Source organism: Exiguobacterium sp. s36 (assembly GCF_018618345.1).
Classification (GTDB): Bacteria; Bacillota; Bacilli; order Exiguobacteriales; family Exiguobacteriaceae; genus Exiguobacterium; species Exiguobacterium chiriqhucha.
Genome location: NZ_JACSLW010000006.1, coordinates 54,897 through 110,894, shown reverse-complemented (window position 1 = coordinate 110,894; position 55,998 = coordinate 54,897). Strand labels below are relative to the sequence as shown.

Genomic DNA, 55,998 nt, shown 5'->3' with positions numbered 1-55,998 from the left:
TCTTTTGACGTTTGAAGGCGGCCGATAAATCGATCAAATAGTTCAACTCATCTCCTGAAAAATCGTTCAATGATAGAAAATGACGGCCTTTCAAATCAAAGTTGTACGTTGTAGACATGCTCGTTTCCTCCTCGTTAAATGTCTTTGCGGATAATCGGACAGCTCATGCAACGTGGGCCCCCACGGCCACGCGACAATTCACTCGACATGATTTCGATGACTTCGACGCCCTCAGAGCGAAGCAACTCGTTCGAGACGTAGTTACGGTCGTACGTGACGACGACGCCTGGAGCGATCGCGAGTGTGTTCGACCCATCGTTCCATTGTTCGCGGGCAGCGGCGATTGGGTCTCCGCCCCCACATGGGATCAAGACGATCTCATCGAGACCGAGTGCGGCTTTCAACACGTTCAACAGATCCGTGTGCTGGGTGATGTGAAGTTCACCCTCGGCGTTCAACGTCAGTTCAAAGATGTTCATCTTGCCTCCTGGCCCTTGGATGAACGGGTGGATCGTGAACTTGTCATGGTCGACCATCGTGAAGACCGTGTCGAGATGCATGAACGCGCGCGACTTCGGAATCTCGATGGCGATGACTTTCTTGAACGTGCCGCCGTTTTTCAACAAGTTGAGAGCGACCCGTTCAATCCCTTGGGCCGTCGTCCGCTCGGAAATCCCGATGGCGACGACTTCTTTCGAGAGAACGAGTTCATCTCCACCTTCCATCGCGAAGCGGTAGTCGCGGTCCGACCAAATCGGGATGTCGTGTTTCGCGAATCGCGGATGATAGCGCATAATATATTGCGTGAACAACGATTCGCGGCGGCGAGCCGGCTCTTTCATCCGGTTGATGGATAGCCCGTTCCCGATGGCTGCCGATGGGTCACGAGTGAAATATAAGTTCGGCATCGGATCGAGATAGAACGGGTATGTGTCCTCAATCATCTCGTGCAAGTGGCGCCGTTTCTCTGGCTTAATCTCAGACTTGCGAATGCCGGCCATAACGGTTTCAATCAATTTTTCGTTGTCGTAGGCGAGCAAATATTCTTTAAGTGTCTCGTACGAGCCGTTGATATTCGATTTTGACTCCGCCAAGATATCGGCGACGAATCGTTCGCGCACCCCTGGTAGTGATAACGTTTCCGCCATCAAATTTTCTAGATAGAGTACTTCGACGCCGCGATTTTGGAGCACGCTCGCAAAGTAGTCATGTTCTTTTTGAATGACCGGAAGATGAGGAATGTCGTCGAACAAGAGTCGTTCCAAATATTCTGGGGTCAAATTTTCGAGCTCACGCCCTGGTCGTTTCAATAGTACCGTCCTAAGTTCACCAATTTCTGAATACACGTGGATCGGATGTTTCAGCGTTGTATCCCGTGCGGTTTGTTGATCCGTCATCGATATCATCTCGCTTCCTCCTTGTGATTCGGGTGTGTTTCTACCCTTACATTATCAACTTACCCAATTCCGAGGTGGGCAAGTCTGACGTTTGGACTGTGGTGGATTCCACACTAAAGTGCATAGATGATGACGTGGCATGAATGAACAACCACTCGAGAAACGGTGCGTCCCCTCAAATCGGAGGAGAGAGACGTATACACACTGTATAGATTGTGAAAAAAATTCATAACATTTTTTTGATTTTGTTTGAGCCCGACTAAAGTCGTGACATAATATAGACAAATGATGTGAAAAGGAAGTGAGTCGATGGCAATCGAACGTACAGAACGCGCCCGTCATGAAGCCCAAGTGACAGCGCTCATCCAAAAAGGGGACCCGGTCGATTTCCGCGACGTGTTCCTCACCCTCCACCCTGGTGAACAGGCCGACCTGTTCATCGAACTTGAACGTCCGGGCCGTGAGTTCGTCTACGAGGCGTTATCCCCGGAAGCGTTCACCGACTTATTTGAAAAACTTGAACTGGACGAACAGGAACAGTTCATTCAAGAGATGCCACGTCCGTTCGCCGTACGTGTGTTGAACGACATGTTCTCGGATAACGCCGCCGACTTGATGACCGAGCTCCCTGACGACTTCATGAACGAACTGTTCGAGTTGATGGACGAGACCGAGGCGACCGAGGTCAAAGACTTGATGCGCTATCCGGACGATACGGCCGGTGCCATCATGACGACCGAGTTCATCGTGTTGAAGGCGGACAAGACCGTCGGCGCGACGCTCGAAGACTTGCGTGAACTTGGACCGGAAGCCGAGACGATATACTACCTGTATGTCATCGACACTGATCGCCGGCTCGTCGGCGTCGTCTCACTCCGCGACTTGATTGTCTCCCCGCTCGACGTGCAAATCGCGGACATCATGGGCCGACGCGTCGTTTCGGCCCACGTCCTCGCCGACCAGGAAAATTTGGCCCGGACCGTTCAGAAATATGACTTATTGGCCCTGCCTGTCATCGACAGTGAGGACCATCTGCTCGGGATCATCACGGTCGACGATGTCATGGACGTCATCGAACGGGAGACGACCGAGGATTTCGAAGAGCTGTCAGCGACGAAAGGTTCGTCCGACATCAACATGGGACCGGTCGAGGCGGCGATGAAGCGGGCGCCATGGATTATCAGCCTCATGTTTCTCGGGATGATTACTGCGTCGACGATCGGTGGTTTCGAGGACACGCTCGAAACGATCGTCTTGCTCGCCGTCTTCATGCCGCTCGTCATGGGTTCGGCCGGTAATGCCGCCACCCAATCGCTCGTCGTCGCCGTCCGCTCAATCGCGCTCGGGACGATTAATCGAAAGAACGTGTTGAAAATGATTCGTCGTGAGTTCGGGACGGGGCTGTTGCTCGGTCTCGCCTGTATGGTCGTCATCTTCGGTGTCATCACCGTCCTCTATGACAGTGCCTTAATCGGCTTAATCGTCGGTCTGTCGATTTTTGCGTCGCTCAGCGTGGCGACCATCGTCGGGACGCTCGTTCCGCTCCTCATCAATCGATTGAAACTCGATCCGGCCGTCGCGTCGGGTCCGTTCATCACGACGGTCGTCGACAATCTCGGCTTAATCATTTATTTCACGGTCGCGACTTCGTTGCTTCGCTTTTTTTGACACCTGACCTCTCAGGTGTCTTTTTTTGTTGTGAGGTTTGTTACAGTTCTTTTACAAAAGAGAAAACGGGAAATAATCATACTTCGTGAAGGGTAGTTATGAAAAAGTACTTATAAATAAGAAGAAGTTGAGGGAGGGAATGTCGTTGACCATTCAACAGGTTGTTTACATATTAATCACAGGGGCCTTATTCATGGGGCTCGTCGCTTACGTGTCTTATCGCATGACGAAAGGGAAGGTCGAGAGTGCCGACGACTATTTCTTGGCAGGACGGGGGCTCACCGGCATCTTTATCGCCGGATCACTCTTATTGACGAACTTGTCAGCCGAGCAGTTGATCGGCTTAAACGGGCAATCGTTCGCCGGCAACATGTCGGCTATGGCGTGGGAAGTCACAGCCGGAATCGCCGCCATCATCATGGCGCTCTTTTTACTGCCGCGTTTTCTCGGAATCGGGATTTCGACGATCCCTGAATTTTTGAGCCAACGGTATGACGAGGACGTCCGCCGCTTGACGGTCCTGTTGTTCTTGTTCGGATATATGTGCGTCACGATCCCATCGATGCTCTATTCCGGCGGATTGGCCGTCCTGCAACTGTTTGACGTCCCGGAATTACTCGGAATCAGCTTCGAGCAGTCGCTCTGGCTCGTCATTTGGTTCATCGGGATTATCGGAGCCGTTTACGCCATTTTCGGTGGCCTCCGCGCCGTCGCCGTCTCCGACACGTTGAACGGAATCGGATTAATCATCATCGGTTTCCTCGTCCCGACGCTCGGCTTCATCGCGCTCGGTGACGGCAACCTCGTCGATGGGATGAAGACGATTGCAACCGAGAATCCAGAGAAACTGAACGCGATCGGTTCAGAGAACGATTCCGTTCCGTTCTTGTCCATCTTCACGGGGATGATTTTTGCGAACTTGTTTTATTGGGCACTCAATCAATATGTCATCCAACGGGCACTCGGGGCGAAGAACTTGGCCGAGGGTCAAAAAGGGGTACTTTTCACCGGTTATTTGAAGTTGCTCGTCCCGATTTTCATGCTGCTTCCAGGGATTATCGCGTTCCATTTGTATGGCACGAACGTCGATAAGGCGGACCTCGCTTATCCGAGCTTGATTGCCGACTTGTTGCCGATGTGGCTCATGGGCTTCTTCCTCGCCGTCTTGCTCGGTGCCGTGTTCAGCTCGTTCAACTCGTTGCTCAATAGTATCGCCACCTTATTCGTGCTTGATATTTATAAGCCGAAGTTCAAACCGGACGCGTCTGACAAAGATTTGATTCGCGTCAGCAAATGGTTCGGGACGTTCGTCGCGCTCGTCTCGTTCTTCGTCGCTCCGAACTTGATGTACGCACCGGACGGACTGTGGGACTTGATTCGCCGCTTCACCGGTTTCTTCAACATCCCGATTCTCGTCATCGTCTTAATCGGGATGCTCGTGAAGCGCGTACCGCCGATTGCCGCGAAACTCGTCATCGGCTTCCACGTCGTCACGTATTACTTCCTCGTCTGGGGAACGGAGCAGTGGTTCGGCTTCGACCTTGGCATCAACTTCATTCACATTTACGGGATTTTGTTCGTCCTCGAAACGACCATCATGCTCGTGTTCGCAAAAGTTCGACCGATGCAACACATCAATCCGATTCGCATCGATCTTGGCCGCGTCAAGCCATGGCGTCATGCAATTTCGACTTCCATCATCCTTGTCGCGTCGATGATTTTCGTCTACTTCGTCTTCTCACCGATCGGTCTCGCCTACGCGGACGGGATCGTCTCGAGCTGGTTCTGGCCGGCGACCGTCGCCTTGTTCGTTGTGACGGGTGGCCTCGTTTGGGCGTCCTATCGCTACTGGCTCCCGAAATATGAGGCTTACTTGACGAATCTCGGTACGACAGACACTGAACATGAAGAAGCGATTGGTGAATAATCAGCGTCTCCTCCGCCTTTGACGGAGGAGACATTTTTTTGTGTGGTTAGGGATTGATTGGCCGTATGCTATGCTAAAAACACTAGACAATCTTTCGGAGGTGCCCGATGAACAAGCTTTTGCACGACGACTTTACTGACCTTCCCATTAAACCTGATTTTTCTGGATCGGCGCTCGTCATGCGACAGAACGACATCCTGTTCGACCATCAACAAGGTTATGCGAATCGGGCGGAACGAATCGAAAATCGAACATCGACCCGATTCGGTATCGCTTCGGGCTGTAAGTTATTCACGGCCATCGCCGTCTGCCAGCTCATCGAACAAGACAAGTTGGCATTCACATCGACGCTCGGCGAATGCCTCACCATCGATTTTCCAACGTTCGATCCGGCCGTGACAGTCGAACAGTTGCTCACTCACACGTCCGGCATCCCCGATTATTTCGACGAGTCTGTCATGGACGATTTCGAGGAATTGTGGCGGCAACGACCGATGTATCACATCAGGCAGCTACGTGACTTTCTCCCGATGTTCCAACACGAGCCGATGCGACAAGAACGAGGCGTGTTTCAATATAATAATGCCGGTTATATCCTGCTCGGCCTCATCATCGAACAAGCGAGCGGGTTGATGTTCTCGGACTATATCGAACGATTCGTGTTCAAGCCGGCCGACATGAACGATTCGGGGTACTTCTCGCTCGATGCCTTGCCGGCGAATACGGCGCTCGGGTATATCGACAACGCTGACGGCTCGTGGCGGACGAACCACTATTCGATTCCCGTCAAAGGCGGAGCGGACGGCGGCGCGTTCGTGACGGCACAAGATATGACCAAACTTTGGAGCACCTTGCTCGCTCATCGCCTACTTGGCGAGGAGATGACATCACGACTGCTGACTCCTCATGTGAAGGTAAACGATAAAGGCGCACATTATGGCTACGGTCTGTGGATTCAACTGAACGCGAAGCGACACGTGTTTAAATATCATGTCATGGGTTACGACCCCGGCGTCAGTTTTCATTCTGCGTACTACCCGGCCACAGACATCGTCTCGGTCGTCTGTTCGAACGAGTCAGATGGTGCGTTCGACCTCATCAAAGCCATTGAAATGAAAGTAGGTGAAGGTTGATGGTCATTCGTCCTTATGAAGAATTTGATTTTGAACAGATTCAAGCATTGAATGAAGCGGAAGGTTGGAGTCAACTCGTGCGACAACATGACTTGACGAAACAGGCGTGGCGGCAATCGAACGTTGCCTATGTCGTCGAGTCAGAAGGACTGGTGATTGCCTACTTGCGTGGGTTGACCGACACAACCGTGAGCCTGTACGTGTGCGAACTGCTCATCGCGGCCTCGCACCGTCGCCTCGGGATTGGCGAGCAGTTGTTGTCACACGTCCATGCGCTCTACCCTGAGACGCGTCTCGAGATGCTCGCGAGTGCTTCATCCCACACGTATTACGAAAAACTGAACTTCCGTCCGTTTTACGGGTACCGGAAGACGATTCACGAATAGGAGGAGCTGTCATGAAACTAGCCATCGTGACCGGTGCGTCGCGCGGTCTCGGCCGTGCCATCGCCGAGGAATTATTGAAGCGGGATTACGAGGTCGTCAATTTTTCACGGACGCAGGCGACCGATGCCTCGTTCCGTCACGTCGAGGTCGATTTGGCTGATCCGACAAGTACACTGGCCGCGCTCGAACACGTGAAGCCGCTCATCGAGACGGCGACATCCTTGCTCGTCGTCCAAAACGCAGCCTTGATTGAACCGATTCACCGGGCCGGCCAATTGGACGCCGCGCAGCTCATCGCCCACGTCCAAGCCAACCTGCTCGCCCCGATGCTCTTGACGAACGCGGTGCTCGCGTACGATCTGCCCGTCTCGCTCATCCACGTGACCTCTGGGGCCGCCAAGCGCCCCATCTCGGGCTGGAGTGCATACTGTGCGACGAAAGCCGGGCTCGACCATTTCACCGAGACGGTCGCCCTTGAATTGACCGGTACGAACGATAAAATCGCCTTGTTCAACCCAGGCGTGATGGACACCGCGATGCAGGCAAGCATCCGCGCCTCGTCAGAAGACGCGTTCCGTGACGTGGAACAGTTCCGTTCTTACGTGACAGAAGGCCGATTGCGCACCCCGGAGACGGTCGCCCGCATCTTGGCGGAACACTTACTAGACGAGCCGTTCGAGAATGGCAAGACGTATTCTGTATATGACCTCGCTTGATTTTTGACCTGGTATAAAATTCAGTCACCCTTTTCTTACTGGACCGCCTACACTAAAGACAGACGAAACAAGAAAGGATGACTTAATCATGAAGACGATTGCAGGAGGATTATTATTTTTCGGCTTGTTCAGTCTAACGCTGTCGTTCACGATGATTGGAGATACCGCCATCGTCGGCGCGTTAGTGAGCGGTGTCGCCGTCTTGTGTGGGGTCGGGCTCTGGTTCGGCGCGACGGAACTGACACGCATCCGTGCCTCATTCCTCGACCACAAAAAAACGTCTTTCCCTGAATGAGGGAAAGACGTTTTTGGATTCATTGATTGTCTTCGTCTTCGTAATCATCATCCACGTATTCTTCGAAATCATACTCTTCGAAGTCCGCTTCGTCGATGAAGATGTCGCGGTCATTGACGACGTGAATCGGACCGTTGGCCACATCGATTCGAATCGTCCATGCCCATGGAATGCGCAATCGGCTATAAACGCCTGTCCAGAATTCCATCGATTCTTGCTCGTATCGCTCGAACTCTGCCAGCAACTCTTTAAAAGTGATTCCTGACAACTGGAAGTTTGAGTCTTGGATTCGCTCAAGGGCATTATGCGTCGCCTCGAGCTCCGCCGCACGTACCATTTCTTCGGCCGTAGCCATCTCAAGAATGGTTCCATCCGGTGGCAGAATGTCGTATACGTTAAACAATTCGCCTTCTTCTACTTCTTCATCAAACTCATAGTCGTCGTGCCGCATGCTTCATTCCTCCTCACTCTAGTTGAATCTCTTTCATTGTACCATTCCACTCCCTGTTAGAACGAAACATTCGTGTATATATTTTGGCAGGTGGGGAATGATAACAAAGGAATAGAATACGTATCAGCGAAAGGGGCCAATTGACCATGAACGAATCATTTCAAGCACTCGTCCTCGACAAAAAAGACGACCGTCTCCATTCCACGGTGACCGACGTCAAATTCGACGCCCTTCCGAGAGAAGAAGACGGCAACGTCCTCGTCGAAGTCCATTATTCAGCGCTCAACTACAAAGACGCTCTCGGGCTGACCGGATCCGGCAAAATCGTCAGTCATTATCCGTTCATCCCCGGGTGCGAGTTCGTCGGGAAAGTCGTTGAATCCGACCATCTCGATTTCAAAGCCGGCGACGATGTCATTGCGACCGGTTTCGGCATCGGCGAACGACATTTCGGTGGCTTCAGCCGTTACGCTCAAGTCCCTGGGAACTGGCTCATCAAACTACCGCAAGGCATGGCGCTGCGAGATGCAATGACAATTGGAACGCCAGGACTTACCGCCATGTTCGCTGTCGAGGCGCTCGAACACGAGGGTGTGCATCCTGGTCAAGAAGTACTTGTGACCGGTGCTTCCGGGGGAGTCGGCAGTTTTGCCATCGCCTTGCTCCACAAGCTCGGCTACCACGTGATTGCCTCGACCGGCAAACAAGATCCGGCGTATTTGCGTGACCTCGGTGTCGAGAACGTGATGGCCCGAAGTGAGCTCGAAGGACCGTCCCGTCCGCTTGATGAACAGCGGTTCGATGCTGCCATCGACTCGGTCGGAGGCGAGACGCTCGGTAATATCCTTAGCCGAACGCGCTACGAAGGGACCGTCGTCGCGTGTGGGCTTGCCGGTGGCCATGAGCTCCACACGACCGTCTATCCGTTCATCTTACGAGGCGTACGGCTCATCGGCATCGATTCGGTCATGCAACCGATCGCCCGTCGCGTGAAAGCGTGGGAACGGCTCCATGAGCTGGTCGACACACGCGTGCTGAACCATATGGTCCATGAGATTCCGCTGCACGACGTCCCGCGTCACGCCGAGGCGATGATGCGCGGCGAACTGAGCGGCCGGACCGTCGTCCGCATCCACGACTAAAATAAACAGGGCTGAATCCTTCGATTCAGCCCTGTCTCTGTATTCTCCATGGTGGTGGAATTATAACGTGAATCCGGCTGGTGCGTCTTTGACGACGACAATCACCTTGCCTTGATCTAATTTCTTCTCGAGTTGATCCGCTTCGGTCGATGAGAAACCGAGCTGTTCGAACCGGGCTCGGAGTTCGTCCCCTTTTTTACGGAACAAGTTTTTCGCGGCCGTCCCCAGGCCGACGTCCGATGCCGTCACCGTATTCGCATCGGCGTTATCGGCCACACGGTCGGTCCGGTCATCGTCGTGGGTGACGACATAAATGTGCTTGTCCTCAATCCCTTTCGCTTTCATCGATTGAATGGCGGTCACAACTTCTTCATCGTTTGTAAACTCTTTGTACAAAACTGACATGTCTGTTCTCCTCCTTCGATAGCGTTACATGAATAGTTATTACCTTCTTTTCCTAAAATGACACATTAAAAAACGATGACAATTGTCATCGTTTCGTTAAACAGCCGGTTCTTGGCCCTTCAATTTTTTTAATTCATCGAGCAGGATGTCTGATTCGTTGAAAGGAATCGACTCTCGGCCGACGCGTTCGACGTGGTCATGCCCTTTTCCGACGACGACAATCCGTTTGCCGTCGAACGCTTGTTGCGCCGCGTGGCGCAGGGCGTCCCGTCGTTCCTCGAACGTCACGTAATGTGTGTTCGCGTCAATCCCTTCAAGTAGCCCGTCGATGATTTGCTTCGGGTCTTCCGTGCGCACGTCATGCACTGTCACAATCAAGTCGTTCGAATAACGACTCGCGATGCGACCCATCTCCGCCCGTTTGGTCGGATCGCGGTCGCCCGCCGCACTCAACACGACAACAAGTTCACGTTCCCCTTGCTGAAGCGTCGACAGACACTTCTCGAGGCCGTCAGGCGTATGGGCATAATCGAGATAAATCTCGGCGTCTTCCGTATCGAGTCGTTCGAGCCGCCCTTTCGGAAGCGTGAGACCCGGCACGTTGGCGATGATTGAACGCAGCATCAGTTCCGATGTGGAGACGAGACCGATGGCCGCGGCCAAGTTGGCCGCATTGAAGGCGCCCATGAAGCGGACCGGGGCCTCAATCGTCAGCGCGTTCATTTTGACGACGACCGTCTGGTCATGCCAGATGACTTGAATATCAGCCGGTACGTCGGCATGCGTGCTGTACATAATGCGCCGACGAGTCGGAGCAAACGCGGCCATCGTTTTGCTGGCCGGGTCTTCGGCGTTCAACACGATGGCATCTCCGTTCGTCGTCTCGACTTGTTCGAACAATCGGGCTTTGGCTCGGGCGTACTCATCCATCGAGCGATGATAATCCAAATGGTCATGCGTCAAGTTCGTGAACGCCGCCGCGTGAAACCGCACTCCCTCGACGCGTCCTTCCATCATCGCATGCGAGGAGACCTCGACGACACAATCGGTCACGCCGGCATCGGCCATCTCGGCCAGCAAACGATGTAAGACGACGGCCTCAGGCGTCGTATTTGGTGTGTTTAATGTTTGATCTTTATAACGTGCTCCAATCGTGCTGACAATTCCGACCGGTCGGCCGGACAGACGAAATAAATCATATGTCAATGTCGCGGTCGTCGTCTTCCCGTTCGTACCGGTGACACCGTAAATGCGCATCCGATGTGAGGGATGGTCATAAAAGGCACTGGCCACCACGCCGGCTGTCCGCTTCGTGTCCGCGACGACAAGGTTCGGCACCTCAAGGTCAAGCGGGTATTCCGAGATGACAGCAACCGCTCCTTTGGAGACGGCGTCCTCAGCGAATTCATGTCCGTCCACCGTATAGCCGCGGATACAGATAAATAAATTCCCTGGACTGACCTTTCTGGAATCTGTCTCAATTCCGGTCACCCATGGATCGCGTTCGATGTCATCCATCTCATTTCCTAGAATGGCGGATAAACGTTTCGTCCTCATGCTGTGTACTTCCTTTCTCATGGGTGTCGCTAGGTTCGCAAACCTTATCGTCATGGTACTAGATATTAGGCTGTAATGGAGATGACAAATATATTACTTCCCTTTTTACGTGCGATACAATCGCCCAACCAAAAAATTCCTAGTCCAGGACGGGACTAGGAATGTATTTCGCTGTCGGTGAACCGAAGTCCTTGCTCGTGAAGCGCGGTTTCCAAGATTCGCAGCACACTTGGCCCGACCCCATGCAAGGCCGCAATTTCTCGTCTCGTGTACGTGGCCAACTGTTCGAGCGTGTCGATATAGGCGGCAGCGAGCGCCCGTTCGGCCGGTGCCGAACATTTCGGAAGTGGTGTCATCCGATTCCCTCCTCTCGTCCTGAGGCACGTTCAATCGTCGGGAGACAGGCGAGGACACGTTCCATACAAAATGTCCGACGCGCTTGTTTGTTCACGTCCCAGGCGACGAGTCGATCGCCTTGCAGCTTCATCAGCTTGACACGTCGCTTCGAAATGACCCCGTTCCGATCGATATACATCATTTCCACGACCCGTCCGTTCCGCATCCAACGCATGACTTCTTGCCTCATCTAATCTCCCTCCTTTGTTACTCTTAGTATACAGAACATTTGTTCGTAATTCCAGTCTGGAGGTGTGCGTTCGAACAATTTCACGTATGCTAGAAGAAACGAATGTTTCGTGAAAGGGGTTTACCCGATATGACCTATTTGCTATTGGCCGTTTTGGCCATCGTCTTATTCATCTCCATGATTTATGCCGCCAAAGCCTTACCGAATTTACGAAATGTCTTATTCAACCGCGGCAGCCTGTTCGGCCAAGACACCGAGACCGTCACGTGTCCGAACTGTAAGAAAACGTTCAAACGGTCCGGTGGGAACACCCAGACATGCCCGCACTGTTATACGTCGTTTTAACCAAAAACACCCGCCTGGCCGCTAGACGCGGACCGTCGGGTGTTTTTTGAATGTGCTCGAATCGGAAAGTAACCGTTTACGTTCACCCCATAAGTGAAATAAGAAGGTTACGTCATTTGCCCGCAACCCAACCACGAGAGAGTCTCGTTCTGAAGGAGTCCACCATGTCATTCATATCCGATCACGATTTATACGCACGCATGTTAAACCGCGACACTTCTGCGCTCGAACTGCTTTACGACCGCTATGAGCGCATCTTATATTCACTCGCCCTCCGCTTGACGACGCGAGCCGACTTGGCCGAGGCCGTCCTATCCGAAGTGTTCACAGAGCTTTGGAAACGTCGTCTGCCTCTCGATTTGACGACCCATCGGCTGAAAACCCATTTGTTCGAACGTGTGGAGACCGCAGCGCTACGTCTAGTCGCCAGCGCTTAAATCCATCTACCGCACCGCTCGATGCAAAACTTCTAGAATCCCATCCGCATACATGCCCTCGGTGACACGACCATGTTCTCGTTTGGCTTCTTCCGTCCCGTTGCCAAGTACATAGCCGTTACCCACATACCTTAACATTCCTAAATCGTTCCCACTGTCCCCGAACGCGTAGGCGTGCTCGGTCTGAAACGTATATCGGTCGCACACGTAGTCGACTGCAGCGATTTTCCCCGCCCCTTGTGGGATGAAATCGATATCGTAGGCGTCTGCCGGGTCCCCGGCGAGCGGATTGCACCGACTGACGTTGACGGCGATACCGAAGTCACGGGCGCTCGAACGAATGTGCTCGAGCTCATCCTCGCTCTCGCCGAAGTAATAATAATTGTGCATCCAGCCGCTTGTGCCAAGGTTCGTCTGGGGTTCAATCGTGAGTGTTCGCCCTAGCCTGTCGACGACTTGGGTGACGCGGTCTGAAAAATCATCGGGAAACCGTGACGAATAATCGGCATCGAGCTCCAATCGCCCGGATTCTGTCACTTGATACAGCTCTGTCCCGAGACTCGCCGCAATCCGGTGCGGGAAATAACGCATGTCTGCCCGTGCCATTTTTTCTCGAATCGTTTCAAGTGAACTCCCCGTCACCCACATCGTCGAGAACCGATGTGAGTGCACATCGAGAAAGTCTTCAAGTTGGCGCAATCGCTCTAACTGGTCAACAGAGCAAGCGTGCGGAAAATACGTCTCATCAAAATCAAAACAGACGAGCACCCGTCCCTCGCTAGTAAATCGTTTCATGGTCATCCTCCTTGTGTCGTCATACCCCATCTCGTATAGTAAAAGAGAAAGGACGTGGCATCATGAAAAATCGATTAAGCCGTTACTACTGTCAGTATAGCGGAATCGTGATCGGGTTCGGGCTCGTCTTCACCTTTTTGTTTGGGGTCCGGTCCTATTCGGTCTGGCAACAATGGGTCCCGAGCGGCTCGGCGCTTCTCGTCACTTTGTTCACAGCAACGCTGTTCAGTTACGTGACCTACCGCCTGCTCAGCGCCTTGAATCTACGCCTGTTCCGCCGTATCGGAGGGATGACGTCCAGTTGTTCCCGTTAGACGCGGGGAAATCTTGACTGTTCACAAAATAGTCACGTCAAATAGGCATCCATTTTACGGTTTCATCCGTTAGATCAATACAAGGGATTCCCTTATGTGTAAAGGAGCAAGCCATGACTGATATTGAATTGTACGAGCGTGTCAGGCAAAAAGACAAACAAGCGCTCGAGACACTTTATGACCGCTATGAACGAATCCTCTACGCGTTCGTCATGCAGTTGACGAAAGACCGCGACCTCGCCGAAGAAGCGATGCAAGAAGTATTCATCAAGCTATGGCGCGGTGGCGGCGTGTATGATGAGACAAAAGGAAAATTCAAATCGTGGCTGTTCACGATGAGCCGTCACGTCACAATCGACTTGATTCGCAAACGAAAACCTGACCTGCAACTGGATGAGTCCTACGCGGAAGCTATCCCGTCCCCGGCCCCGTCCGTCGAGACCGAGGTCGAATGGCAAGAAGAGCGGACCCAAATCGAGACGGCGATGGCCGAACTGCCGGCCGAGCAACAACAAGTCGTCCGTCTCATGTACTTCCAAGGGCTCAGCCAACAAAAGATTGCCGATACGTGCGGCATCCCGCTCGGTACTGTAAAAGGAAGGATTCGATTAGCGTTGAAACAGTTACGAAGGCATTTATCCCATGATTTGAATGATAAGGAGGTGGAACGATGAACGCTTGTGACCAATTGATCGATTATTTCAACCAGCATTTGACAGAAGACGAACGCATCCGGTTTGAAGCGCATCTCGCGACATGTCAAACATGTCAAGAAGAGCTCGAACAACTCGAGGCCCTCGTCGGCGGCGTCGCGTTCCTCTCTGAACCGGCTGAACCGCCAAGCGGGATGAAAGCACGCATCCTCGACAACGTGTTCGCAGAAGACAAGACGGAGACGGAGTCGAAGCAAGACGAACCGACCCCGATCACACCGTTCACAGCCACGAAGAAGAAACAGAAGACGCCATGGGGGGCGCTCGCTCTCGCGGCCGCACTCATGCTCTCCTTGATCGGGAACGGCTATCTGCTATTGAACCAAGATGATCCGAGCGGAATCGCCTTGACCGAGACCGTCCCGCTCGAAGGCGAATCGGAAGGCGTGGCTTACCTCGCCGAACAGGACGGCCAGCGCCAGCTCATCGTCCAGACGAACGGACTCGATGCGCTCGAAGCGAACGAAGTGTATCAAGTTTGGTTGTTAAAGGACGGCTCGCCGATTCCGACCGGGGCGTTCGTCACGGACGATAAAGGGAACGGGACCGTCATCTATACGCTCGATTCGACCGAATCAGAGATGGATTGGGATACCGTTGCTGTCACGAAAGAACCCGAACGGGGCAACACGGCACCCGAGGGCGACATCGTGCTCAGTGCCAGCCTATAAGCAAGGACCGAATGACCTGACGCACCGCGCGTACGTGTCATTCGGTTCTTTTTTCGTTATGATGATAGAAAAGGAGTGGTACATATGCGTCAGCCTAAAATTGGTGTCGTCGGTCTCGGCGGCATCGCTCAGAAAGCGTACTTACCGATTTTAACGAACAGCACGTCGTTCGAACTCGTCGGTGCCTATTCCCCGACCGTCGCCAAACGTGAGGCGATCTGTCGGGCCCACCGGATGGAATCATTCACGGGACTGCCCGAGCTCGCGGCAGCCGTCGACGCGGCGTTCGTCCACAGTTCGACCGAGACGCATTTCGACGTCGTCTCTTATCTGCTCGCAAACGGTGTCGATGTGTATGTCGATAAACCACTCGCTGCGACAATCGAACAGGCGGAACGTCTCGTCGAGCTGGCCGAGCAGACGAACCGGAAGCTCATGGTTGGCTTCAATCGCCGGTTCGCCCCGATGTATCAGCACGTGAAAGAAGCAGCCCCATTCCACACGCTCGACTTCGTCAAGCATCGCGGGGACGGATTGCGCGGCCACGACTATCAGTTCACATTGCTCGATGACTATTTGCATGTCGTCGACACGCTCCGGTACTTCGCCGGAAGCGAGTTGCGCTTAGTGACGGGCCAAATCGCGACGACCGAGGCGAACGGTCTCCACTTCGCGCGCCATATCTGGCAAGACGAGCACGGACTGCACACGACGTCGATGCACCGTAAAGCCGGGACGAATCATGAAGGACTCAGCGCCATCCGCGACGGACTGCGCGTGACGGTCGATGAGATGGTGACGCTTCAACGGTTCGAGCACGGCGCCCATTCAACGAAGACGTTCGGGTCATGGGACACGCTCCTGACCCAACGAGGCTTCCAAGGGGCAATCGACCACTTTATCTCGGCAGTGACCGAGGATACAGCCATCATGACGGACGGTCGTGAGGCGCTCCTCACACAACAGCTGGTGACGGATTTGTTCGGCTCACACTAAAAGGAGGCGTATCAAATGGATTTCTTTTTCTACATTATGGTCATCGTCGTCGTGTCCATCGCCGCAGATACATTTAATAAGACACGGAAGGCGCGTTTAGAAGAACTTCGACTCAAAATCGAGCAAGAGAAACTCGCGATTCAGCGGCTCGAACTCGAGATGAAGCGCGACGAAGACAAACTCGATCATCACGGATTTTAAAAAGACGATCGGCCCAGAGCGGGTCGGTCGTCTTTGGTTATAAGATATGGCGCTCCTCAGCTTGACGTGTCTCGCGGACACGCTTTTGCCGTCGCTCGGCGAGTGTCGACCACGTGACGGCCGTGACGATACAGGCGGCGCCGATAAAGAAGTTGCGGTCGAGTCGTTCATCGAGGACGAGCCAGCCGAGGTAACCCCCGACGAGCGGTTGGAAAAAGAAGAATAATGACCCGACGCTCGCATCCATGAGCTCGAGCCCTTTGTTCCAAAAGAAGAACGCCCCGGCTGTCGAGATGATGCCGACATACAATACGCTCATCCACAGCACCATGGTCATATTCGGTAAGCCGGATGCGGCCACTTCCACTCCCATGAGCGGCGTCATCAACACGAAGGCGATACCGATGGCGAACGTCGTGATCGTCAACGACGACATCGTCTCGGATGCGATTTTCACATAGATGGACATGAGCGCCCACGTGACGGCCGCACCGACCAAGACGAGGCTACCGATGAAATACGTGCCTTCGACGTGCCAACCGACAACGATGATGACCCCGAGCGTCGCCAACAGGAGTGACCCGATTTTGACAGGTGTGAGCCGCTCTTTCAAGATGACTCGGGCGAAAATCACCATGAACGCCGGTGTCGCCGCCGTGACGAGCGATCCCGTATGGGCGTCGGATAGTTTCGTGCCAATGAACTGAAACGAAATCGAGGCAACGTATCCGATGACGCCGACGAGCGCAATCCATTTCCAGTCGCGTCGACCGATTTGCTCGCGCCCGAACGCCCACCACATCGCGAACAGGACGACAAACGCGACGGCATAGCGCATCCAGATGAGCGTGAACGGTTCGATATAGCCGAGCGCATATTTACTGACGACGTACATCCCGCCCCAAATACTGGCGGCGAGCGTTAAACTGATGGCACCGAGCCATTCCTTGCGCATGGCGTCCCTCCTTCCTGATATCTAAACAATACGACATCGGTCCTCGATATTCCTGTCCCCTAGTTGTCGAACAAGCCGAAATCGCTTACAATGAGCGTAATGATGATAGAAAGGAGGGAGAAAGGTGAACTTTGTCGGACGTACGCATTGGTCAACAGAACATTTGTACATTTTGCGTGCGATTTTTCACGATGTCGCATAATCACAGGACCCGTCTGTCCTTTTTTAGACATTGCTGAAATACGACAAAGCGCCTCTCTTTCTTGCCGAGCGCTTCTTTGCGCTCGGCTTTTTTGATAGGCCTCTACTTTAGGAGGAACCACTCATGTTAATCGAGTTACAACACATCCAAAAACAATTTGGCGGCCATGCCGTCTTGACAGATGCCAATCTTCACGTGAACGCCGGCGAACGAATCGGACTCGTCGGACGGAACGGGAGCGGCAAAACGACGCTTCTGCGTCTCATCGTCGGCGCCGATTCGCCAGACGAAGGGACCATTTATCGCAAGCAACGGTTACACGTCGGCTATTTGGCCCAAATCCCGGCCCATCCCGATAAGTCAGGGCGAGACGTGCTCTACACCGCGTTCGCCGAGTTGACGCGACTCGGTGACGAGATGCGACAGCTCGAGGAACAGATGGCCTCAAGTGACGACATCGACGCGCTGCTCGAGACGTACGGTGCCTTGCAGACGCGCTATGAGAACGGTGGCGGGTACGTCATCGATTCAAAAGTGAACGCGATGATCGACGGACTGCGCCTGACCCGCTTCGTGGACCGACCGTTCGATACACTCAGCGGCGGCGAACGGACCAAAGTCGGCCTCGCCTTGGCATTGCTCCAAGAACCGGAACTGCTCATCCTGGATGAACCGACGAACCACCTCGATTTAGAGGCGATGGCTTGGCTCGAGTCGTTCCTGCGTGACAGTCCGTCCACGTTACTCCTCGTCTCGCACGACCGTGTCTTTCTCGATGCGGTCGCCACGCGCATCGTCGAGTGCGAGGACGGTGAATTGACAAGCTTCGACGGCAATTACAGTGCGTTCGTTGCGCAAAAAGAAAAACGGCTGCTCGATCAGTTCCACGCCTACACGGAGCAACAAAAGAAAATCAAGAAGATGAAAGAGACGATTCGCCAGCTTCGGCAATGGGCGAACGAGGGCAATCCGCCGAACGAGAAATTTTACCGCCGCGCCAAATCGATGGAGAAGGCGCTCGCCCGCATCGAGACAATCAAGCGCCCTCGCCTCGAAGCCGTGCAACCTGACATCCAGTTCACAGCGCACGGACGGACCGGCCGCGATGTGTTCGAGGCGACCGATGTGACCGTCAGTTACGACCGGACCGTCTTCGAGCATGTGTCGTTCTACACCGGTCACGGGGAGCGTGTCGCCATCGTCGGTCCGAACGGGAGCGGAAAATCGACACTGTTGAAAGTGTTGCTCGGCCAACTCGAACCGACTTCGGGTACGGTAAGACGAGCGGAACGCGCCCGCATCGGCTACTTGTCCCAACACATCGACTTCGAGGACTCCCACCGGCTCATCGAGGCGTTCCGCGACCGGATTGCCGTCGACGAGGGAAAGGCCCGTCAACTGTTGGCCCAATTCCTCTTCTATGGTGCGAGCGTCTTTAAACCGGTCAAAGATTTGAGCGGCGGTGAGAAGATGCGGCTCATGCTCGCCATTCTCATGCATGAGGATGTGAACGTGCTCGTCTTGGACGAACCGACGAACCACCTCGACATTGAAGCGCGCGAAGCGCTTGAAGACGCGCTCGATCGTTTCACCGGAACGCTCGTCGCCGTCTCGCACGACCGCTACTTCTTGAACAAACTGTTCCCCGTCACCTATTGGCTTGACGTTACAGCGACACGTTTCCCGGGAAATGTCACGTATGCGCTCGAAAAACGCCAGTACGAACCGGAAGCAGTCGTGGCGGTACCGAAGAGAACGCAATCAACAGAAGCGACCGTGACGGCGGTCGAGGCTCGAGACATCTCGGCGGATGAGGCTCGTCTGTCTGCGCTCGAAGAAGCGCATCAGGAACTTCTTCATCAGATGAATAAGACGAACGACCTCACCGAGCTGATGACGTTGCAACACCAGGCCGATATCCTCCAAGCTGACATCAACACGTTGCTTGACCAACTCCTAGAATCGATGTAATGAAAAACGACGCCGGCTTAACGGCGTCGTTTTTGTTCGAACCAAGATTGAACGAGAAACCCGGTCACACCGAGCGCCATCAAAAAATAGGGCACGATTCGTGGGACTCCGCCTGCTTCTCCCATCGTCGTCAGAATCACTCCGCTCACGAACGTCCCGAGCCAATAAATCTTTGGCATACCCTCACTCCTCTACAACTTTCCTCTACGTCTGCTACTCGACCAAGATCCAGCAACTAACGCGACTTGCAGCAACAACTTGCGATTCATTATAACATTTCAGGCGACACGGGTACCCTCGTACGTGTACGGTTTAACGTCCGCGGACGGGGCCGGACGCCGCCTATACGTTTCAAGTCAAGCAAACGGCGAACGACCGGCCCGCGTCACAACCTTCGCCCCATAAGAAAAGCGCCACAAACGTGGCGCTTCCGGTGAGCGTTTCTAGAAAAGCGGACTTTCAACCGACCGAGAATTTTCCCGGCCGACCGTCCCATGCGGTACATGAATATAAACTAGAAATCGGACGTGGTTCAGAACGTGATTTCGGGGCGTACGTTCGTCTGAACAGCAATCAAGTCCTTGACGGGAATCTCGTCTCCACAATGACTCTGACTGCGTTTTGACGGATGTGGTTGAAATCAATCATGAACCTCATCGGGCCCACCTTTTTTTGAAACACCGAGTTGCCTAAACGTCTAGTCTCCCACCGATTCTCTTTTGTCTGCCCCTCACCCCTTACGCGAGGTCAGGTGGACGACAGCTTGAACGAGGAGAGTCGTCTAGTCAGCCGATGCTTCATCCAACATGTCTCTCATTTCACCGAGCCGGCCTCAGTTAAACAACGATGGAATCTTTGTTTCATCCGTTGCCCCCTTTCAGCTCAACACGTTGAATGAGGACTACACAGATACATTAACCGTTTTATCGATTGACGAATCCTTGTTCACCATTTCTCCAAAAATTAGTTATCGATATAGTGGTCGAGCGCATAGGCGACGCCGTCCGCTTCGACATCTTTCGTGATATGGGTACTGATGTCTTTCAACGGATCGACGGCGTTCCCCATCGCGATCCGTGTTTCCGCCACTTCAAACATCGAGATATCATTCAAGTTGTCACCGATGGCCACGATGTCTGATTGCGGGATGTTATGATGCTCCGCTAACTGCGTCAACGCCATCCCTTTGCTTGCGTTCGGATGACCGATTTCAATCTTCGTCCAGCCCGCCGTCGTGATTAAAATATCTGTCCGTGGTTCATACAATTTCCGGAGCTCATGCAGCTTGCGCCGGTCGAACGAATAGACGAACACTTTATACACTTCGTCGGCCTCGAAGTCGATGTCCTCAATCGCATCGACGTATGTCAACCCGAATTGTTCGTTTTGAATCTCGATCTCCCGCTCGCCCCACTCTCGTGTGAACGATTGATCATGTGGCAACACCTCGTCCAACTCACCCGTCAACAAATCGGTGCCCGATCGGAGCACTTTCACTCCGGCGTTCGTATAAAATTCAACGTACGCTCCGTGCTCGTGGGCCACATCCCACAACTCTTGCACGACATCTTTCGGGAGCGCATGGTAATAAATCCGCTCATTTTCATAGAAGGCGATTGCGCCGTTCCCTGACAAAATCGGGCACGACAAATCGCTCCGCTTCAACAGCTCCTCAATATCATGAATCGAACGTCCGGAAGAAATCGAGACTAAATCCCCTTTGGCCTGACGCCGGCGAATTGCCTCTTGGTTCGCCTCCGTGATGACACCTGTCCGAGATAATAGCGTCCCGTCTAAATCGATGGCAATTAGTTTCATATCCTCTTCTCCTTTCACGTGGGTCTGATCACCCAATTCCCTCAGATTGACTCTCTCCATTTCATCATCACATATACACGCGCGAGAAGCACGTGCGAACCATGCCCGAACTGCGGTCATTCGTGTTGACACGCCATGCCCTGATTGCTACGCTTTTGTCAGCATGACACGCAAGTCAAAGGGGGAAATGACATGGCTCAAGATTTCACACGGGCGTACGCAGAAACACGCGACGCCAGCGACTCGCTCGCACCATACCGGGGAGAATTTTATTTGCCGCAAGACGGCATTTATATGGACGGTAACTCGCTCGGCCTGTTATCGAAACGGGCCGAACGGACGTTACTCGAATCACTGAGCGATTGGAAAGAGCTCGGGATTGATGGGTGGATGTCGGGACGCCACCCATGGTTCAACTTATCGGAACAATTAGCCGCACTTAACGCCCCGCTCGTCGGAGCCAGAGCCGAAGAAGTGATGGTCACCGGGTCGACGACGGTCAACTTGCACCAACTCGTCGCCTCATTCTTTAAACCCGAAGGCAAGCGGACGAAGATTTTAGCCGACACACTCACCTTCCCATCTGACATCTACGCCTTGAAGAGTCAACTCGAGCTCCGTGGACTCGACCCGAGCGAACATTTGGTCCAAGTCTCGAGCCCGGACGGACGCTACTTGAAGGAAGAAGACATCATCGCAGCGATGACGGACGACATCGCCTTGATCGTCTTGCCGACCGTCCTCTATCGCAGCGGACAAATCCTCGATATGGCCCGTCTCGCCAAGGCGGCGCATGAACGGGATATCTTGATCGGTTTTGACGCCTGCCATTCGGTCGGCGCCATCCCGCACGCATTCCACGACTGGGGCGTCGATTTTGCCTACTGGTGCAACTATAAACATTTGAACGGCGGACCTGGCAGTGTCGGCGGCCTGTTCGTCCATGAACGTCATTTCGGGACGACACCTGGCCTGGCCGGTTGGTTCGGTTCACGCAAAGATAAACAGTTCGATATGGATCACACGATGACGCCGGCCGATGACGCCGGAGCGTTCCAAATCGGGACACCGCACGTCTTGAGTCTGGCCCCGCAACTTGGTGCCCTCGAGATGTTCAACGAGGTCGGGATGGACGCCATCCGTGAGAAATCGCTCGCTTTGACGACGTATATGACTGCATTAATTGACGAGGTGCTCGCCCCATACGGATTCGTCATCGGCAGCCCGCGCAACGAGACGCAACGCGGTGCCCATTTGAGCCTCGAGCATCCGGAGGCGGCCCGCATCTGTAAAGCGCTCAAACAACATCGCGTCATTCCGGATTTCCGGGCCCCGAACATCATCCGACTCGCACCGGTCGCGCTCTACAACACGTTCACCGATGTGTATGATGTCGTGATGACGTTACAGACAATTATGGAAAACAAAGAATACGAGGCGTTCGAGAACGTCCGCGAAGTCGTGGCCTAAGGAGAATCGATATGAGTGAACGGATTGAACATAAAGTCGAGCAATCGATTCAGACAGACTTTTCAAAAGACATGTCATACGGTGACTATTTACAACTCGACCCGATTTTATCGAGTCAGCACCGCTTATCGGATCATCATGACGAGATGCTGTTCATCATCATCCATCAGACGAGTGAGCTCTGGATGAAATTGATTTTGCATGAACTGACGGCGGCCGTGACCGCCATCGAGACGGGAGAGCTCGAGCGTTCGTTCAAGATGCTCGCCCGTGTCTCGAAGATTCAACAACAGCTCATCCAGTCGTGGAGCGTCCTCGCGACGTTGACCCCGGCTGAATATTTGGAGTTCCGCGACAAACTCGGTTCGTCTTCTGGCTTCCAATCGTACCAGAACCGCCAAATCGAGTTCGCCCTCGGCTTTAAGAACGCGCGCACACTCAGTGTGTACGCCCATGATGAGGAGCTATACCCGCTTCTCGAATCGTCGCTACAGGCACCGAGCATCTATGACATGACCGTCCGCGAAATGCATCGCCGTGGTCTCGCCATCGATGACACCGTGCTCAACCGGGATGTCACGAAAGACTGGGAATGGAACGAAAGCGTCGAAACGGCTTGGGCCGAGGTGTACCGGGACGTGGACAAATATTGGGACTTGTATGAGCTCGGAGAGAAACTGCTCGATATCGGCAGCCAGCAACAGATGTGGCGCTTCAACCATATGAGCACGGTCGAGCGAATTATCGGTCAAAAGATGGGAACCGGCGGCTCGTCCGGCGTCAACTATTTGCGACGCGTCCTCGACCATCGCTTCTTCCCTGAACTTTGGACCGTCCGGACAAAACTGTGAGGAGGACGAACACGATGACATGGATTGATGTTTCGCAACCGCTCGAAGATTCCATCACGACATGGCCAGGTGACACGGCGTTCCGTTACGAAATCGCTTGGCCGATGGCCGACAGCGGTTCGGTCAATGTCGGGAAAGTGACGATGAGCCTTCATACAGGCACGCACATCGATGCCCCGTTCCATTTCGACGACGCCGGACAGCGCGTCATCGACCTTGATCCCGGTCTCTATATCGGCCCGGCCCGAGTCATCCATCTCCCTGGCCGCGAACGAATCGAGGCGACGGACTTGGACGGCTTTGACTTGACCGGCGTCGAACGATTAATTTTAAAGACGGACGGCTGGCCGAATAAGCAGGAGTTCCCGAGCCATATCCCTGAACTCACACCTTCACTCGCCGACCGGCTCGGCGAACTTGGGATTTACTTGATCGGTCTCGATCTGCCGTCAGTCGACGCAATCGACAGTAAAGAGATGGCGGCGCATCATGCGCTCGCCCGGAACGGGATCCATATTCTCGAAGGACTCGTTCTCGACCATATCGCCCCTGGTGATTACGAATTGAACGCCGTGCCGCTCCCAATCGTCAAAGGAGATGGCAGTCCGGTGCGCGCGCTCTTGCGTTCGCTCGATTGAACAAACACCCCTTCGCTTGAAGGGGTGTTTTCAGTCTTCCTGCATGACTTCACTCGAACTTTTACGATGATCGAACCGTTTCGAGATTTGCACTTTGTAAGCCATGTTCGCCTCATAGTCTTTCGAGAACACACCAGCGTACAACAGGTCGAGCAGACAATGAATCGAATCGTTCGTCGTGAAGCTCCCAATTTTCGAGTAGAGGCGCTCACGGGTCGTCAAACGGAGCGTGCAGTCGGCCTGATGCGAGATCGCGTTCTCTCCGAGACTCGTTAAGGCGAGCACCGGCACACGTTGTTTCTTTAAGTAAGGAATAAGCCCGACCGTATAATCACTTTCCCCCGTATATGAGATCAGGAGCGCGCACGTCGTTTCGTCCGAGTTGGCCGCTTCGAACTCGGCGTCGAATTCGCAGAGACTGACTTGCTTGCCGATTCGGTTCATCTTTGACTTGAAGTCGTGACAGAGCAACAAATTATGGATGACAGAAAAGACTTTGATGTGCCGCGCCTCACACAACATCGTTACGGCCTGCTCGAACGCCTCGTGATCGAGCAACGACAGCGTATCCTCAATCGTCATCTGCTTGAGCGCAGCCAGCTTGTTCGCCACGACAATCAAGTTGTCCTTGGGTGAGAATGGCTCATTGGCATCGATATCCGAGAAGTGACGATTCAAATACTCGATTTCTTCCAAAAATTGTTCCTTCAACTCGAGCCAACCCGCAAACTCCAATTTCATGGCGATACGACTTAATATCGACGGGTGTGTATACGTCACCTCGGCGATTTGTTTCATCGTCTTGTCGTGGATTCGCTCCCGTTCGGCGAACAAATAGTCGATGACGGCCCGTTCCGATTTAGAGAACAGGTCTTGTTTCATTTTCTCGGTCAATAGCATGTCCGGTCTCCTCTCGTAAATTGAATTCACAAAAATAAGTATTTATGCGTTTTATTTTGTAAACGCTTTCGGAGTTGTCTGTAAATCTATTGTGTTCATTTTTCTTTATTTTATACTGAAATGGACATGAGAAGTTGCATTCAGCCAGAAAATATATTTACACATTCGGAACTTTTTTGTGAACAAATGAGGAGGAGATTGAAATGACAACCGGAATCAAGCTCGTCACCATCGGGGGCGGCAGCAGCTACACACCAGAATTGATGGAAGGGTTCATCAAGCGTTACGAAGAGTTACCTATCCGTGAGATTTGGCTCGTCGATATCGAAGCCGGCCAAGACAAGCTCGACATCGTCGGAAAGATGGCGCAGCGGATGTGGGACGCATCCCCTTATGACGTCAAAGTCCACTTGACGCTCGACCGTCGAGAAGCGTTACAAGACGCCGACTTCGTCACGACCCAGTTCCGTGTCGGTTTGCTCGACGCCCGAATCAAAGATGAACGAATCCCGCTCTCGTACGGTATGGTCAGCCAAGAGACGAACGGGGCCGGCGGCATCTTGAAGGCGTTCCGTACCATTCCTGTCATCCTTGATATCGTCGAAGACATGAAACAGCTCTGTCCGGACGCCTGGCTCGTCAACTTCACGAATCCGAGCGGAATGGTGACCGATGCGGTCATCCGTTACGGCAAATGGGACAAAGTCATCGGACTGTGCAACGTGCCGGTCAATGCGATGATGGCAGAACCGGAACTAATCGGCAAGAAACCGGAAGAATTGATTTACTCGTTCGCCGGATTGAACCACTTCCACTGGCACCGGGTTCATGACGTGCATGGTCAAGACGTCACGCGCGACATCATCGACAAGATGTATGACGGTGATTCCGGCATCCCCGCCAATATTCATGACATGCCGTTCTTCAAAGAACAACTGCAACAGATGAATTTGATTCCTTGCGGCTATCACCGATACTACTATCGTGCCGAAGAGATGCTCGCCCACATGCTCGAGGAATATCGGGACCCGGCCGTCGGCACGCGGGCTGAGCAAGTGAAGCAGACGGAAGCCGAGCTGTTCGAGCTGTATAAAGACCCGAACCTCGACCATAAACCGGAGCAACTGTCTAAACGCGGCGGTGCCCATTACTCGGATGCGGCGTGTGAGACGATCGCCTCGATTTACGCCAATAAGAACACACATATCGTCGTCTCGACGAAGAACAACGGGGCCGTCCCTGATCTCGCGCCAGACGATGTCGTCGAAGTATCGGCCTATATCGGTGCGACCGGTGCGAAACCAATTGCGTTCGGCGCGCTCGCCCCCGCTGAAAAAGGATGGCTCCAAGTTATGAAGAACATGGAACTGTGCGTCGAAGAAGCGGCCGTGACCGGTGACTACGGACTCGCCCTTCAAGCGTTCATCATCAATCCGCTTATCCCGAGCGGCGAGACCGCGAAACGGGTGCTCGATGAACTGCTCATCGCCCACAAAGTGTACTTGCCGCAGTTCGCCGATAAAATCGCTGAACTCGAAGCGAGCGGCGTCACGATCAAAGACGAAGTCGTTCAAGCACTCCAACCTATTCATCAAGCATAAAAACAGCCGACGCACCTCGAATGCGTCGGCTGTTCATATTATTTAATCAATTCGAGGTCGACCGGGATGTTCTCTTCCACTGTCTCCCCTTTTAAGTGGTTCACAGCAGCCTCGACACCGAGTTTTCCAATCTCCGTCGGTTTCTGCGCGACCGTCGCGGCCATCGTTCCGTCTTCGACCGCCTTGACGGCATCATCCGTCGCATCAAAGCCGATGACTTTGACATCGTTCAAGCCAGCACTGTTCAACGCTTGAACGGCACCGAGCGCCATCTCATCGTTATGAGCGAATACCGCGACGATGTCTTTATTGTCTTGTAGGATGTTCTCCATGACCGTCAACCCTTGGGCCCGGTCAAAGTTAGCCGACTGTTTGGCAACGACGTCAAGTTTTCCGTCAATCGCTTCGTTGAACCCTTGACCACGGTCACGCGTGGCTGACGCTCCTGGAATGCCTTCGAGCTCGACGACTTTCCCGCCTTCACCGACGAGTTCGACCATATATTCACCTGCGAGCTTCCCACCAGCGACGTTATCTGACGCCACGTGCGCGACCACGTCGCCTGACTCGGCGTTACGGTCGACTGTGATGACCGGGATGCCCGCATCGTTCGCACTTTGAACGGCTGCACCGACTGCTTCCGAATCCGTCGGGTTGATGAGAATCAAGTCCATCCCTTTTTGAATCATGTCTTCGACGTCGCTCACTTGTTTGGCTGCATCATTTTGCGCATCGGCCACCGTAAGTGTCGCATCTAGTTCAGTTGCTTGCTCTTCCGCACCGTCTTTCAACGCGACGAAGAACGGGTTGTTTAGTGTCGAAATCGAGAGCCCGATTTTGAAGTCCCCGTCTTTTGTTTCTTGCTCCGAACTTGTCCCCGGTTGTTCCGTCGAACAAGCTGCCATGACGACCATTGTCAATACGAGTAGCCAAGCTGTCCATTTTTTCATCTTCTGTTTTCCCCTTTCGATGATTAAGCGTTTTGTTTCCGATCAAGTAATACCGCGAACAAAATGACGGCACCTTTCACGACAAGTTGGAAGAACGATGAGACGCCAAGAAGGTTCAAGCCGTTGTTCAACGTTCCGATAATAAGCGCCCCAATGAGCGTCCCGACAATCCAGCCTCGTCCACCCGCAAGACTCGTTCCCCCGAGAACGACCGCTGCGATGGCGTCAAGTTCATAAGACGTCCCGGCCGTCGGTTGGGCCGAGTTGAGACGCGATGTTAAAATGATGCCGGCGAGCGCCGCTAACGTACCCGACAACGAGTAAATCAAGACTTTGACTTTATTGACCCCGATGCCCATCAGTTTGGCAGCTTCCTCGTTGCCGCCAATCGCGTACGTATGACGACCGAACGTCGTCTTTTTCAAAATGAAGTACAACACACCGAAAGCGATCAACATCGTTACGGCTGGCACTGGGATGATCCAGAAGTAACCGCGTCCGAGCAGTTCGAACCACGTCGAGTCGCCTAACCCGGTAATCGGACGACCGTCCGTATAGACGAGCGTCAACCCCCGGTAAATCGTCATCGTCGCGAGCGTCGCAATGAACGGTGCGACTTTCCCGTACGTGATGACGGCACCGTTGAACGCACCGAGCACAGCACCCGCAATCAATCCGAGGGCGATGGCCATGACCGCATGTTGTCCATCGACCATCATGCCGGCGACGAACGCCGAAGACAAGGCGAGAATCGAACCAACCGATAAGTCGATACCGCCTGTCAAAATGACGAACGTCATCCCGAACGCAATCAAGGCGTTGATGGACACTTGGCGTAGGACGTTAAAGATGTTGTTCAACGAGAGAAAACCTGGTTCGAGCGCTGTCACCACAACGATGATGGCGAGCAATCCGAATAACGGTCCGAGTTTTTGTCCCCAACCGAGCTTTTGCGGTCGACCTAATGCAGTCGCTGCTTTCAATTCCATATCATTGTCCTCCTGTCGCATATGTCATGACTTTTTCTTGCGTCGCCTCGTCTTTTGCCAACGTTCCGGTGACGACACCTTCTCGCATGACGACAATCCGATCGCTCATTCCGAGTACCTCGGGTAAATCCGACGACACCATGATGATGGCGACGCCCGACTCAGCAAGCTCACTCATGATTGTATAAATCTCTTTTTTCGCCCCGACATCGACACCACGCGTCGGTTCATCAAGAATCAAGACGTCCGGCTCGGCGCCGAGCCATTTGCCGAGGACGATTTTTTGTTGGTTCCCGCCCGAGAGCGACTTCACTTTCTGCTCCATCGAATGATGCTTGACGCGCAGCTTTTTCAAATAACCGTCCGCGAACTGTTCTTCCGCTTGCCGTGAGATGATGGTCCCCTTGGCTCGTTTCTCGAGCGTCGGCAGCGATAAGTTCTCACGTAACGTGAAGTCGAGCAATAACCCTTCGCCTTTTCGGTCTTCCGTCAAGAAGGCGATGCCGTGTCGGATGGCGTCTGCCGGTTGCTTGATTCGGATTTCGGTTCCGTTCAGTTTGACGATGCCTGCTTTGGCTCGGTCGGCTCCGAACAAGGCACGCATCACTTCGGTGCGTCCAGCTCCCATGAGTCCCGAGAAACCGACGATTTCACCGGCCCGAACATCAAACGAGACGTTGTGGAACCGGTTACCTATCAATCCATCGACTTCAAGTACGACGTCGCCAATCGTAGCGTTCCGATCCGGATAGCGTTCCCCAATCTCTCGCCCGACCATCTCTTTAACGATTTCTTCGAACGATGTCTCATTGATGCGATGTGTCCCAATCGACACGCCGTCGCGGAGGACCGTGATGCAATCGCATAGTTCAAAAATCTCTTCCATCCGGTGCGAGATATAGATGATCGACACGCCTTGGTCACGTAATGCCCGAGATACCGAGAACAGCGCTCGAATCTCGCGGTCGGTGAGTGCGGCGGTCGGTTCGTCCATGACGATGACTTTCGCATCCGTCATGAGCGCTTTGGCGATCTCGATCATCTGCTGTTGTCCGACAGATAATTGTTTGGCAAGCTGATCGACTTCCATGAACACGTTCAACTCGGCCAAATACTCCCGCGCCCGACGCTTCATCTCTTGCTGCTTGATGACACCGAACGGACCGGTCAATTCCCGTCCGAGAAACAAGTTTTCCATCACGGTCAGCTCCGGTAGTATGTTCAACTCTTGGTGAATAAACGCGATGCCAGCGCGCTCGGCTTCTTTTGGATGTTTGAACTGCCGGACGGCCCCATCGATGACGACTTCCCCTTCATCGAGCGGATGAAGCCCGGTCATCACTTTCATGAGTGTCGATTTACCGGCACCGTTTTCGCCCATCAACGCATGAATTTCGCCGGGTAACAATTCGAAGTCGACGCCTTTCAATACACTGACCGGACCAAACGACTTATGGATGCGCTTCAACTGGATGTGCATCGAACCCCTCCTTAAAATATGACGCCGGCATGTAAAATGACGTTCGCATACGGAGTCGCTTCCCCTGTCCGGATGACGACTTTCGCCTGTTCGACCTCACGCTTGAACGCTTCATGTGAACAAGTTTTAACCGTGTCAAATCGATCGGTCAACGCTTTTGCGATCGGCTCGTTCTCCGTGAACACCTCATCGGCTACGGTAATCTGTTCGATGACCATGTCCGCCTCGACCGCATCTAATACATCGAGGAACGACGGTTCACCGAGACGAAGCGCCAAATCAACTCGCTCGACACCTTTCGGGATCGGTAGTCCACAGTCCGCGATGACGACCGTGTCCGTATGACCCAAGTCCGCAAAGATTTTGGTCAAATGGCTATTCAAAATCCCATGTTTCTTCATCACACTCGCTCCAATCGTCTCATGACGTCATTTCGGTTCGGCATGCCGCCTTGTGCCCCGAACCCTTCCACGCTCAATCCTGAAGCGACGACAGCGAAGCGTACCGCTTCACGTAACTCACTTCCTTCCATCAGGGCGGCTGCGAGGGCCCCGTTGAACGTATCCCCTGCCCCCGTCGTATCGACGACATCGGCTTGAATGGCTGGAACGTGCTGAATCGTCTCGCCATCAAAGAAGCGGACACCGTTGACCCCTTCGGTCACAATCAGTTTGTTCGGATAGCGGCGCAGTACCTCATCAAGCGAGACATCTCCGAACAAATCTCGGCACTCATGCTCGTTGGGCGTCACGTAGGTCACATGCTCGAGCAGTTCATCCGTGAGCGGTTGTGACGGAGCCGGATTTAACAGCACCGGGATTTGGCGGGCGCGACAGTATGCACTCACGTGTTCGACCGTCGCAATCGGAATCTCGAGCTGGAGCAAGACGAGCGACTCGTCATCAATCAACTGTTCGAGCTCGGCTTCCGTGAAGACGACCTGTTTGTTCGCCGATTGGACGACGACAATCGAGTTGTCGCCTTCGGCGAGCACGATATGCGCCGTCCCGGTCACTTCGCCGTCAATCGTCCGCAGCTGTTGGGTCCCGACTTCATTCTGTTCAAAGTTTTGGCGGATACGTTGCCCGAACTCATCGGAACCGACGCATCCGACCATCTCGACTCGTCCTCCGAGTCGAGCGGCGGCGACCGCTTGGTTGGCTCCCTTTCCTCCGGGCACCGTCTGAAACGCCTGTCCGATGACGGTCTCCCCTGCCTGCGGACGTTTGTCTGTCGTGACCACTAAATCCATTGATACACTACCGATGACCACAATTCGCTTCATGTGTCATGCCCCTTTCGGATCGTCGTCTGTCGCTCCGTCAACGTGACGGGCAACAAGATTTCTTTCGTAACGGTCTCCTTCTTCTCAATCAAATCAAGGAGTCGCTCGGTCGCACGTCGTCCCATCTCATAGATGGGTTGCGAGATCGTCGTGAGCGGCGGCGATGTCATCTCACCGAGCTCGATGCCATCGTAGCCGATGACTTGCAAATCTTGCGGCACACGCACATTCCGACGCACCGCTTCCTGCAACACCGCGGCCGCGATGACGTCATTGGCGGCGAACAATCCATCGAACGGCCAATGCTCATCAAACAGCGTTTGCGCCGCCGTGAGCGCTTCTTTGAACGTGAAACTCGAATGCGTCATGCCGACGAGACGATCTCCCGCGACGTCAAGGAACCCATCCGTCCGTCGCTTCACCGTCTGCAGCTGTTCAGGTCCGCCGATATGAGCGAGCCTTGTCGCGCCACAACTCAACAGCGTCTCCGCGGCCAGGCGACCGCCTTCATACCCGTCTGAGATGACGGCGTCAATGCCAGACTTGACGATTCGGTCGAGCGCGACCATCGGCAACTCTAACTTTTCGTAGTTCGGATTGTCCGAGTGGTTCGTCGTGATAATCAGGCCATCGACATGCATCGTCTGAAGCGCGACCAAGTACGACTGTTCTTTTGCCAGTTGCTCGTCCGTGTTGCACAAGACGACTTGATAGCCGTGTTGATTGGCTACGTCTTCAATCGCGCGGGCCAACTGCGGGAAGAACGGGTTCGTGATGTCTGGCATAATCAATCCGATCAGCCCGGACGTTTTGGTGAATAACGAACGAGCCACCCGGTTTGGGGCGTATTCGAGCTCAGCGATGGCCCGTTCCACGGCTTCCCTCGCTTCAGCGCTCACATAGCCGTTATTGTTCATGACACGAGACACGGTTGCGACAGAAACGTTCGCCCGTTTGGCCACTTGTTTGATTGTTGCCATCTCGTCCCCTCCTTTTGGTAACGCTTACAAACACATCATAATGTGTAACCGGTTACATATCAAGTGTTAATTTTAAGGCATCAAAAAACGCCCGGCTCATCATTGAGCCCGGCGTTCCTCATACTCGTCTTTCGTCACGACATAAATGAGGCTCTGCACAGTGCGCCCATCTAAGCGCGTCAACTGTTGGGATGTCGTGAACACGTGTGTGAATCCTGTCTTTTCGACGACACGGCGCGACTGGTCGTTGAAGTCGAAATGACCGCACCAGATGCGCTCGAGGTCGAGGTCGTCAAAACCGTGACGCATCACTTCATGAACGGCCTCCGGGATGTACCCTTGCCCTAATGGTCCGGGCTGAGGACATACCCGATCTCGCGTTGCCGGTCATGCTGAATCTCAGGGTCCGGCCGGCGGTCGTGCAACCCGAGACTGCCGATGACTTCACCCGTCTCTTTTAACGTGATGGCCCAGACGTCTTGGTCTTGTTGGAACAGCCGGATGACGTCACGCGTCTCCTCGACCGATTGGTGCGGCGCCCATCCTGCTTTTGGTCCGACCCGCTCGTCTTGCGCGTATCGAAACATCTGTTCAGCGTCCTCGAGTTGAAACGCCCGCAACTGGAGCCGGTCTGTATCAAGTTGAATCATCTTGTTCTTCCTTTCTGTCGTTTCCCTCGGATTCGTTCCGGGAATGAGTCCATGAGGAGGGATGACGATGCCGTTTGATTATGATTTAGATTTTGAAACGATTGATTTCCGTAAACAACCGGAGCTGTATCGGGTCGGACGAGGTGAACAAGGCGTCCTACTCGTCGAACCGTATAAAAGTGAGATTCTCCCCCATTGGCGTTTCAAGACGCCAGACATCGCCAAACAGTCCGCTGATGAGATTATGGAGCTGTTCGAAAAATACCGGGCCAACGATGATTTCGTCGGAATGGATATGGCCCGCAAATTCATCCAGATGGGCTATACCCGGGCGAGACGTTACGCCAACTATAAAGGCGGACGAAAATATAAGGACGACGGCGACATCCACGACCGACAAATCGATGAAGAAAAGGCGGAATCGGCCCGCATCTTTAAGGAACGATGGGACCAACTTCGAGCAGATGAAGACTATTTGAAGCGAAAGAAAGCCCACCAGAAACAGTACGGATGATTACCGGGTCATGACGAGAAAACGGGTCGACCCTTTTTCAAACGAAGTGACCTGTTGAAATCCCAGCCGCTCATAGAGATGGATCGCCCGCTCGTTGAACGCGGCCACCGTCAACCGGAGCGGTTTGCCTTCGCGCGCCGCTTCTTGCATCACCAACTGGACGAACGTACGGCCGTTTCCCTGCCCCGTTCGGTCCGGATGCATGCCGAGCCCGAGGTCGATGTATGTGTCATCGTAGACATATGTATCGTTCGGCACTTGTGCGTATCGGCCGAGACAGTAAAAACCGATCAGTGTACCGTCATGGACGGCCTGATAGGCCATCAGTTCATCCAGCCCTTCCGCTGAAGCTTCTTGATTATAAAAGTCATATGGCGACTCATACGTCCACGCTTGAATCGCGTGGGCGTCTTGTCGCGTCATCGAGCGAATGTCCATGACAGCCTCCTTTCTCATGTCTCTTTTTGTTCGTGCTCGTCGGCAAACATTCCTGTCTACATCAAAAAAAGGATGGGTCGCCCCATCCTCACTTCCGTGTCCACGTCGCCGTGATGTCGACGTCGGCCGCATGCATCAAATTATGGATTGGACAACGAGCCTCGACACCTTTCTGGAGCGCCGCAATCCGTTCATCCGATTCGGTCGTATCGAGGACGATATTGACGTGTACTTTCTCAAAATACGTCCGTACTCCTTCAACGCCTTGGAAGCCGCGCGGGTCGAGCGTTCCTTCAGTTACGAACGTCACTCCGTCGTAGTTGAAATCTTGATCTTGCGCCACATAGGCAATCATGATTGTCGTACACGACGACAATGCACCGAGCAAATATTCGAGCGGATTCGGACCGGCGTCCGTTCCGCCGAGACGTTCCGGCTCATCGACGACGAACGGCTCGAGGTCACGCACGTGCACCGTCGTCTTCACACTCGTCGCTTCCCCTTCGGCGCGCATCGTCACTAACGGTTTTTCAGTCATATCGTCTCCTCCTCTATCAAGGTACCATCTTCATTCTCGTTCCCGTTATTTCGGTCCGTGTAACACCTCGTCATAAATCGCATAGTCGTTTTTACCGTGTTGCTTGATTTGATACATCGCCTGATCGGCTTTGTGAATAAGCGTGTCTAAATCTGACCCTTGACCCGGTGCGACGCTGACCCCGATGCTCGCTCGAATCGGAATCGTCTCCCGTCCGAGTCGGAACGGCCGCTCGGCCAATTCGGATTGCAATCGTTCGACGAACGCGACGATCTCGTCTGCTTCGACATCCGTCAAATACATATAAAACTCATCACCGCCGACCCGCGAGGCGAGACCCGTTTCCGGCGTCACCGTTTCGAGCAGGACACCGAGATGAACGAGGAAATCATCACCGACCTGGTGGCCGTACGTATCATTGATACCTTTAAAACCATCGAGGTCGAGAATGACGAGCGCGAGCGTATCCGCTTGCAGTAACGCCTGATCGGCCTGTTCATAAAACGCGCGACGGTTCGCGAGTTTCGTGAGCGGGTCGTGATAGGCGAAGAAGCGAATCGATTGCTCGGCTTCTTTGAACGTATGGACGTCCCGAATCAAAATCATGCCATGAATCTTCTGGTCGATATAGACGAAGTCCCCGTCGATGACGACGTACCGCTCTTGTCCTGATTTTGTCTGAATCTTCGTCTCGAACTCGAGAAACTTCTTTTGCGCATTAAAATGTTGAGCGTAGTGTTCACACCATTCGTCCCGCTTTTTCTCGGGCAATAAATCGATGAAACGCTCATTGACGACTCGGACGGTATGGAACAACATACGCGCGGCCGGGTTCGCACTCTCGATGCGACCGGTGTCGTCGACGAGGAGAATTGCCGATGGATTCAAGTTGTAGAGGGTACCGTATCGTTTCGCATAAGACGCGAGGAAATCGAGTCGGTTCATCGCCACGACGAGGGCGACCGTCCAGACGAGGCCCCCATACATATACGCATACGGTGGCATGATTCCACGGAACTGGAAATAGCCGAAGACGATGTCCCAGATGAGGACGGCGACAGCGGTCCAAATGAGCATGCGCAGGACACGTTGATGCTCGGTCCGATCGGCGCGTTTGAGTGCATAGACGAGTAACAGGATGATGAGAAAATGGAACACGTTGCCGACGGTCATCGTCGTCAAATACGATGCGTTGAACTCAGGATAAATCCAGACGCCGACTTGGTCGAACCGCTGACTGTTCAAAATGTTCTCTTGGCGGATGAACGTCAACGTGACCGGCACGAGCGGCAAATAGATGACATACGGATACATCCATTTCGGCAGTTTCGCCCCGACTCCCGTCACTTTGACGATGAAGTGGACGGAACACACAAAAATCAAAATGCCAGCGTTGCCGAACCAATAGGTGACGAAGGCGGGACTGGCTTCAATTGGGGACAGATGTCGTCCAAACTCGGCCAAGAACAACATCGCGTAGCCAAATACGAACAGGCTGAGCAGTCGATGCTCGACTTGGCGAGGGTTCCGGAGCAAAACATCAAGGGCAAGGTGGCTCAATAAGAAAGCCGGAAGTAAATAAACGGCCATATAGAGAAATAATGTGGTCACGGATAGACCCCTTTCTTCAAACAAATCCATCTCTTACCTTCTCTATCGGTCGCAGCGAATCCTTTCTCGAGTGCGCGGACACATCCATACAAAAAGCGAGCGGAACCAAATCCGCTCGCTGTCTTCATCTCGTTTATCAAAAATAGGCGAGAATACGCCCACTTCTAAACGTTAAGGGCGAAGCCCAAGTGAAAGTGGGCGATGAATCGCCGACCTCTCTTTTGGGTATAAATACCTAGAGGAGGTGAACATCTTGTTGAAGCATAAAGCATATCGATTCCGGATCTATCCGACAAGAGAGCAGGAGATCCTGATCGCCAAGACGATCGGCTGTTCACGCTTCGTCTTCAACCACTTCTTGGCGAAGTGGGAAGAGACCTATAAGGCGACAGGAAAAGGCTTGTCCTACGGCTCCTGCTCGAAAGAAATCCCTTTGTTGAAACAAGAGTTCGACTGGCTGAGTGAGGTCGATAGCACATCTGTCCAGGCGAGCGTCAAACATCTGGCCGAGGCGTATGACCGCTTCTTCAAGAAGCAGAACGAACGGCCACGGTTCAAGTCGAAGCGGAACCCCGTCCAGTCCTACAAGACGAACATCCAGGGCAAGTCCCAACTTCCCGAGGTGTCGATCGTCGGCGACCGGCTCAAGCTGCCGAAGTTGAAGTGGGTGCGTTTCGCCAACTCGAGACGGGTCGAGGGCCGCATCTTGAACGCCACGATCCGACGGAACGCGACGGGCAAACACTTCGTCTCCCTCCTCGTCGAGCAGGAGATCGACGAGCTGCCGAAGACCGGCTCCTCGGTCGGCGTCGACGTCGGACTCAAAAACTTCGCCATCCTGTCCGACGGCACGGTGTACCAAAACGACCGTTACTTCCGTTCGCTCGAGGAGAAGCTCGCCTGCGAGCAGCGCAAGCTGTCGCGGCGTCGGCTCATCGCCCTGAACCGGAACGTCAAGCTGTCGGAGGCAAAGAACTACCAGAAGCAGAAACGCAAGGTCGCCCGCATCCATGAGAAAATCGCGAACAAGCGTACCGACTTCCTGCACCAGGTGTCGACCGAGATCGTCAAAAACCACGACGTCATCGGCATCGAGACCCTGCAGGTGAAGCACATGCAGCAGGACCGCAAGCTCAGCAAAGCGATCTCCGATGTCAGTTGGTCGGAGTTCTTCCGCATGCTCGCATACAAGGCGGACTGGTACGGCAAGACCGTCGTGAAGGTCGGGAAGACGTTCGCCTCGAGCCAGCTCTGTTCGAGTTGCGGCCATCGACACAAAGACGTGAAGCATCTCGGTCTGCGCGAGTGGACATGCCCGGGTTGCGGGACGCACCACGACCGCGATGTGAACGCAGGACTGAACCTCAAACGAGAGGCCGAGCGCATCCTGGCCTCTTCAACCGTCGGGACGACGGGGCTAGCCTGATCAGGTTCCGGTCGTCAGACCGGATCACCCAGGAATCCTCCACCTCCAAGTGAAGCGTAGGTGGGGGTAGTTCAAAACGTGTCTTCGATTGCCGTGTCGCCTTTGACGAGGTCAATCGTTTGATTATGGGCCGCGTCATGCCCGATGACGTGTGCCAAGAAGGCCGCTACGTCTGCACGTGGGATTTCCCCCGTCTTGACGTCGCTCGTCTTCACTTTGCCCGTGCCGCCATCATCTGTCAGCGCACCCGGGCGAACGATCGTGTATGTGAGCCCGCTCGCTTCAAGCAGACGGTCCGCATGGTGTTTCGCGACGTAGTACGGTTTCATCTCTTCCGGCCATGCCGAACGATCTTCAGCCTTCAAGGCGCTGACCATGACGAACTGTTTTACATTCCCGTTCGCCTGAGCCGCCTCGATACTTTTCGCCGCGCCGTCAAGGTCGATTAACAGCGTCTTGTCGGCTCCGGTACTACCGCCCGAACCGGCCGCAAAGACGACCACGTCCATCCCAGACATCGCCTGTTCAAGTGACGACACGTCACCTTCGAGGTCGCCTAACACGGCTTGATAGCCTTTCGATGTAAAGTCGTCGAGTTGCTCTTGTTTCCGCACCATCGCCGTGACTTGATGCTTCCCTTCCTCGTGCAATCGTTCGACGAGCTGTTTTCCAATCTGTCCATTCGCGCCTATTACAAATACGTTCATCTGTCTTCCTCCTCAAGTTGAATTCAGAGACAAGCGAAACGCCGTGTGGCCATGGCCACATCCGGTGCAGAAGCGATGGCCGAGATGACGGCGACACCGTCCGCCCCGTCGTTCCGAATCATCGGAACGTGTTCCGGTGAGATGCCGCCAATCCCCACGATTGGCAGCTCTCGATACAAGGCTCGAACTTGGCGGATGAGCACCGTCCCGTTCACTGCCCCGGCGTCTTCTTTCGAATTCGTCGGGTGGACCGGACCGATGCCCACATAATCCGCATGCTCGATGGCCGCCGCTACTTCTTCGAGCGTGTGCACCGAGACACCAAGCCATTTGTTCGGGCCGATTCGCTCACGAACGCGTGCGGCCTCGGCATCATCCTGTCCGATATGCACGCCGTCAGCATCGATGCGCTCTGCTAGTTCGACGTCATCATTGATGATGAACGGAACATCGTATGAGCGGCAGAGTGTTTGCAACGCTCTCGCCATCGCTTCTTTTTTATCCCCATACAGTGCATGTTTACCTTTTTCACGAAATTGAAAACATGTCACGCCACATTGAAGTGCCGTTTCCACCGTCTGGAGCATGTCTTCCGCGTTCGCGGTTCCGCAAATAAAGTAGAGCCGCAACTGCTCAGCGATGGTTCGTTGTGATGGATTCAAGCGTCACACCTGCCTCTCCATGTGTCGCATACGCCCAGTGATTCGTCGGTCCATGTCCGGCACCGATATCGAGTCCATGCGTGATGGCACTTTGAATGAATCGCTTGGCGGTCACCGTCGCCTCGAGGATAGAATGGCCTTTGGCCAGTTCCGCCGTGAGCGCTGCCGAGAACGTACAACCGGTGCCATGCGTGTCACTCGTCTGGATGCGCGGGGCCGACAGGAGGAACGCCTCTGACGCCGTCATGACCAAATCGTCCGCAGTTGCGCCATCGAGATGTCCCCCTTTTAAAATAACGGCACGGACACCGTACGCTAACATCCGTTCTGCTGCTTCGATGCGGTCTTCAAACGTCCGAATCGTCATGCCCGTCAACACTTCCGCTTCCGGCACGTTCGGCGTGACGACGGTCGCGAGCGGCAAGAGGGATGTCTTGAGCGCCTGGACCGCCGAATCCTGAAGCAGCGAGGCCCCGCCTTTCGCAATCATGACCGGGTCAACGACGAGCCGATTGAATGTGTGACGCCGCACCCCGTCAGCGACCACCTCGATGCGCGCCGCATCGAACAACATCCCGGTCTTGCACGCCGCAATCATAAAGTCTGAACCGATTGCATCGAGTTGTTGCGTCACGAGTTCTGGTGACACCGCCTCGACCCCATGCACCCCACGCGTGTTTTGGGCCGTGACAGCCGTCAAAACACTCGTCCCGAACACACCGAGCTCTTGAAACGTCTTCAAATCAGCTTGAATGCCAGCGCCACCGCCCGAATCCGAACCGGCAATCGTCAACACTTGCTGCCGTATCATGACACCACCTCGATGCGGTCACTCGGCAACTCGACCGCCGTCATCTTGCCCAGCTCATTCAAGAAGTGAACGGGGAAGTCACCCGGCCCGTCGGCCAAAGCGGTAGCGAGTTCCCCGCACCGGGCATAACCGGCGAGCGCTGTCGCCGTGGCCGTTACCGCATCCCGTTCGACCGCAAGGAACGCACCGACGACCGCACTGAGTAAACAACCGGTCCCTGTCGTCCGGGCCATCGCGCCAGTGCCGCCTTTAATTTCTATCGTCACGTCCCCGTCGCTGACGACATCCGTCTCTCCGGTCACGGCAACGACACAGGTGTAGCGCTTAGCCGCTTCACACGCGATGTGATTCAAATCAACCCGCGTGTCCCCAGCGTCCACGCCGCGCGCCGCCGCGTCGAGGCCAATCAATGTCGCGATTTCTCCGGCATTCCCACGGATGACCGTCGCACGGACAGATTGCAGAATCGCCTTGGCGACGTCGCGCCGAAATGAGGTCGCCCCGACACCAACCGGATCGAAGACAATCGGACTACCTGCTTGATTCGCCGCCTGTCCGGCTCGAATCATCGTACGTTCCGTCATTGCATCGAGTGTACCGATATTGAGCACGAGCGCATCGCTTAAAGACGCCATCTCGGCCACTTCTTCGACCGCGGACGCCATGACCGGGGCCGCCCCGATGGCGAGCAACCCGTTCGCTGAAAAGTTGGCGACGACGATGTTCGTGATGTTGTGGATGAGTGGCCGTTCGGCTCTGACTTTGTCCCATAAGTCGCGCTTCATCGTGTCACCCCCGCCGGTAAATCCCACGACTCGAGCGTCCACGCCATCTCCCAAAACGCATGCTCGTAATAACAACTCTTCAAGAACAGCTGTTGATACCGGACCCGTTCTTCCGCCGTCGCCTGCCCAGCGAGCACGTCGAGCCGTTCAATCTGTTCCTCGACGAGGTCGCGGAACCATTCCGACCCGTACGTCGCAATCCACGTCGCATAAATCGGGTGGTCGGGTGTCGTGTCTTTCATGCGTTCGCCAATCTCGTAATAAACCCAATAGCACGGCAAAATTGCTGCGAGCACGTCACCGAGCGTTGGACCGGCATGTTGCATATGGAGCGCATAGGCGTAAGCCGTTGGGGCCGGCTCAAACGTCGCCCACTCCGCCTCCGTCACGTTGAGCAAGGTGAAAAACTCACGATGCAGCGCATGCTCTGCTTCGATGGTATGGAGCGCGTGCGTCAAAAAGCGGCTCGCTACTTCCATGTTCGGGGCGAGGGTCGCGCCTTTCGCCTGTACTTTCGAGAACTGATTCAAATAATACGAGTCTTGCATGACGTAATGCCGAAACTTCGCCTCGTCGAGTTCACCCGTTCCGAGCTCGCGGACGAACGGATGGTCAAAGCTGGCTTGAAACAAGGCATCGGCCTCTTGTCGTAAATGTGCAGTGAATGTCATGTTTTCTCCTCCTTTGTAATCAAAAAAGACGCCGCCTTCCATAACGGAAGCGGCGTCGGATTTACACAAAGTGTACGAAAACAATCGGTTCGCCCACTTCCCTACGCTAGCGTGAACTAGATCAGGTTCAAAGGGTCTGGACCTCGTCCATCTCAGCCGCGTCACGCGACTCCCCTAGTGGTAAACATTATGAAATTCGGTCATCTACGACCACATCATATCAGTCTTTCTCCGTACTGAAAACCCTTTATCGTGAGAATCGCCGGTTCAACAACGTCCCCATTTGCGAGAACCGCTCGGTGCCGAGCTTGCGCCGGTTCGAGGCGGCGAACACGTAATAATCAACTTTGCCCATATAATAAATCAAACGCAGGCCGGCCAAGAAGAACGTGATCGTCGTGCTGACGGCAAAGCCGACACCGTACCAATCGATGCCGCGCGGCAAGAGCAGTAACGTGAACAACGCGTTCAACGTGAAGAACGAGATGTTGACGAACAACGCCCCGCGCCGGTCCTCGAAATAGAGCAACAACAGCGTCAAGATGAGAATCATCGCATTCGCGAACGCCGCGAGCGTCGTCATCCGAAAGATTTGACCAATCTCATCCGGGACGCCAATCCAACTGACGAACGCGCCCGCCATCAGGATGGCGAACAGCGTCACGACGCCTTGGCTCCGCGCGAGTCGAATCAACTCATTTTTCAATACGGACGTCATCGTCTGTTTCGCCTTCTCGATTTGATGGAGTGCCCCGCCGTAGTTGATCAATCCATAAAACGTACGGTAGCGCTCATAAAACCGGGTCTCGACGGCAACGACGAACAAGAGCTGCGTCGGGATAATCGTCAAGTACGACCAGAAGATGGCCGTATCATAATACGGGTTGAACAGGAACGAGTCCGCGATGATGACACGTCCTTCACCGAACCAGATGATGAAATTCGTGACCCAAATCCCGAGCACGTACAACACGCCGATGGCGAACAAGTCCGGATAGCGGTCGAAGTACTTGAAGTACGAGAACTCTTTCACCGCGTAACGGAGTGGGAACGTCCGGAGCATCGCGAAGAATAACCCGAACAACGTCACAATCATCCCGACCGTGAAACCGAGCAACAGCTCGAGACTCGACGGGTCGACCATGAGACGGCTAATCGCATAGACGCTCCCGACCGAGATAAGTCCGCCGAGCAGGAAGCTATAGGCCACCGCTTGATAATACTTGGCGGCACTTAAAAACAAGAACATGACCCAGATGACGTTAATCGTCATGAATAAAACGAACAACGTCAGTTTGTACAGAAAATCGAGCGGCGACAATAGCCAAAAGATACTATACAGCAAGCCTGCCGCGAGAATCGTCACTTTGAGCATCCCGGTGAACACCGGGAAAATCTCATGTGCCTTCTTCTCATAAAACAAGTCCGCCACGTATCGGGTGACGACGAGCTGTTGAAAACTGAACAAGATTTGCGAGAAGATGAACGCGTACGAGACCGAGATCATGAAGAGCGTCCGTTCGGCGAGCGACAACGTCGGCATTTGGAACGCCAACCATTGAATCGTACCGACGACCAAGATGACAATCAACCACGGTCCGGATGTGACGAGGCCGGAGAACGTGTACGCCTTTAGCCGGGACGAATAGTAGTCTTCTTGGAACAACTTCTGTAACTTAAACCCGATGCCCGCCATACTGTTCCCTCCTCGCTTCATAGATAGCCTTATAGCGGTCCACGACTTGTTGGAGACGATAATATTGGCGGACCCGCTCCCGTCCGTTCTTGCCGAACCGTATTCGTTCCTGCGGGTAATCCATCATCCATTCGACTTTGTCGGCGACCGCTTCCGGATGAACCGGTGGCACGATGAAACCGGCCGGACCAAACGGGTCATCCGCTCGTCCGTATAAAAGCTCGGAACAGGCGCCGACATCGGTGGCGACCCACGGAATCCCGGCGGCCATGCCTTCGAGAATCGCGAGCGGCTGCCCTTCCGAGATGCTCGTCAGGAGCAGTAGATCAAAGGTCGGCAAATACGTTTGGACGTCCACTTTCCCGGCCAGTTCGACATAATCGCTCAATCCGCTCTGTTCGATGAGCAGACGGCACTCTTCCGCATATTCTTCATCCTCGTCGAGTGGACCCATGATTGTCAGTTTGAACAGACGATGCCGCTCCTGCAAAATCTTGGCGGCATAAATCATCGTCTTCAAGTCTTTGATGGGAACGAGGCGGACGATGGCACCGATTTGAAAGAGGTCGTGCTCCGGACGATTGACCGTCGCCTGGATTTGTCGGTCGGCAATCCCGTTGGCGATAATTTTCGTCTTCTCGCTCGGGGCGCCGATCCATTCCTGATATTCGCGATTCCGCTCGAACAAGGTGATAATTTCATCGGCCGCGTTATACGCCTCGCGGGACAAGTGGTGGAAGAACCGGACCCATCTCGGCTTATACGGCGCCGGAATCCAATACGACTGTAAAATTTCTTCCTCGCGTTCACGGGAATAAATGCCATGCTCGGTCAAGATGAACGGGATCCCTTGCGTCTCTTTCATGTAGGAAGCGACTACCCCGGCATAACCCGTCGATACGGAATGGACGAGGTCGACTTTCGGGAGCGGCTGATGGAGCACCCGCAAAATCGGGGTGTACATGCTTTGCCACATCCAGAAATAGTCGATGAACGAGCCGCCGTTCATCTCTTCGGCGTAGGCGGCCTTCACGTTGCGCCAAAAGAACTCGCTCGCGAAAAACGCCTCGCTCGAAGGCACTTCTTTCCCGAGTAGTCGCAACGCTTGCCGGTTCGGGCTTCTTAACATGAGCCAATCCGACACGTTTTGTTCGTCGTCGGCACCCCACTTCAATCGTCCCCTCGCGCGTTCACCTACGTCGTTCAAATACAGATGGGTGATGCCGGAGACGTTCGGAGGGAGCGCGTATTTCATGTCTTCTGGCCGTTTCTCGGTCGGTTGAATCGAGATGATTTCAAACGACACCTCGGGCATCGCCTCGATTAACGTCTGCGTCCAGCTCGATACGCCTCCGCTCACGTACGGATAACTGCCCTCTAAGACAAGTCCGATTTTCATTGCGCTTCCCCCTTGATGTCTATCTCAGCGTTCGCCGATGTCAGTTTGACGAGATAGAGCGGTCGGTCGGCCTCCCACTGCTCGACCGTCCCGAAATCAAACTTTCCTGTCTCGAGTGACTGGCCCGGTTTCAGGCGAATCGTAAAATGAGACGGGTTGACGAGCCCTTCCCCGGCCAAATAGACCGTCGACTCATCGAACGTGACGTTCAAATCAGCTTGTTGGTAGGTGATCATCTTTTCGGTCGCGTAATGTTGCGTATACGCTTCGAGATGCGGATATTGGTCTCTCACGTCATGGACGATTTTTCGCAGGCTCATGAACATCGTATCCCAGTCCCGTCCGAAGGCCCGGTCTGGATCGATGACATCATCCGGGTGAATGAAGTGTGAAAACACGCCGAAGTTGGCGATTGCATCGACCATCTGAAAAATCGAGCCGCGCTCTTCCCCGTAATCGCTCGTCACGCGCGGGAAATGATAGAGATTCGGGTGCGTCGCATCAAATTCGAACTCTTGCACGAAATCCCCGCTTTCCGGTTCTCCGGTGTAGAGCGAGGCGATTGTACGAAGTTCCGGCAACGCCTCGGCAATCGCATCGACCCCGGTCCGGTTGAGCGCGTTCGACGGTGGGACGTATGACTTGAGCGTCTCGGCCGGGAAATAGTTCGCAAATACGGATTCGGCCTGTAATAACGACCGTTTCATCTCGTCTTTATCTTTCCACGGGATATATCCATACGTCGGATCAATCGGTTCATCGGCCGTGACGAGCGACTGATGATTATAGCCATGCAGGCCGATTTCACCGCCGTGGGCAATCAGTTTTCGCCCGAAATACAACATCGGAAACTCGCCGCGCTTAATCAACTGCTCATCGACAAGTTCCATCTCTTCCTCATACGTCCCAATCATGGCACCTGTATAAATCACATCGTCGTCTTTCGCTAAATCGACCATGTCTTCCCACCAATCTTCGGCGAAGAAGTCTTTGACGGATTTATCAAGCGGGGTGGCAGAGACATCTTTCATCTTCCCATCCATGACCGGTGCCGGGAAATCATCAATGTACATGAGTTTGATGGCCGCTTGTGCCGTGACGAACGCCGGTGGCATCGTGCCGAGCGTCTGCACGAACAGCCCGCGAATCATCTTTTGGTTCGTGATGGTCGTGTTCCAGTATAGGACGTTCCCTTCGCCGACTCCGTATTCCCACAGGATTGGGAAACCTTCGGCTGACAACATGACGTTGGCGTCATCCGCGATCGCAAAGTCGACGACGCTATGAACGAACAGGTCGTCCGGCGGATTCAAGTCGACATAGCCCGGGAAAATCGTCTCCTCGAAATTCAAGCCGTATACGTCCGGCACATACTCACCAATGTCTTCAATCCCGGTCAACGCGTTCCACGCGGGGTCTTTGAACCGGTTCGCGAACACGAGGTTGCCGCCCTGTTCGACGTAACGCTTCATCGCGACGAACGGCCATCTCGATGAATCTTCTCCGGTAAAAATGATAATCGTATACGGAGAAGGCGCAATCGATCCGACGACACCAGGACTGACTTCACGCACGTCGAGCTTCGCGTACTGCAAGCCGTGACGCAGATTGTCCGCCGTCTCAACCGCCAAATCTCCTTCATCCCGGACGAGATAAATTTGAAGTTGATGTTCGCCCGCTTTCGCTGACGCATCACTCTTCAATTGATCGATATTCATCTGCTGCTCGGCGACGTTCGGCAGTAACGTGTGCAGCGAATGAATCCGTAAGTATTGAATCGCACCGACGATGACTAGAAATAAGACGATGAAGAGCGAGAATGAGATTACAGTTCGTTTTTCCATGATGTCGTGTCACTCCATTCTTCAAACAACAGTCGGTACTCATACGGCACATCCTCGAGCGAAAACTGGGTCTGCATCATAAACATGACCGCCTTCACTTCGTTCCAACGCTCCCGCTCATAATAGAAGTTGATGAGCATGAGGTGGGCCTCGATTCGTTCAGGGAAATGATGGACGTACTCCTTCAGGATGTTCAATTGCTCTTTCGGATGCTGTAACGTGAGATAAATCTCGTTCAAGTCTTCATAAATCCATGGTGCCGGCGGATAGAGCGTCTTTACTTTTAACAATTCTTCAAGCCATGCGGTCTGCTTGTCCTTCAACATGACCTCAGTGATGAGCTCGCTATGAATCATCCGTTTATAGATTGTCGCGAGCCGTTGAATCGTGTCCGGATTCCCTAAATCATACTCGCGTTTCGCTAATTTCAGTTCTTGTTCATACTGATCGATCAAGATATTCATCGTCGCTGCCGCATAGTGGACGGTCTCACTGTCCTTGCTCTCGAGACCCATCTGCAAATATTTCCCTTGCTGGTCAATCGACTGGTTGACGTGCGTCAAAATCGAATGTTTTCGGATGGCCGGATCTTTGGAATTGATGGCATCGGTGAGCGGTAACAAGTGCGCGCTACTATTCGCTTCATGACGAATCTGTTCATAGTTGACGACTTTGAAATCGATATAGTCGTCATAGTCTTCAATCAGATCGCTCCGGCCAAAGCGCTCAGCCAAACGATACACCGCAAAGACGGCAAATTCGGCCACAAACGGTAGGAACAGTCCGAAACTGAGGGCCGCTACCGCGACCCCATAGTCGGGTGCTTTCATCTTTCGTTTCAACACGATTAGCAAGACGAAGGCGAGCACGGCGTGAACGACATAAATCCCAATCAATCCGAAACGAACCGTCGGCTCCATCCCGTCACACTCCCTTCTGGATCAAAATCCCTTCGATCCGATCATAAATCCGTTGACGGTGTTCTTCACTCGTCCCGGGGAGCAACAGCAACAGCTTGTTGTCTTCGGGATCGTAGCCGACGACATCGATTTCCCGTAAATACGAGTGGACGATGGCCTCGATACTCTCGAGCGAGACCGGTTCATAGCCGAGCGCATAATCGAGCACGATATACGGCTGTCCGTGGTGAAGTTTCTTTTGTTCTTGAATGGCGACCAGTTCCGTGAACGCCTCTTTCTTATAGAACGAGGTGCCTTTATGCATTTTCTCGTGCTGCTCTTTGCGAATCAGGTTTTCGGCGTTTTGGACGCGCGTCCCAATCCACGAGAATAAGATATTCAAGACGTGCAAGTCATCGGTCGTCAACTTGCGGAGCGGCAAGCGTTTGATGACGACGACTTCACGTGTCTGTCCGTCCACGACGATCGGCGCGAGCAACATCGGGTCCGTGTCCTCATCATCGAGCTGACGGAGTGTCGTCTCTTGGACTTGGAAGAACCGTTTGAACATGCTTGACGCCTCGTCAAGGAAAATCGTTTGCGGGAACTCTTTCGTTTCGGTTTGCCGAATCAAGAGGCGCATCGATTTCTGGGAGCGGTCGACGTGGTAAATGGCGACATCGCTCGCTAAAAACGTCTTTTTCAGCAGGCGAATCGTTTCGCTTCGAATCAGTTCCGGGTGTGGCAAGTCGAGCGATACGGCAAGTTCATACAATTGGTTCAAGCTGTATTCGGATTGAAGTAGTTTTTGACGAAGTGTCGTTTGCGAAGTGTTGAGTAAATCGACGGTCTCTTTCAAATACGTGTTCTCATCTTTCAGTTCCTCATTGCGGAACTGACTGATTTCATAACGCTCTCGAAATGAGGTGCTGAACAACCCGACGATGACGGTGATGGCGAAGTAGTAAAACAGTGTAAGAAGTGAGTTTGTATCGTAGAACAAGAGGAAGATGTCCCCTCCCATTAAGCCGGTGTATAACACTTTATAGAGGAGCAAGATGCCAAAACTGATTAAGCCGAAGATAGTGCCGTATCGTAAGGCGAATAAGATGGCGGCCGCATAAAACAAGTTCAACTCATTTTGAATCGTGCCCAGATTAAAGAATAAATCGATTCCAATCAACAGCGCGAACACGACAAGAATCTCAACCCATTTGAGCCACGGACGGTCTTGAGCGTATAAAATGATAATCCCCTCCTCGCGATTGGTTCCTCGTTACTGGTCCAACACATAGGCAGCCGAATGTAAGTAGTGGATGACGGCATCTTCTATTTTCCTCATACCCTAATCAACACCTAAAAATCCCACGTATTGTAATACGTTGGTTCGTGATAATGAATAAATCCGTTCGCTTCGGCCATGTCCCGACTGGTCGCTTCCTCTTGATCGGACACGGTGAGGACGGCAATCCCATACTCGTCTTGAATCGCGTTCATCCGGTCGAGCATCTCCATCGACCACGAATCAGATGTGATTTCGGTGTAGTTGAAGCCTTCCCACATGAAGCCTTCCACGTACGGGGCACTCGTCCGTTCGAGCGTCTCGATGCCCCAATTTTGAACGACCGGAACGCCGGGATACGTACGCTCAATCGCCTGCAGAAAATCCTCGAGCCCAGCCAACTGTTCCGCTAAGTCTTCTGGATAATCCAAATGGACGTCATCGATGTCCCCGACCGTATCAAGGAAAATACCATCCAAATGCTTGTTGATGACTTGTTTTTGAATTTCGCGGATTAAAATTTTGCGAAAGTCGGCCGAACTGATATCGGTCAAATACGAGTCCCACTTCGGAAAGTAAATCCGTTCCCCGTCTCGATAGAAGTAGTCATCCTTGTCCATTTGGCCAATCAGCGCTCGATTCCACGAATCCGCCTCCATCACATTGATATATCCGAACACTTTCGTCCCGTTCGACCGAATCGTCTCGATCTGTTCGGGCGTATACCAAATCGGTTCGATAATGACGAGGTCGTAGCGAGCCATATCCTCGATAATCGCCTCGGTCGGCATGTTATAGAAAATCTTGTAAGAGTGAATCTCATCAAAATCAAACGGCTCTCGCGTCGTACATCCTCCTAAAAAGAAGAAGAGCAATAAGCCGGTAAGCCACAATCGTCGCACGCGGACACCTCCTTGGTGAGCAATCTGTCTTGGTGTGAATCGGTCCGTTTGACGGTGAACAACAAGTAAACATGCTAATTGTTTCTTTAGAAGGGAGAAAATGGATGAGAATCGATTTATTGAGAGTTGCCCGGTTCTGGCCCGACCTAAACGCCTCTCGCCCGATTCCGCTCACTAAAAATTGGTTATACAAAAAAGAAGACTGATGAAAACAGTCTTCTAGCGTCCAGTAATCAGCAAATATAAGTTGAAGGCCACGAGTCCAAGCGGAAATAAGGCCACGACAACAATCGGCCATTTCTTCGTCCGGATGCCGACAAATAAAAGTAAACTCCCTACTAGGAGCGCGATGAACGTCGTATACGGATTCAAGCGTCATTCCCCCTTCTATAGAAGGGCTTTTCCCGACTCGACCGAAACTTAATCGTTTGAACACCAAAGCGTCGAAAAGGCGTCACGAATTCGTCGGGCTTCATCTGCACGAAAGGGATATCCCGTCCGCTCGGCGACCCGTCTGCTCGTGCGTTCGAACTGCTCGACCAACGCTTCATGGGCCGCCTCGAGGGAAGTGATCTCGATTGCCGGAAATGTATGAAGATAGCTGTCCCACCTTGCCGCATCCATATATGGGGCCAGAGTGTCACCGGCCTTCCCGGCGTTCACGGTGAAGTCCGTCTTAAAACCGACCTCCCACGACAGCATCTGACGGAGCATCGTCCGCATAATCGTGACATGGTCGTACGCGTATAATAACTGCCCCCGCTTGATGCCTTTGACGACGTAAAGCGACACCCACCAAAACTCGTTCCAACACTGCTCATAGTCAAATCGGCTCGGTCGGTGGATGCGGTACGTGTCATCAGATGGAATCGGTTGACCGGCAATCCCGTCTTTATCGACGAGGACGAGACTGAGTGAGTCCGCTTGAATCGCCTGTTGCACGTCACGCAGCGGGCGAACGGTCAAATCGACGCGATGACCGGCTGCAAACTGGACGAGAAACACGAAACGCTCATATTCGTCGCCTCCCGGCACCTCGTCCGGCATCTGCATGATCAAGACGTCCCCGAGCGGCAGCATCCAGGAACGGTCCTCGATGAACGTGGTCACGTCTTCGACGAAACAAGTGACATCGACGTCTTGAAAGCAGTCCACCGGCACGTTCGGATTGACGAGCGACCCGTTCAAGACGAGGACGCGGACGTCTTCCCGCTCCGCGGCCACGGACGTCAAATGCTCGAGCACTTGCTCATTGGTCATATGACGTTCGCCCCGAGCGAGCGGGCGATTTGGACGGCCTGTATCACATCGATCGTCGCTTGTTTCAGGATGACGTCCGAGAAATCGACCCCGTCCATCTCGGCCCCTACAAAATCGGCACCGGTGCAATCCGCGTGCTGCAACACGGCGCGGGACAAGACGGCGTTCGTCCAGCGTGATTCTTTCAAATCCGCACCGTATAAATCGGCCTCGGTCAACCGGACACCGGACCAATCCATCTTCCGGAGCGGGGCGTGACGCAGATTGACGAACGACCAATCTCCTTCACGCACGACGACCCCTTCGAACGTGCATGACTCGAACGACGAGCCTGTCATCTTGCACTGATCGAACTCGCTCGAAAACAGATTCGCCCCATTGAACTGACAGTTCAGGAACGAGCTGCCGCTGTGGCGCGAGGCGTTCCACTTCGAATCGGTGAAGTCACAGTTGATGAAACGACACTGTTCGGTCTCGAACTCGGTCGCATCGATATAGGTAAAGCGACAGTTCTCGAACGTCGTCTGCGTGAGTTGGATGTCACGGAGCGTCTCGTCGCGGAAGTCCTCGCCTTTATAACTCTCATTTGATTGAAACATGACCTGCCCCCTTGACGTATAATTGATGTAGCTTAAGGAATGGAGTGATGAAAATGGATATCGTATTTCCGACCGAGCACGGTACGTTCAATTATCGCGTTGCCGGCATCTGGGTCCAGGACGGTCATTTGCTCGTTCATCGGAACGTGAACGATGACTTTTGGGCGTTGCCGGGCGGCCGGGTCGGCATCGGCGAAGAAGCCGAGCTCGCCTTGACGCGTGAGCTGCAAGAAGAACTCGAAGCGACACTGACGGGAACGACGTTCGCTTTCGTCTCCGAAAATTTCTTCACGTATTTGGAGCGCACCGTGCATGAGATCGGCATGTACTTTTATGTATCGGGTGACCTCCCGCTCCGGCATGGAGACTTCCACGGACCGGAAGGCGATCACCTCATCTATCGTTGGCAGCCGCTCGACGCGCTCCGGGACTTGAAACTCTTCCCGGAGACACTCTATGCGTTGCCGCAATCACTACCGCCCCACTTTATCGATCGCTGAGCTTGATAGAATCGACTTCAATTCGTGCAAGTCTTGAATCTCATATGTCGTCTCGACCGATGCCGCAATCTCGTGCGGATTGTACCAGCACGTGTCGAGCCCATACATGCGACCGCCGGCGATGTCTGCCGTCAACGAGTCCCCGACGATGAGTCCGCGTTCCGGTGCCACGTTCGGAACTCGGTCAAATACATAGTCGAAAAATGGCTTCATCGGCTTTTGCGAACCGGTCGCGTCCGAGACGAACACGTCCTGGAAATAAGGGAGCAGTCCCGACGCTTCGAGCCGCTTGAACTGAGTCTCCGTCACACCATTCGTGACGATATAGAGCGGATACTGTTCACTGAGCGTTTGGACGAGCTCGAGTGCCCCATCGATGATGTGTACCCCGTCGTGCAAATGGTCGCGATAGCGCTGTTCGACTTCATGCGCGTCGATTGTGATGCCGAGCGTATCGAACAGTTGCGTGTGTCGGCCCATTAAGACGTCTTCCCGTCCGACCTCGCCACGCTCGAACGCGCGCCATAATCCGTTATTGATCGTCACGTACTGTTGTTTCAATTCATCTGTCATCCGAACGTTGTGTGCCGCGAGCAACTGCTCCAAGGCGACGTGCTCGCTCTGTTTAAAGTCGAGCAACGTGTCGTCGACATCGAATAAAATCGCTTCATACCGTTTCATAATCTCTATTACCCCTCTCTGCCTCTAATGTACAGGAACAGACATAGAAGTTCAAAAAAGGAGCGAGCCCTATGCCCAAAAAGCCAATCACCAACCTCGAGTATTCGAACAAAGAACTCGAATCGTTTTTTTACTTTGCCGATGAGACGTTCGGCATCGATTTTCGCGAGTGGTACAAAGCTGGCGAATGGACTGACCACTATCGCTGTTATTCATTGACGTTCTATCGGAATGTCATCTCGAACGTCGGGATGAGCCGAATGACAGTGATGATGGACGGAACCGCGCGCGAAGCGTATCAAATCGGAACGGTCATGACGGACGAGATCCGACAAGGACAAGGGCTCGCCACCCGCATCTTTAAGCATTTGTTCAAGCAGCATGACACGGATGGGTTGCCTTATTTTTTGGCTTGTAACGAAGGGGTTACACCGTTTTACGAGCAACAGGGGTTCTCCGTCCAACCCGAACCGGAGCTATTCGTTTCAGTCTCGGGATCGGCTTCCCCACTCGAACATGTCGACGTCGATGCCGAACAGTGGCGCCGTTTCAAACTGGAGTCACTCCCGTTTTCACCGCGTCTGTATACGACAGACGACATGCACATTTGGATGTTCCATTACTATCAAGGGATGGACGAGGACGTGTATCGTTTCGATGACGTCCATGTCATTTATATGATTGAGAGCTCGCGCTTAAACTTGTATGCCGTGCTGTCGCCGCGACCTGTCGATATGCGTGACGTCGTGGCCCGCCTCTCCTTTGAAGGCATCACCGAAATCGTCTTTAAATTCACGCCCGATCTGGACGGTGTGGAACAACGTCCGTCCCGCGACGGCCAATGGATGATTCGCATGAACGAAGGACAATTTTTCCCGGAAGGTTGTCGCTTCCCTTATTTATCGAAAGCATGAAAAAAACTCGCCTTAGGGGCGAGTTTTTTGCGTATGGAAGGCATGTCCGAGCGACTGCGCCGCTTCTTTGACGGCTCGTCGCGCTTCCGGAACGTATGCGTAGTAGTTGACGAAGCCGTGGATGAGTCCTCCGTAATTGTGATACGTCACCGGGACACCGAGACTAATCAATTTATTGGCGTACGCTCGGCCGAGGTCACGGAGCGGGTCATATTCGGCCGTCAACAGCGTCGTCGGCGGCAGTTTCGCCAAATGTGGCGAAACGATTGGCGAGGCGTAGGGGTGGGTCAATTCAGTCTCGTCATGAAAGTATTGGTGTTGGAACCAACGAATCAACGCCTCGTCGAGCAAATAGCCGTTCGCATACTCGATTAACGATAACGGCAGATTCTCCTCGGTCCCCGTCACCGGATAAAATAACAGCTGATGCATGGCGAGGGGACGGCCTTGCTCGATGGCCATCAAAGCGCTGACCGTGGCGAGCGTCCCCGCAGCGCTGTCACCGCCGACGGCGATGCGCTCGGCATCGATTTCGAGTTCCGAGGCGTGATCCGCAATCCAAACGAGCGCCTCATAGCTGTCGTAGACGGCTGTCGGGAATTTATGTTCCGGCGCGAGTCGATAACCGACCGAGATGACGGTACAGTCGGCCTCATTCGCGATCGTCCGGCAAATCGCATCATGCGTGTCGAGACTCCCCGTGACATAGCCACCCCCGTGATAATAGACGAGGGCAGGGGCAAGCGTTCGACTCGATCGATAGATGCGGATTGGAAGTGAGCGATTCGGGAGCGTGATCCAGCGCTCCTCGACATCAAGCACATGTTCTCTATGTTGAAATCGGGTCATCATTGCGTCTTCTTGTCGTCTTAATTCGAGCGGATCCAATTGGTCATATGTGGTCGAGAGCTGATTTTGAAACTGGTTCAAATAAAATTGAATCGTCGGATTGACTGGCAATGGGAATCCCTTCTTTCTCTTTTAGGCGTTCAGTTGCCTATTCCCAGCCGCGTCCGACCTTAAGCAGATTCACGTGCTTTTTGCAAAGCACGACGATACATATACGCCAAAACGACACCACTCGCGTAAACAATGGTCCAGACATTCACGAGGATAGACTGGCCAATCGGCTTGAAGAAATAATCCCACGCCCTATCGACGTGCCAAACCATCGCCGTGGAAATGACATACGATACGATGAGCCCACATGCGAGCCACGGGAACATCTCACGCCGCCCAAACCACCACACACTCGACCACACGATCGCTGGAATCAGAAGATAACCGAGCGCATTCCCCCATAGAAAGTCTGCCGCTGTCACGAAAAAGCCCCACGGCAGATACAAGATCGCGACAAAAATGATTCGTCCGAGCATCATGCTTGCCCCTGTTGATTCTTTTTCCACCAGACGAACAAGAAGACCCCCATCCCGACGAACAGAATCAGCATCGAGAAAATAAGTTGTTGCTCGAGCGGCAAACTCGTCTGGGCAAACGCGTATTGTGGTCCGAATAAGAGAATCGGAATGATCAGATTGATCCATGTCTTCGTCCACACCGAGACGGTGAGCAACGTGACGACGGCCAGTCCGAACAATACGAGTTGACCGGTTGGACCGAACACGATCGTCGGGGTCTCGACGAAGATGTCGAGTATCATCAGCCCGAGGAACAATGTCATCGGCAGCGCAGCGAGCGTGATGTACGTCGCCCCATTTTTAAATTTGCTTTCTTTTGAGCGGACCGACATGTGGCGGAACGCTTGTGAGGCGGCCAGCAAGAACAGGACGGCGATGAGCGGGAACCCAATCAACTGGACCGTCGAGAATGTCATCTCGCCTTGAATAAAATTAGCGATGATGATGTAGGCGAACACGTTCGGAATGATCATCGCAACAATTTTGACGAATCCCTTCACGTCAAACGTCATCTCGCTTCCGAGGTGTTGCATGTAGTCTTTCGGGCTCTGGCCGACGACCTCGTCCACACCTTTTCCCGCTCGTTCCGCTTCTTCGAGATGGTCTTTTAACTCCTCGACAACTTCTTTTACTTCATCTTCCGATTTCCCGCTCGACATGAGATATACCGCCAAGTCATCCAAAAAATCACGACTCTTTTTTGAAAGTTCCATCTTCATTCCCCTCTCCGAGTACGCGGTCGACACCGCTTGACACTTCCGCCCAACGTTGTTTGAAGGCCAGCAACTCTTGGTGCCCCGCCTCCGTCAAAATGTAATATTTTCGTTTCGGTCCCCCTGATGGTAACGCTTTTTGGACCGTCTCGACCCACCCTTCTTTCTTCATCCGTAACAGGACCGGGTAAATACTGCCCTCACTCACCATCGTGAATCCGTACGCCTGCAACTTCTCCGACATCTCATAGCCGTACGTCTCTCCTTTATCGATGATGGCCAACAGGCAACCTTCGAGCAATCCTTTTAACATTTGACTCATCGCCATGGCGTATCCTCACTTTCACCAAACTAACTTGTTATACATAATAGTAATGGAAGGAGCTACCATTTGCAACTACTTTGTAAAACAAGTTAGTTGCGCATCGATAGGTTTAATTTTTCAAATCAGGTGAATACTTCTTAAGGTGAAGCAAAAAGATAAAGGAGTGTTTGAACATGCATACCGATTTTACGAAGATGTACATTGATGGCCAATGGGTCGAAGGATCAAGCGACAAATCGATCGATAACACCAACCCGTTCACGGACGAGACATTGTTCTCGATTCGTTCGGCCGACGAGTCTGATCTCGACAAGGCTTATGCCGTTGCGAAAGAAGCACAAACCGAATGGGCGACGATGCTGCCACAAAATCGACGGGCCTTGATTGAGAAGTTCGCCGAAGTGACGTTACAACATAAAGAAGACATCATCGAGTGGCTCGTCAAAGAATCGGGTAGCACACGTATCAAAGCAGAAGGTGAATTTTTAGCATCGATGGCGATCATCAAAGAAGCGGCGACGTTCCCGT

66 protein-coding genes and 1 riboswitch (2 of these 67 running past the window's edge) are annotated in these 55,998 nt (G+C 53.5%); of the genes, 24 read left to right on the top strand and 42 right to left on the bottom strand.

Going from position 1 to position 55,998, the window contains the following annotated elements; genetic code table 11:
• Positions 1–118, bottom strand: the beginning of a protein-coding gene (argF, locus tag KNP95_RS12870; RefSeq protein WP_214837577.1) for an ornithine carbamoyltransferase. The gene continues 911 nt to the left of window position 1, outside the view; only the first 118 of its 1,029 coding nucleotides appear in the window; it begins with the start codon at positions 116–118; its stop codon lies beyond the left edge, outside the window.
• 16 nt (positions 119–134) lie between these two features.
• Positions 135–1,364 (bottom strand): arginine deiminase, encoded by a 1,230-nt coding sequence (gene arcA, locus KNP95_RS12865; RefSeq protein ID WP_034780161.1) that lies wholly within the window; start codon positions 1,362–1,364, stop codon positions 135–137.
• A gap of 342 nt (positions 1,365–1,706) precedes the next feature.
• Between arcA and mgtE the strand changes: the two genes are divergently transcribed.
• From mgtE to KNP95_RS12835, 6 genes are all read left to right on the top strand, one after another.
• Positions 1,707–3,065, top strand: coding sequence for a magnesium transporter (gene mgtE, locus KNP95_RS12860; protein ID WP_214837576.1), 1,359 nt, complete (start codon positions 1,707–1,709; stop codon positions 3,063–3,065).
• A 145-nt stretch (positions 3,066–3,210) separates the two neighbouring features.
• Complete coding sequence (locus tag KNP95_RS12855; protein ID WP_214830627.1) at positions 3,211–4,992, top strand: solute:sodium symporter family transporter; 1,782 nt, start codon at positions 3,211–3,213, stop codon at positions 4,990–4,992.
• Positions 4,993–5,099: 107 nt separating this feature from the next.
• Positions 5,100–6,125, top strand: a complete 1,026-nt coding sequence (locus tag KNP95_RS12850) for a serine hydrolase domain-containing protein (RefSeq protein ID WP_214837574.1) — start codon at positions 5,100–5,102, stop codon at positions 6,123–6,125.
• Complete coding sequence (locus tag KNP95_RS12845; RefSeq protein WP_214837572.1) at positions 6,125–6,511, top strand: GNAT family N-acetyltransferase; 387 nt, start codon at positions 6,125–6,127, stop codon at positions 6,509–6,511. The genes KNP95_RS12850 and KNP95_RS12845 overlap by 1 nt, the downstream gene beginning before the upstream one ends.
• 11 nt (positions 6,512–6,522) lie before the next feature.
• A complete protein-coding gene (locus KNP95_RS12840) occupies positions 6,523–7,227 on the top strand; it encodes an SDR family NAD(P)-dependent oxidoreductase (RefSeq protein ID WP_214837570.1) in 705 nt (234 codons plus the stop codon).
• 88 nt (positions 7,228–7,315) lie between these two features.
• Positions 7,316–7,522, top strand: a complete 207-nt coding sequence (locus KNP95_RS12835) for a hypothetical protein (RefSeq protein WP_029594540.1) — start codon at positions 7,316–7,318, stop codon at positions 7,520–7,522.
• Positions 7,523–7,541: 19 nt separating this feature from the next.
• On the opposite strand, the gene KNP95_RS12830 is transcribed toward KNP95_RS12835, so the two are convergent.
• Positions 7,542–7,973: a hypothetical protein gene (locus KNP95_RS12830; RefSeq protein ID WP_021065966.1), complete on the bottom strand. Its 432-nt coding sequence runs from the start codon at positions 7,971–7,973 to the stop codon at positions 7,542–7,544.
• Positions 7,974–8,119: 146 nt separating this feature from the next.
• Here KNP95_RS12830 and KNP95_RS12825 point away from each other — a divergent pair, with 146 nt between their 5' ends.
• The gene (locus KNP95_RS12825) at positions 8,120–9,115 is read left to right on the top strand and encodes an MDR family oxidoreductase (protein WP_214837568.1); all 996 of its coding nucleotides are present in this window, start codon (positions 8,120–8,122) and stop codon (positions 9,113–9,115) included.
• Positions 9,116–9,175: 60 nt separating this feature from the next.
• Here KNP95_RS12825 and KNP95_RS12820 read toward each other — a convergent pair whose 3' ends face one another.
• From KNP95_RS12820 to KNP95_RS12805, 4 genes are all read right to left on the bottom strand, one after another.
• The gene (locus KNP95_RS12820; RefSeq protein WP_214837565.1) at positions 9,176–9,520 is read right to left on the bottom strand and encodes a YflT domain-containing protein; all 345 of its coding nucleotides are present in this window, start codon (positions 9,518–9,520) and stop codon (positions 9,176–9,178) included.
• Positions 9,521–9,616: 96 nt separating this feature from the next.
• Positions 9,617–11,077, bottom strand: coding sequence for a UDP-N-acetylmuramoyl-L-alanyl-D-glutamate--2,6-diaminopimelate ligase (locus KNP95_RS12815; RefSeq protein WP_214837562.1), 1,461 nt, complete (start codon positions 11,075–11,077; stop codon positions 9,617–9,619).
• A gap of 155 nt (positions 11,078–11,232) precedes the next feature.
• On the bottom strand, positions 11,233–11,433 hold the full coding sequence (locus KNP95_RS12810; RefSeq protein WP_214837559.1) for a helix-hairpin-helix domain-containing protein: 201 nt from the start codon (positions 11,431–11,433) through the stop codon (positions 11,233–11,235).
• Positions 11,430–11,663 (bottom strand): hypothetical protein, encoded by a 234-nt coding sequence (locus tag KNP95_RS12805; protein WP_021065961.1) that lies wholly within the window; start codon positions 11,661–11,663, stop codon positions 11,430–11,432. The genes KNP95_RS12810 and KNP95_RS12805 overlap by 4 nt, the downstream gene beginning before the upstream one ends.
• A gap of 129 nt (positions 11,664–11,792) precedes the next feature.
• Between KNP95_RS12805 and KNP95_RS12800 the strand changes: the two genes are divergently transcribed.
• Positions 11,793–12,008, top strand: a complete 216-nt coding sequence (locus tag KNP95_RS12800) for a hypothetical protein (protein WP_021065960.1) — start codon at positions 11,793–11,795, stop codon at positions 12,006–12,008.
• 164 nt (positions 12,009–12,172) lie between these two features.
• Positions 12,173–12,445, top strand: coding sequence for an RNA polymerase sigma factor (locus KNP95_RS12795; protein WP_214803223.1), 273 nt, complete (start codon positions 12,173–12,175; stop codon positions 12,443–12,445).
• Between the two features lie 6 nt (positions 12,446–12,451).
• On the opposite strand, the gene KNP95_RS12790 is transcribed toward KNP95_RS12795, so the two are convergent.
• Complete coding sequence (locus tag KNP95_RS12790; RefSeq protein ID WP_214837556.1) at positions 12,452–13,240, bottom strand: HAD-IIB family hydrolase; 789 nt, start codon at positions 13,238–13,240, stop codon at positions 12,452–12,454.
• A gap of 62 nt (positions 13,241–13,302) precedes the next feature.
• Between KNP95_RS12790 and KNP95_RS12785 the strand changes: the two genes are divergently transcribed.
• The 5 genes from KNP95_RS12785 to KNP95_RS12765 all read left to right on the top strand — a co-directional run bounded on the left by KNP95_RS12785 (position 13,303) and on the right by KNP95_RS12765 (position 16,135).
• Positions 13,303–13,554: a hypothetical protein gene (locus KNP95_RS12785; RefSeq protein ID WP_214837552.1), complete on the top strand. Its 252-nt coding sequence runs from the start codon at positions 13,303–13,305 to the stop codon at positions 13,552–13,554.
• 113 nt (positions 13,555–13,667) lie between these two features.
• Positions 13,668–14,228, top strand: a complete 561-nt coding sequence (locus tag KNP95_RS12780; RefSeq protein WP_214803226.1) for an RNA polymerase sigma factor — start codon at positions 13,668–13,670, stop codon at positions 14,226–14,228.
• Complete coding sequence (locus KNP95_RS12775; protein ID WP_214754394.1) at positions 14,225–14,938, top strand: anti-sigma factor; 714 nt, start codon at positions 14,225–14,227, stop codon at positions 14,936–14,938. The genes KNP95_RS12780 and KNP95_RS12775 overlap by 4 nt, the downstream gene beginning before the upstream one ends.
• An 84-nt stretch (positions 14,939–15,022) precedes the next feature.
• Positions 15,023–15,934 (top strand): Gfo/Idh/MocA family protein, encoded by a 912-nt coding sequence (locus KNP95_RS12770; protein WP_214803232.1) that lies wholly within the window; start codon positions 15,023–15,025, stop codon positions 15,932–15,934.
• Positions 15,935–15,949: 15 nt separating this feature from the next.
• Positions 15,950–16,135, top strand: a complete 186-nt coding sequence (locus KNP95_RS12765) for a hypothetical protein (RefSeq protein ID WP_021065953.1) — start codon at positions 15,950–15,952, stop codon at positions 16,133–16,135.
• A gap of 37 nt (positions 16,136–16,172) precedes the next feature.
• Here KNP95_RS12765 and KNP95_RS12760 read toward each other — a convergent pair whose 3' ends face one another.
• Positions 16,173–17,090, bottom strand: coding sequence for a DMT family transporter (locus KNP95_RS12760; protein ID WP_214837549.1), 918 nt, complete (start codon positions 17,088–17,090; stop codon positions 16,173–16,175).
• Positions 17,091–17,415: 325 nt separating this feature from the next.
• Between KNP95_RS12760 and abc-f the strand changes: the two genes are divergently transcribed.
• The gene (gene abc-f, locus KNP95_RS12755; protein WP_214837546.1) at positions 17,416–19,263 is read left to right on the top strand and encodes a ribosomal protection-like ABC-F family protein; all 1,848 of its coding nucleotides are present in this window, start codon (positions 17,416–17,418) and stop codon (positions 19,261–19,263) included.
• A gap of 17 nt (positions 19,264–19,280) precedes the next feature.
• Here abc-f and KNP95_RS12750 read toward each other — a convergent pair whose 3' ends face one another.
• Positions 19,281–19,442: a hypothetical protein gene (locus KNP95_RS12750; RefSeq protein WP_201455035.1), complete on the bottom strand. Its 162-nt coding sequence runs from the start codon at positions 19,440–19,442 to the stop codon at positions 19,281–19,283.
• Positions 19,443–20,226: 784 nt separating this feature from the next.
• Positions 20,227–21,081, bottom strand: coding sequence for an HAD family hydrolase (locus KNP95_RS12745; RefSeq protein ID WP_058765009.1), 855 nt, complete (start codon positions 21,079–21,081; stop codon positions 20,227–20,229).
• Between the two features lie 192 nt (positions 21,082–21,273).
• Between KNP95_RS12745 and kynU the strand changes: the two genes are divergently transcribed.
• Genes kynU through kynB form a run of 3 tightly spaced genes read left to right on the top strand, consistent with a single transcriptional unit; the run spans position 21,274 to position 24,040 of the window.
• Positions 21,274–22,551 (top strand): kynureninase, encoded by a 1,278-nt coding sequence (gene kynU, locus KNP95_RS12740; protein WP_214715695.1) that lies wholly within the window; start codon positions 21,274–21,276, stop codon positions 22,549–22,551.
• Positions 22,552–22,562: 11 nt separating this feature from the next.
• Complete coding sequence (gene kynA, locus KNP95_RS12735; RefSeq protein ID WP_029594523.1) at positions 22,563–23,402, top strand: tryptophan 2,3-dioxygenase; 840 nt, start codon at positions 22,563–22,565, stop codon at positions 23,400–23,402.
• Between the two features lie 14 nt (positions 23,403–23,416).
• A complete protein-coding gene (gene kynB, locus KNP95_RS12730) occupies positions 23,417–24,040 on the top strand; it encodes an arylformamidase (protein WP_214837543.1) in 624 nt (207 codons plus the stop codon).
• 30 nt (positions 24,041–24,070) lie between these two features.
• On the opposite strand, the gene KNP95_RS12725 is transcribed toward kynB, so the two are convergent.
• The gene (locus KNP95_RS12725; RefSeq protein WP_214837540.1) at positions 24,071–24,940 is read right to left on the bottom strand and encodes a MurR/RpiR family transcriptional regulator; all 870 of its coding nucleotides are present in this window, start codon (positions 24,938–24,940) and stop codon (positions 24,071–24,073) included.
• Between the two features lie 203 nt (positions 24,941–25,143).
• On the opposite strand from KNP95_RS12725, the gene KNP95_RS12720 reads away from it, so the two are divergent.
• The gene (locus KNP95_RS12720; protein WP_214837536.1) at positions 25,144–26,541 is read left to right on the top strand and encodes a 6-phospho-beta-glucosidase; all 1,398 of its coding nucleotides are present in this window, start codon (positions 25,144–25,146) and stop codon (positions 26,539–26,541) included.
• 38 nt (positions 26,542–26,579) lie between these two features.
• Here the strand turns inward: KNP95_RS12720 and rbsB are convergent, their stop codons facing one another.
• The 8 genes from rbsB to KNP95_RS16085 form a co-directional block, all read right to left on the bottom strand.
• Complete coding sequence (gene rbsB / locus KNP95_RS12715) at positions 26,580–27,491, bottom strand: ribose ABC transporter substrate-binding protein RbsB (RefSeq protein WP_021065943.1); 912 nt, start codon at positions 27,489–27,491, stop codon at positions 26,580–26,582.
• Positions 27,492–27,514: 23 nt separating this feature from the next.
• The gene (locus tag KNP95_RS12710; protein ID WP_021065942.1) at positions 27,515–28,480 is read right to left on the bottom strand and encodes an ABC transporter permease subunit; all 966 of its coding nucleotides are present in this window, start codon (positions 28,478–28,480) and stop codon (positions 27,515–27,517) included.
• A 1-nt stretch (position 28,481) separates the two neighbouring features.
• Positions 28,482–29,960, bottom strand: a complete 1,479-nt coding sequence (locus KNP95_RS12705; protein WP_214837533.1) for a sugar ABC transporter ATP-binding protein — start codon at positions 29,958–29,960, stop codon at positions 28,482–28,484.
• A gap of 11 nt (positions 29,961–29,971) precedes the next feature.
• Complete coding sequence (gene rbsD / locus KNP95_RS12700; protein WP_058765022.1) at positions 29,972–30,361, bottom strand: D-ribose pyranase; 390 nt, start codon at positions 30,359–30,361, stop codon at positions 29,972–29,974.
• A complete protein-coding gene (gene rbsK / locus KNP95_RS12695; RefSeq protein ID WP_021065939.1) occupies positions 30,361–31,245 on the bottom strand; it encodes a ribokinase in 885 nt (294 codons plus the stop codon). The genes rbsD and rbsK overlap by 1 nt, the downstream gene beginning before the upstream one ends.
• Entirely contained in the window at positions 31,242–32,225 is a 984-nt protein-coding gene (locus KNP95_RS12690) for a LacI family DNA-binding transcriptional regulator (protein ID WP_214837531.1), read from the bottom strand. The genes rbsK and KNP95_RS12690 overlap by 4 nt, the downstream gene beginning before the upstream one ends.
• 99 nt (positions 32,226–32,324) lie before the next feature.
• Entirely contained in the window at positions 32,325–32,534 is a 210-nt protein-coding gene (locus tag KNP95_RS16090; protein ID WP_251138556.1) for a GNAT family N-acetyltransferase, read from the bottom strand.
• Between the two features lie 35 nt (positions 32,535–32,569).
• Complete coding sequence (locus KNP95_RS16085) at positions 32,570–32,875, bottom strand: GNAT family N-acetyltransferase (protein WP_251138555.1); 306 nt, start codon at positions 32,873–32,875, stop codon at positions 32,570–32,572.
• A 67-nt stretch (positions 32,876–32,942) separates the two neighbouring features.
• Here KNP95_RS16085 and KNP95_RS12680 point away from each other — a divergent pair, with 67 nt between their 5' ends.
• Positions 32,943–33,389: a DUF4385 domain-containing protein gene (locus KNP95_RS12680; RefSeq protein WP_021065936.1), complete on the top strand. Its 447-nt coding sequence runs from the start codon at positions 32,943–32,945 to the stop codon at positions 33,387–33,389.
• Here the strand turns inward: KNP95_RS12680 and KNP95_RS12675 are convergent, their stop codons facing one another.
• From KNP95_RS12675 to KNP95_RS12665, 3 genes are all read right to left on the bottom strand, one after another.
• Positions 33,390–33,827: a GNAT family N-acetyltransferase gene (locus KNP95_RS12675; RefSeq protein ID WP_021065935.1), complete on the bottom strand. Its 438-nt coding sequence runs from the start codon at positions 33,825–33,827 to the stop codon at positions 33,390–33,392. It lies immediately after the preceding gene.
• An 88-nt stretch (positions 33,828–33,915) separates the two neighbouring features.
• Complete coding sequence (locus KNP95_RS12670; RefSeq protein ID WP_021065934.1) at positions 33,916–34,365, bottom strand: OsmC family protein; 450 nt, start codon at positions 34,363–34,365, stop codon at positions 33,916–33,918.
• Positions 34,366–34,410: 45 nt separating this feature from the next.
• A complete protein-coding gene (locus KNP95_RS12665) occupies positions 34,411–35,976 on the bottom strand; it encodes a diguanylate cyclase domain-containing protein (protein WP_214837528.1) in 1,566 nt (521 codons plus the stop codon).
• A 253-nt stretch (positions 35,977–36,229) separates the two neighbouring features.
• On the opposite strand from KNP95_RS12665, the gene tnpB reads away from it, so the two are divergent.
• Positions 36,230–37,402, top strand: a complete 1,173-nt coding sequence (gene tnpB, locus KNP95_RS12660) for an IS200/IS605 family element RNA-guided endonuclease TnpB (RefSeq protein ID WP_214837525.1) — start codon at positions 36,230–36,232, stop codon at positions 37,400–37,402.
• Between the two features lie 71 nt (positions 37,403–37,473).
• On the opposite strand, the gene KNP95_RS12655 is transcribed toward tnpB, so the two are convergent.
• The 14 genes from KNP95_RS12655 to KNP95_RS12590 form a co-directional block, all read right to left on the bottom strand.
• Positions 37,474–38,109 (bottom strand): SDR family oxidoreductase, encoded by a 636-nt coding sequence (locus KNP95_RS12655; protein ID WP_214837522.1) that lies wholly within the window; start codon positions 38,107–38,109, stop codon positions 37,474–37,476.
• A 23-nt stretch (positions 38,110–38,132) separates the two neighbouring features.
• Positions 38,133–38,771, bottom strand: coding sequence for a thiamine phosphate synthase (gene thiE / locus KNP95_RS12650; protein WP_021065931.1), 639 nt, complete (start codon positions 38,769–38,771; stop codon positions 38,133–38,135).
• Positions 38,743–39,579, bottom strand: coding sequence for a bifunctional hydroxymethylpyrimidine kinase/phosphomethylpyrimidine kinase (gene thiD / locus KNP95_RS12645; protein WP_214837606.1), 837 nt, complete (start codon positions 39,577–39,579; stop codon positions 38,743–38,745). The genes thiE and thiD overlap by 29 nt, the downstream gene beginning before the upstream one ends.
• The gene (gene thiM / locus KNP95_RS12640) at positions 39,579–40,367 is read right to left on the bottom strand and encodes a hydroxyethylthiazole kinase (protein WP_214837519.1); all 789 of its coding nucleotides are present in this window, start codon (positions 40,365–40,367) and stop codon (positions 39,579–39,581) included. Before thiM ends, thiD begins: the two co-directional genes overlap by 1 nt.
• The gene (gene tenA, locus KNP95_RS12635) at positions 40,364–41,038 is read right to left on the bottom strand and encodes a thiaminase II (protein WP_214715733.1); all 675 of its coding nucleotides are present in this window, start codon (positions 41,036–41,038) and stop codon (positions 40,364–40,366) included. Before tenA ends, thiM begins: the two co-directional genes overlap by 4 nt.
• Before the next feature lie 81 nt (positions 41,039–41,119).
• A riboswitch (TPP riboswitch) is annotated at positions 41,120–41,224 on the bottom strand.
• Positions 41,225–41,285: 61 nt separating this feature from the next.
• Positions 41,286–42,734: an exopolysaccharide Pel transporter PelG gene (gene pelG, locus KNP95_RS12630; protein ID WP_021065927.1), complete on the bottom strand. Its 1,449-nt coding sequence runs from the start codon at positions 42,732–42,734 to the stop codon at positions 41,286–41,288.
• Positions 42,715–44,133 (bottom strand): GT4 family glycosyltransferase PelF, encoded by a 1,419-nt coding sequence (gene pelF, locus KNP95_RS12625; RefSeq protein WP_214837516.1) that lies wholly within the window; start codon positions 44,131–44,133, stop codon positions 42,715–42,717. Before pelF ends, pelG begins: the two co-directional genes overlap by 20 nt.
• Positions 44,130–45,977 carry a DUF2194 domain-containing protein gene (locus KNP95_RS12620; protein ID WP_214837514.1) on the bottom strand — a complete coding sequence of 616 codons (1,848 nt, stop codon included), beginning with the start codon at positions 45,975–45,977 and terminating at the stop codon, positions 44,130–44,132. Before KNP95_RS12620 ends, pelF begins: the two co-directional genes overlap by 4 nt.
• A complete protein-coding gene (locus KNP95_RS12615; protein ID WP_214837511.1) occupies positions 45,959–46,897 on the bottom strand; it encodes a tetratricopeptide repeat protein in 939 nt (312 codons plus the stop codon). Before KNP95_RS12615 ends, KNP95_RS12620 begins: the two co-directional genes overlap by 19 nt.
• Positions 46,898–46,901: 4 nt before the next feature.
• A complete protein-coding gene (locus tag KNP95_RS12610) occupies positions 46,902–48,071 on the bottom strand; it encodes a GAF domain-containing protein (RefSeq protein ID WP_021065923.1) in 1,170 nt (389 codons plus the stop codon).
• Between the two features lie 161 nt (positions 48,072–48,232).
• Positions 48,233–49,060, bottom strand: coding sequence for a glycoside hydrolase family 191 protein (locus KNP95_RS12605; protein WP_353048995.1), 828 nt, complete (start codon positions 49,058–49,060; stop codon positions 48,233–48,235).
• 219 nt (positions 49,061–49,279) lie between these two features.
• The gene (locus KNP95_RS12600; RefSeq protein WP_021065921.1) at positions 49,280–49,432 is read right to left on the bottom strand and encodes a hypothetical protein; all 153 of its coding nucleotides are present in this window, start codon (positions 49,430–49,432) and stop codon (positions 49,280–49,282) included.
• A gap of 48 nt (positions 49,433–49,480) precedes the next feature.
• On the bottom strand, positions 49,481–50,320 hold the full coding sequence (locus KNP95_RS12595) for an aminoglycoside 6-adenylyltransferase (protein WP_214837508.1): 840 nt from the start codon (positions 50,318–50,320) through the stop codon (positions 49,481–49,483).
• On the bottom strand, positions 50,317–50,919 hold the full coding sequence (locus KNP95_RS12590; protein WP_214837504.1) for a pentapeptide repeat-containing protein: 603 nt from the start codon (positions 50,917–50,919) through the stop codon (positions 50,317–50,319). Before KNP95_RS12590 ends, KNP95_RS12595 begins: the two co-directional genes overlap by 4 nt.
• 53 nt (positions 50,920–50,972) lie before the next feature.
• Between KNP95_RS12590 and KNP95_RS12585 the strand changes: the two genes are divergently transcribed.
• On the top strand, positions 50,973–51,419 hold the full coding sequence (locus KNP95_RS12585) for an NUDIX hydrolase (RefSeq protein WP_021065918.1): 447 nt from the start codon (positions 50,973–50,975) through the stop codon (positions 51,417–51,419).
• Here KNP95_RS12585 and KNP95_RS12580 read toward each other — a convergent pair.
• Complete coding sequence (locus KNP95_RS12580) at positions 51,393–52,100, bottom strand: YjjG family noncanonical pyrimidine nucleotidase (RefSeq protein ID WP_214837501.1); 708 nt, start codon at positions 52,098–52,100, stop codon at positions 51,393–51,395. The genes KNP95_RS12585 and KNP95_RS12580 overlap by 27 nt on opposite strands.
• Before the next feature lie 71 nt (positions 52,101–52,171).
• Here KNP95_RS12580 and KNP95_RS12575 point away from each other — a divergent pair, with 71 nt between their 5' ends.
• The gene (locus KNP95_RS12575) at positions 52,172–53,014 is read left to right on the top strand and encodes a GNAT family N-acetyltransferase (RefSeq protein ID WP_214837499.1); all 843 of its coding nucleotides are present in this window, start codon (positions 52,172–52,174) and stop codon (positions 53,012–53,014) included.
• A gap of 12 nt (positions 53,015–53,026) precedes the next feature.
• On the opposite strand, the gene KNP95_RS12570 is transcribed toward KNP95_RS12575, so the two are convergent.
• The 4 genes from KNP95_RS12570 to KNP95_RS12555 are packed head-to-tail and all read right to left on the bottom strand — an operon-like array spanning position 53,027 to position 55,473.
• Positions 53,027–53,974: an alpha/beta hydrolase gene (locus KNP95_RS12570; RefSeq protein WP_214837496.1), complete on the bottom strand. Its 948-nt coding sequence runs from the start codon at positions 53,972–53,974 to the stop codon at positions 53,027–53,029.
• 59 nt (positions 53,975–54,033) lie between these two features.
• A complete protein-coding gene (locus KNP95_RS12565) occupies positions 54,034–54,390 on the bottom strand; it encodes a hypothetical protein (RefSeq protein WP_214837493.1) in 357 nt (118 codons plus the stop codon).
• Positions 54,390–55,145: an HAAS domain-containing protein gene (locus tag KNP95_RS12560; RefSeq protein ID WP_021065913.1), complete on the bottom strand. Its 756-nt coding sequence runs from the start codon at positions 55,143–55,145 to the stop codon at positions 54,390–54,392. The genes KNP95_RS12565 and KNP95_RS12560 overlap by 1 nt, the downstream gene beginning before the upstream one ends.
• Positions 55,120–55,473 (bottom strand): PadR family transcriptional regulator, encoded by a 354-nt coding sequence (locus tag KNP95_RS12555; RefSeq protein WP_128123661.1) that lies wholly within the window; start codon positions 55,471–55,473, stop codon positions 55,120–55,122. Before KNP95_RS12555 ends, KNP95_RS12560 begins: the two co-directional genes overlap by 26 nt.
• 170 nt (positions 55,474–55,643) lie before the next feature.
• Here KNP95_RS12555 and KNP95_RS12550 point away from each other — a divergent pair, with 170 nt between their 5' ends.
• Positions 55,644–55,998, top strand: partial view of an aldehyde dehydrogenase family protein gene (locus KNP95_RS12550; protein WP_029594491.1) — the 5' end (the start) only. 1,103 nt of this gene lie beyond the right edge of the window; 355 of the gene's 1,458 nt are visible here — the first part of the coding sequence; it begins with the start codon at positions 55,644–55,646; the stop codon falls past the right edge of the window.

Coding starts and splice junctions, on each gene's coding strand:
- thiM (WP_214837519.1), bottom strand. CDS start 40,367: ATGAAGCGCGACTTATGGGACAAAGTCAGAGCCGAACGGCCACTCATC.
- KNP95_RS16085 (WP_251138555.1), bottom strand. CDS start 32,875: ATGATTCAACTTGATACAGACCGGCTCCAGTTGCGGGCGTTTCAACTC.
- KNP95_RS12705 (WP_214837533.1), bottom strand. CDS start 29,960: ATGCACATCCAGTTGAAGCGCATCCATAAGTCGTTTGGTCCGGTCAGT.
- KNP95_RS12585 (WP_021065918.1), top strand. CDS start 50,973: ATGGATATCGTATTTCCGACCGAGCACGGTACGTTCAATTATCGCGTT.
- KNP95_RS12810 (WP_214837559.1), bottom strand. CDS start 11,433: ATGACACCACTTCCGAAATGTTCGGCACCGGCCGAACGGGCGCTCGCT.
- KNP95_RS12835 (WP_029594540.1), top strand. CDS start 7,316: ATGAAGACGATTGCAGGAGGATTATTATTTTTCGGCTTGTTCAGTCTA.
- KNP95_RS12580 (WP_214837501.1), bottom strand. CDS start 52,100: ATGAAACGGTATGAAGCGATTTTATTCGATGTCGACGACACGTTGCTC.
- KNP95_RS12720 (WP_214837536.1), top strand. CDS start 25,144: ATGACAACCGGAATCAAGCTCGTCACCATCGGGGGCGGCAGCAGCTAC.
- pelF (WP_214837516.1), bottom strand. CDS start 44,133: ATGAAAATCGGACTTGTCTTAGAGGGCAGTTATCCGTACGTGAGCGGA.
- KNP95_RS16090 (WP_251138556.1), bottom strand. CDS start 32,534: ATGCGTCACGGTTTTGACGACCTCGACCTCGAGCGCATCTGGTGCGGT.
- KNP95_RS12760 (WP_214837549.1), bottom strand. CDS start 17,090: ATGCGCAAGGAATGGCTCGGTGCCATCAGTTTAACGCTCGCCGCCAGT.
- KNP95_RS12590 (WP_214837504.1), bottom strand. CDS start 50,919: ATGTTTCAATCAAATGAGAGTTATAAAGGCGAGGACTTCCGCGACGAG.
- kynU (WP_214715695.1), top strand. CDS start 21,274: ATGGCTCAAGATTTCACACGGGCGTACGCAGAAACACGCGACGCCAGC.
- KNP95_RS12815 (WP_214837562.1), bottom strand. CDS start 11,077: ATGAGGACGAAACGTTTATCCGCCATTCTAGGAAATGAGATGGATGAC.
- KNP95_RS12780 (WP_214803226.1), top strand. CDS start 13,668: ATGACTGATATTGAATTGTACGAGCGTGTCAGGCAAAAAGACAAACAA.
- KNP95_RS12785 (WP_214837552.1), top strand. CDS start 13,303: ATGAAAAATCGATTAAGCCGTTACTACTGTCAGTATAGCGGAATCGTG.
- KNP95_RS12830 (WP_021065966.1), bottom strand. CDS start 7,973: ATGCGGCACGACGACTATGAGTTTGATGAAGAAGTAGAAGAAGGCGAA.
- KNP95_RS12565 (WP_214837493.1), bottom strand. CDS start 54,390: ATGCTCGGACGAATCATTTTTGTCGCGATCTTGTATCTGCCGTGGGGC.
- KNP95_RS12725 (WP_214837540.1), bottom strand. CDS start 24,940: ATGCTATTGACCGAGAAAATGAAACAAGACCTGTTCTCTAAATCGGAA.
- rbsD (WP_058765022.1), bottom strand. CDS start 30,361: ATGAAGAAACATGGGATTTTGAATAGCCATTTGACCAAAATCTTTGCG.
- KNP95_RS12655 (WP_214837522.1), bottom strand. CDS start 38,109: ATGAACGTATTTGTAATAGGCGCGAATGGACAGATTGGAAAACAGCTC.
- KNP95_RS12675 (WP_021065935.1), bottom strand. CDS start 33,827: ATGGACATTCGCTCGATGACGCGACAAGACGCCCACGCGATTCAAGCG.
- KNP95_RS12845 (WP_214837572.1), top strand. CDS start 6,125: ATGGTCATTCGTCCTTATGAAGAATTTGATTTTGAACAGATTCAAGCA.
- KNP95_RS12800 (WP_021065960.1), top strand. CDS start 11,793: ATGACCTATTTGCTATTGGCCGTTTTGGCCATCGTCTTATTCATCTCC.
- rbsK (WP_021065939.1), bottom strand. CDS start 31,245: ATGAAGCGAATTGTGGTCATCGGTAGTGTATCAATGGATTTAGTGGTC.
- kynB (WP_214837543.1), top strand. CDS start 23,417: ATGACATGGATTGATGTTTCGCAACCGCTCGAAGATTCCATCACGACA.
- KNP95_RS12805 (WP_021065961.1), bottom strand. CDS start 11,663: ATGAGGCAAGAAGTCATGCGTTGGATGCGGAACGGACGGGTCGTGGAA.
- tenA (WP_214715733.1), bottom strand. CDS start 41,038: ATGACATTCACTGCACATTTACGACAAGAGGCCGATGCCTTGTTTCAA.
- KNP95_RS12820 (WP_214837565.1), bottom strand. CDS start 9,520: ATGTCAGTTTTGTACAAAGAGTTTACAAACGATGAAGAAGTTGTGACC.
- KNP95_RS12750 (WP_201455035.1), bottom strand. CDS start 19,442: ATGCCAAAGATTTATTGGCTCGGGACGTTCGTGAGCGGAGTGATTCTG.
- KNP95_RS12615 (WP_214837511.1), bottom strand. CDS start 46,897: ATGGAGCCGACGGTTCGTTTCGGATTGATTGGGATTTATGTCGTTCAC.
- KNP95_RS12775 (WP_214754394.1), top strand. CDS start 14,225: ATGAACGCTTGTGACCAATTGATCGATTATTTCAACCAGCATTTGACA.
- KNP95_RS12575 (WP_214837499.1), top strand. CDS start 52,172: ATGCCCAAAAAGCCAATCACCAACCTCGAGTATTCGAACAAAGAACTC.
- KNP95_RS12690 (WP_214837531.1), bottom strand. CDS start 32,225: ATGGCAACAATCAAACAAGTGGCCAAACGGGCGAACGTTTCTGTCGCA.
- rbsB (WP_021065943.1), bottom strand. CDS start 27,491: ATGAAAAAATGGACAGCTTGGCTACTCGTATTGACAATGGTCGTCATG.
- KNP95_RS12795 (WP_214803223.1), top strand. CDS start 12,173: ATGTCATTCATATCCGATCACGATTTATACGCACGCATGTTAAACCGC.
- KNP95_RS12825 (WP_214837568.1), top strand. CDS start 8,120: ATGAACGAATCATTTCAAGCACTCGTCCTCGACAAAAAAGACGACCGT.
- kynA (WP_029594523.1), top strand. CDS start 22,563: ATGAGTGAACGGATTGAACATAAAGTCGAGCAATCGATTCAGACAGAC.
- KNP95_RS12620 (WP_214837514.1), bottom strand. CDS start 45,977: ATGGAAAAACGAACTGTAATCTCATTCTCGCTCTTCATCGTCTTATTT.
- KNP95_RS12745 (WP_058765009.1), bottom strand. CDS start 21,081: ATGAAACTAATTGCCATCGATTTAGACGGGACGCTATTATCTCGGACA.
- KNP95_RS12765 (WP_021065953.1), top strand. CDS start 15,950: ATGGATTTCTTTTTCTACATTATGGTCATCGTCGTCGTGTCCATCGCC.
- KNP95_RS12840 (WP_214837570.1), top strand. CDS start 6,523: ATGAAACTAGCCATCGTGACCGGTGCGTCGCGCGGTCTCGGCCGTGCC.
- KNP95_RS12770 (WP_214803232.1), top strand. CDS start 15,023: ATGCGTCAGCCTAAAATTGGTGTCGTCGGTCTCGGCGGCATCGCTCAG.
- mgtE (WP_214837576.1), top strand. CDS start 1,707: ATGGCAATCGAACGTACAGAACGCGCCCGTCATGAAGCCCAAGTGACA.
- pelG (WP_021065927.1), bottom strand. CDS start 42,734: ATGGCGGGCATCGGGTTTAAGTTACAGAAGTTGTTCCAAGAAGACTAC.
- KNP95_RS12710 (WP_021065942.1), bottom strand. CDS start 28,480: ATGGAATTGAAAGCAGCGACTGCATTAGGTCGACCGCAAAAGCTCGGT.
- abc-f (WP_214837546.1), top strand. CDS start 17,416: ATGTTAATCGAGTTACAACACATCCAAAAACAATTTGGCGGCCATGCC.
- KNP95_RS12595 (WP_214837508.1), bottom strand. CDS start 50,320: ATGACCAATGAGCAAGTGCTCGAGCATTTGACGTCCGTGGCCGCGGAG.
- KNP95_RS12555 (WP_128123661.1), bottom strand. CDS start 55,473: ATGGCGATGAGTCAAATGTTAAAAGGATTGCTCGAAGGTTGCCTGTTG.
- KNP95_RS12680 (WP_021065936.1), top strand. CDS start 32,943: ATGCCGTTTGATTATGATTTAGATTTTGAAACGATTGATTTCCGTAAA.
- KNP95_RS12790 (WP_214837556.1), bottom strand. CDS start 13,240: ATGAAACGATTTACTAGCGAGGGACGGGTGCTCGTCTGTTTTGATTTT.
- KNP95_RS12560 (WP_021065913.1), bottom strand. CDS start 55,145: ATGGAACTTTCAAAAAAGAGTCGTGATTTTTTGGATGACTTGGCGGTA.
- KNP95_RS12670 (WP_021065934.1), bottom strand. CDS start 34,365: ATGACTGAAAAACCGTTAGTGACGATGCGCGCCGAAGGGGAAGCGACG.
- KNP95_RS12850 (WP_214837574.1), top strand. CDS start 5,100: ATGAACAAGCTTTTGCACGACGACTTTACTGACCTTCCCATTAAACCT.